Raw genomic sequence first — 57454 nt, forward strand, 5'->3', positions numbered from 1 at the left:
TGTCGAGGAGCAGGCCGATGCGCGACGGGAGCGACTTCAGGAACCAGATGTGCGCGACCGGAGCGGCGAGCTCGATGTGGCCCATGCGCTCGCGGCGGACCTTGGTCACGGTCACCTCGACGCCGCACTTCTCGCACACGACGCCCTTGTACTTCATGCGCTTGTACTTGCCGCACAGGCACTCGTAATCCTTCACCGGACCGAAGATGCGCGCGCAGAACAGGCCGTCACGCTCGGGCTTGAACGTGCGGTAGTTGATCGTCTCGGGCTTCTTGATCTCGCCAAACGACCACGAGCGGATCCGCTCGGGCGAGGCGATGCCGATCTGGATCTGGTCGAACGTCTCGGGCTTGGCGAGCTGGTTGGTGAATTTGGTCAGTTCGTTCATGACTTTTTTCCCTTGGGGGAGAATTCTCTTTGGCGATCGGGGGGGGGCCGAAGCCCCGCTCCCTCACTCCGCCGCGATGGCCAGGCCGCCTTCGTCATCCTCGCCGAGCGAGGAGAGTTCGACGTTGAGGCCGAGGCTCCGCATTTCCTTGACGAGCACGTTGAAGCTCTCCGGGATGCCGGCCTCGAAGGTGTCGTCGCCCTTGACGATCGCTTCGTAGACCTTCTGCCGGCCGACCACGTCGTCCGACTTCACGGTGAGCATTTCCTGCAGCGTGTAGGCGGCGCCGTAGGCCTGGAGCGCCCAGACCTCCATCTCGCCGAAGCGCTGGCCGCCGAACTGCGCCTTGCCGCCCAGCGGTTGCTGGGTGACGAGCGAGTACGGCCCGATCGAACGCGCGTGGATCTTGTCGTCGACCAGGTGGTGCAGCTTCAGCATGTAGATGTAGCCCACGGTCACCTTGCGGTCGAACGCCTCGCCCGAGCGGCCGTCGTACAGCGTCACCTGGCCCGAGGTATCGAGTCCGGCCTGCGCCAGCATCGCCGAGACGTCAGCCTCGCGCGCGCCGTCGAACACCGGGGTGCCGAACGGGATGCCGTTCTTGAGCGTGCCGGCCATCTCGACGATGTCCTCGGCCGAGCGGCTCTCGATGTCCTCGTGGTACTGCTCGCCGTAGACTTCCTTGAGCTTCTCCACGACCGCGACCGGCGGCTTGGCGGCCGCGGGATCGGGGTTGGCCTCACGCCACTCGTCGAGCGCCTTTGTGACCTGCTGGCCCAGGCCGCGGGCTGCGAGGCCCAGGTGCGTCTCGAAGATCTGCCCGACGTTCATGCGCGAAGGCACGCCCAGCGGGTTGAGCACGAGATCGACCGGGGTGCCGTCTTCCATGAACGGCATGTCCTCGGCCGGCAGGATGCGCGAGATGACACCCTTGTTGCCGTGACGGCCGGCCATCTTGTCGCCCGGCTGCAGCTTGCGCTTCACCGCGACGAACACCTTGACCATCTTGAGCACGCCCGGCGCGAGCTCGTCGCCCCGCTCGAGCTTTTCCTTCCGGTCCTCGAACTTCTCGTCGATGCCCTTCACGGCTTCGTCGTACTGGCTCTTCACCGCCTCGATCTGCGCCTGGCGCGCATCGTCGGCGACGGCGAACTTGAACCACTCGAAGCGCTCGATGCCTTCCAGCATCTCGTCCGAGATGGCCTCGCCCTTCTTGACGCCCTTGGGCGCCGCGCTGGCGGTCTGGCCGACGAGCATCTCGCGCAGGCGGTTGTATGTCGCCCGGTTGAGAATCGCGCGTTCGTCCTGGCTGTCCTTGCGCAGCTGCTCGATCTCTTCGTTCTGGATCGCGCGGGTACGGTCGTCGATCTCGATGCCGTGGCGGTTGAAGACGCGCACGTCGACGATCGTCCCGGTAACGCCCGGCGGCAGGCGGAGCGAGGTGTCGCGCACGTCGCTCGCCTTTTCGCCGAAGATCGCGCGGAGGAGCTTCTCTTCCGGCGTCATCGGGCTTTCGCCCTTGGGCGTGATCTTGCCGACCAGGATATCGCCCGGGTGCACTTCGGCGCCGATGTAGACGATGCCCGCCTCGTCGAGGTTGCGCAGCGCTTCCTCGCCGACGTTGGGGATGTCGCGGGTGATGTCCTCGGGGCCCAGCTTGGTGTCGCGGGCCATCACTTCGAACTCGTCGATGTGGATCGACGTGAACACGTCGTCCTTCACGATCCGCTCGGAGATCAGGATCGAGTCCTCGTAGTTGTAGCCGTTCCACGGCATGAACGCGACGAGGCTGTTGCGGCCCAATGCGAGCTCGCCGAACTCGGTCGACGGGCCGTCGGCGATGATGTCGCCGGCTTCGACCACTTCGCCCACCTTCACCAGCGGACGCTGGTTGATGCAGGTCGACTGGTTCGAACGCTCGAACTTCTGCAGGCGGTAGATGTCGACGCCCGACTGGCCGGGCTCGACATCGCCGACCGCGCGGATGACGATGCGGGTGGCGTCGACCTGGTCGACCACGCCGCCGCGGGTGGCCGAGATCGCCGCGCCCGAATCGCGCGCCACGGTCTCTTCCATGCCGGTGCCGACAAAGGGCGCCTCCGCGCGAACCAGCGGCACCGCCTGGCGCTGCATGTTCGAGCCCATCAGCGCGCGGTTGGCGTCGTCGTTCTCAAGGAACGGGATCAGCGACGCGGCGACCGACACGAGCTGCTTGGGCGAAACGTCCATCAGCGTGATCTGGTCGTTGGGCAGCATCACGAACTCGCCGGCCTGGCGGGCCGAGACGAGATCCTCGACGAACTTGCCGTCGGCGTCGGTCTCGGCCGAAGCCTGCGCCACCGCGTGCTTCTGCTCTTCCATCGCCGACAGGTAGACCACCTCGGTGGTGACCTTGCCGTCCTTCACCAGGCGGTACGGCGTCTCGATGAAGCCGTACTTGTTGACCCGGGCAAAGGTCGACAGCGAGTTGATCAGGCCGATGTTCGGGCCTTCCGGCGTCTCGATCGGGCAGATGCGGCCGTAGTGGGTCGGGTGCACGTCGCGCACTTCGAAGCCGGCGCGCTCACGGGTGAGACCGCCCGGCCCCAGCGCCGAGACGCGGCGCTTGTGGGTGACTTCCGACAGCGGGTTGGTCTGGTCCATGAACTGGCTGAGCTGCGACGATCCGAAGAACTCGCGCACCGCGGCGACCGCGGGTTTGGCGTTGATCAGGTCGTTCGGCATCACGGTCGACACGTCGACCGAGCTCATCCGCTCCTTCACCGCGCGCTCCATGCGGAGCAGGCCGACGCGATACTGGTTCTCGAGCAGCTCGCCGACCGAGCGCACGCGGCGGTTGCCGAGGTTGTCGATGTCGTCGACTTCGCCCTTGCCGTCCTTGAGGCCGACCAGCTCCTTGACCACGGCCAGGATGTCTTCCTTGCGCAGCGTGGTCACGGTGTCCTCGGCATCGAGGCCAAGGCGCATGTTGAGCTTGACGCGGCCGACGGCCGACAGGTCGTAGCGCTCGCCGTCGAAGAACAGGCCTTCGAACAGCGCCTCGGCGGTTTCCTTGGTCGGCGGTTCGCCCGGGCGCATGACCTTGTAGATCGCCTCCAGGCCCTCGTCACGGTTCTCGGCCTTGTCGACCTTCATCGTGTTGCGGATCCACGGGCCGGTGTTGACGTCGTCGATGTCGAGCAGTTCGAGCCGGTCGACGCCGGCCTTGTCGAGCTTTTCGAGGTTGTCGGGGCCGACTTCGTCGCCCGCCTCGATCCAGATGCGGCCGGTCGACTCGTCGATCATGTCGCGCGCGGCGAAGTGGCCGAAGATTTCCTCGGTCGGGATCAGCAGTTCGGTCAGGCCGTCCTTGGCCGCCTTGTTCGCGGCGCGGGGGCTGATCTTCTGGCCGGCGGGGAACACTTCCTCGCCGGTCTTGGCGTCGACCAGCGCGAACGCCGGCTTGGCGCCGCGCCAGGCGTCGGCGGCGAACGGGATTTTCCATCCGTCACCGGCCTTGCCCGACACCCGCTGCCAGGTGACGGTGTCGTAGAAGTAGTCGAGGATGTCCTCGCCATCGAGGCCGAGCGCGTAGAGCAGCGCGGTCACCGGCAGCTTGCGCTTGCGGTCGATGCGGACGTTGACGATGTCCTTGGCGTCGAACTCGAAGTCGAGCCACGAGCCGCGGTAGGGGATCACGCGGGCGGCGAACAGCAGCTTGCCCGAAGAGTGGGTCTTGCCGCGGTCATGGTCGAACAGCACACCCGGCGAACGGTGCATCTGCGATACGATCACGCGCTCGGTGCCGTTGATGATGAAGGTGCCGTTCTCGGTCATGAGCGGCATGTCGCCCATGTAGACGTCCTGCTCCTTGATATCGAGGACGCTGCGGGTCTCGGTCTCGGTGTCCACTTCGAACACGATCAGGCGCAGGGTGACCTTCATCGGCGCGGCATAGGTGATGCCCCGCTGACGGCACTCGGTGGTGTCGTACTTCGGATCTTCCAGCTCGTAGTGCACGAAATCGAGCTCGGCGGTGCCGGCGAAGTCGCGGATCGGGAACACGGAGCGCAGGGTCTTTTCCAGGCCCGAGACGTAGCCGATGCTCTTGTCCGAGCGCAGGAACTGCTCGTAGCTTTCGCGCTGAACCTCGATCAGGTTCGGCATTTTCACCACTTCGTGGATGTCGCCGAAGATGCGCCGGATGCGCTTCTTCGCCGTGCCGGTCTGCTTGCCGCGAGTCGGGGCCGGAGCCTTCGCCTTGGTCGCCATGGAGGAGTGTTCGCCTTCTAGTCGCCGCCGGTGAGCGGCTCGTTTCATGTCCCGCGCGGGCGGGAAACCACGGACGCCAAAAGACCGCAGCAAGGCGCACCTCACCCGGGGCCCAACTGCGGTTTGCGTCGCGATTATGGAAACGCCGCTTCCATCCTGGGCCCGATTCCCGCGCATGAACCGGACCGTGCTCGAAGCGTGCGGTCGGGCGGCCATATAGGGAGGCGGCCCGCGCGAGTCAAACGGGCGGCGAACACGCGGCCCTCGGGATCAGAACGGCAAACGTTTTGATTTTCCGTTTTTCAATCAGCGTAATATCGTTTTTCGATATTTATCGATTGACGATATGTTGAATCGTCTTTATCGATAATCGGCATCAACCTTATTGGAGATCGAGAAATGAGCCGTACCGCTTCCAACCTCGCCGCACTGGTCTTCGCGCTGGTGCTGACCACCGTGACCTTCCAGCAGGCGCTGACCATGCCCGGCACCGCGCGCCCGGCCCCTACCAGCGCCATCCTGGCTTAAACCTCGGCAGCAACAGGGAGATCGCCATGTCCATCCGTCCCCGAGACCCGCTGCTTGCCGTCGCACGCGTGGTGACCTGGTTTTTCATCGTCGTCTTAGCGCTTACCGGCGCCGCGATGCTCGTCGCCGCACCCGTGGTCGCCTTCAACAACGCCACTGTGATCGCCGAACTCGCCAAGGAAGGCGTAAAGGTGGGCAGCGAGGTCACTTTCGTCGCGGTCATGGTCCTGCTCGGCGTCGCCGTCCTCATGGGCCTCGCCGTGTGGTTCCTGCGCCTGCTGCTCAAGCTGATCGATAGCGTCGGCGAAGGCGATCCGTTTGCGCCCATCAATGCCGTGCGGCTCAACCGCATGGCCTGGTTGAGCCTCGCCGGATACGTCAGCGCGATCCCGGTCGCCGCGATGATCATGTGGCTCGCCAGCATCGCTCGCGAAGCTCACGCCGAAGTGCAGTCCGATTTCGACCTCGGCGGCAGCCTGCTACTACCGCTCATCCTGTTCATCCTCGCCCGGGTGTTCCGCCACGGCGCCGCGATGCGCGAAGACCTCGAAGGGACCGTGTGATGCCCGCCGAAGAAGGAACCAACATCGTGGTCACACTCGACGACCTGCTCCACGCGCGGCGCATGACCCTGACCGAACTGGCCGAGCGGGTGGGACTGACCCTCGCCAACCTGTCGATCCTCAAGACCGGCAAGGCCAAGGCGATCCGCTTCTCCACCCTCGAAGCGATCTGCCGGGAGCTGGAGTGCCAGCCGGGCGACCTGCTCTCCTACCAGCCCGCCGCCTGACCTGTCCCCCAGGCAGCAGGCACCATCCCGCCGGACCGCATGAAGCCGGTCCGGCGGGAACTTTGTCCAAATGTGGCGATTTAGTGGCAGACCCAATCAGGAGATCACCATGAAGAAGCTTGCTCTTTTCGCCGCCCTGCCGCTCGCGCTCGGCCTTGCCGCCTGCGGCGACAGCACCCCCGATGCGGCCGACGGTACCGCCACCGACGCCGCCGCGGCGACCTCTACCGACGATGCGATGGCGACCGACACCAGCGCGGTCGGCCCGACCGACACCACTCCGGCCGCCAATGCGACCGACACGATGAGCGCCAAGCAGCTCGACACCACCGCCGAGAACCTCGAGAAGCAGGCCGACAAGGTCGAGGACACCAGCGAGGCCGAGGCCGACCGCCTCGAAGCCCAGGCCAAGGCGCTGCAGGAAAAGCGCGACGCCAAGGACTGACCCGCGCATCGTATACGGCGCGCGCGGCTTGACTCCGCGCCGCTTTCCTCTAGAGGCCCGCCCCGTCCGGCGGGCCTCTTTGCATTTGCAATCGGTCCATCGGCGTCCGTCCAAGACAGCTGGTGCCCCGGAATTTATCCGAGGCTTAATCTCCAGCCTAGGCGGGGAAACGAGATTTACCGGCGGAGCGCTTCGGCCCTCCTGCCCTCAACGTGCTTCGGCGCGCTCCTTCCCCATCGATGGACTCGCCCACCCGTGCATTCGCACGCGTGGCAACGTGAGCCGGTCGCGGCCGCCTTCGGGCATCCGCGATCATGAGTAAGGAGCAAGGCATGGATCGTTCGCAGAAAGCCGAATCGGTCGCATCGCTCAACGCGGTCTTCAACGAGGTCGGCGTGGTGGTCGTCACCCGCAACCTCGGCATGTCGGTGGGTCAGTCCACCGGCCTGCGCACGAAGATGCGTGAAGCGGGCGCGACTTATAAGGTCGCGAAAAACAGTCTGGCCACCATCGCCCTGAACGACACCCCCTACAAGGGCCTCGAGACTTATCTCGAGGGTCCGACGGGCCTCGCCTGGTCGACCGACCCGGTGGCGGCGGCGAAAGCCGTGGTGGACTTCGCCAAGACCAACGACAAACTCGAAATCGTCGGTGGTTCCATGGGCGGGCAATTGCTCGACGAAGCCGGCATCAAGGCACTCGCCTCGCTGCCCAGCCTCGACGAGCTGCGGGCAAAGCTCATCGGCCTGGTCAATGCACCCGCCACCAAGGTGGTGCAGCTGGTCAACGCCCCCGCGAGCAAGCTCGCCCGTGTATTTGGCGCCTATGCGGCCAAGGACGCGGCGTAAGACTTTTTTCGACTACGCAAACAATCATTGGGGCACTGCCCCGGACCTAAACACTGGAGTGAAACATCATGGCCGATATCGCCAAGCTTGTTGAAGACCTTTCGAAGCTGACCGTCCTCGAAGCCGCCGACCTCGCGAAGGCGCTGGAAGAAGCCTGGGGCGTGAGCGCCGCTGCCGCCGTGGCCGTTGCCGCGCCGGCCGCCGGTGGTGACGCCGGTGGCGCCGCCGCCGAAGAGCAGACCGAGTTCGACGTCATCCTGACCGGTGACGGCGGCAAGAAGATCCAGGTGATCAAGGAAGTCCGCGCCATCACCAACCTCGGCCTGACCGAAGCCAAGGCGCTCGTCGAAGGCGCGCCCAAGGCGATCAAGGAAGGCGTCAACAAGGCGGAAGCCGAAGAGATCAAGAAGAAGATCGAGGAAGCCGGCGGCACCGTCGAGCTCAAGTAAGCTTCTTCTCGTCTCTGACGAAATCGAAAGGGCGGTCCGGCAACGGGCCGCCCTTTTTCGTTGCTCTATCGGCTCGTGACCCGCTTCGCCAAGCTCCAGGCCGCGCCGACCACCGCGGCCGCGGCGACGCCGATCGCGGTGCCGGCAATCACATCGCTCGGATAGTGCTTGCAGGCGGGAATTCGGGCGAGCGCCACCACCCCGGCGGCCCCCCGAGCGGCCAGCCCCTGCGCGGGATAGACCGCCGCGAACGCGCTGGTGGTTGCCGCGGCGCCCGCCGCGTGGCCCGAGGGGAAGCTCGACTTCTCCTTGCGGGTGTCGTGGCCCTTGTGAAGCTTGTGCGCCCCGTTCTTCGCCGGATTGCGCGGGCGGGTGCGGACGACGTGGTCCTTGACCCACACCTTGGCGCTGGTCGCGAGTTCGTGCGCCGCCAGCATGCGCACGCCCGCGCCGAACATCTTTGCATCGCGCCGCACCGCGCCGGCGAGCATCACCCCGCCCGCGACCAGCCGCATCTGCGCCTGGTCACCGATCTTGCTGACCCAATCGATCGCCTTGACCGGCAGGCTGTCGCGGCGGGGCAGAACCGCCTTGCGCACCCGCTTGTCGAAGCGGAGCACGGCATCGGTGGCGGATTTCAGAACGGTCGCTGTCATCGCAAGGACAACCGTACCGGGCGCGATTGGTGCCCGCGTTAGAGCCGGGGAAGCGTTACCCCGCGCTGGCCCATGTATTTGCCCGCGCGGTCGGCATAGGTCACCTCGGGTCGCTCGTTGCCAGCCAAGAACAGGAACTGGCAGGCGCCTTCGTTGGCGTAGATCTTCGCGGGCAGCGGAGTGGTATTGGAGAATTCCAGCGTCACGTGCCCTTCCCAGCCCGGCTCGAGCGGGGTGACGTTCACGATGATCCCGCACCGCGCATAGGTGCTCTTGCCGAGGCAGATCACCAGCACGTCTTCCGGAACGCGAAAGTATTCGACCGTGCGGGCGAGCGCGAAGCTATTGGGCGGGATCACGCAGACGTCGGTCTGGCGGTCGACGAAGCTGGTGTCGGCGAAGTTTTTCGGGTCGACGATCGCGTTGTCGATATTGGTGAAGATCTTGAACTCGTCCGCCACCCGCGCGTCGTAGCCGAACGAGGACAGGCCGTAGCTGATCACCCCGTCGCGCCGCTGGCTCTCGACGAAGGGTTCGATCATGCCGCGCGTCGTCGCCGCCTCGCGGATCCACTTGTCGGAGAGAATCGCCATGCGCCGACGATTCCCCACCCGCCGCAAAGGAGCAAGCGCGCGCCCGGGGTTATCCCGAGACGCGCGCGCCCCTCATGACCCGTTAGAAGCGTGCGCCGACCGTCAACTGCCAAGTACGCGGATCGCCGAAATAAACCGTCTGGATGTTGGCGACCGAGCTGAACTCCTGACCATCAGTCTTGTAGAGTTCTCCGGTCACATTCTTGACCATGCCGCGGATGTAGAACCGGTCGAAGTCGACCTGGGCATAGATGTTGCCGAGGAAGTAACCGTCTTCGGTCAGCCCCGGCCGGTTATCGACCGACAAGTACTGCTTGTCGACGAAGCGCGCGTCGCCGCCGAGGCTGAGCGCGGCGCTGCCGATCGGCACGGTGTAATCGACGCCCAGCCGCGCGGTGATCGGCGGCGCGAAGGCCGGCTGGCAAGTGATGCGCGTGCCGGTCGGATTGCAGCTGAACGCGGGCGCGCGGCGGCCGTCGTTGAATTCCTTATAGTCGGCATCGAGGTAGCCGACCGAGGCCATCAGCGTCAGCGGCTGCCACGGCTTGACGGTCGCCTCGAACTCGATGCCCTCGATGGTCATGCGGCCCGCGTTGATGACCGGGAAGCTGCCGCCGCTGATCCCGGTGTTGCCGCCGCCCACTCGGGCTTGGAAATCCTGGTAGTCGGAGTGGAAGGCGGCCAGCGCCATTGTCACCCGCCCGCCGAGCCAGCTGCCCTTGGCGCCGGCTTCGTAGGTCCACACCTTCTCCGGCGCGAAGTACGGCACGATCTGGGTGGCGCCGTTCACCTCCAAGGTGACGTCCGACAGGGCATTGACGCGGCCGTTGAAGCCGCCTGACTTGAAGCCGCGGCTGGCGGAGGCATAGAGAAGCGTGTTGGTGGTCGGTTTGAAGCTCGCCGAGACCATCGGCGTCCATGCGTCGAAGCTGACCGTATCCACCGAGTTGAACGGGGCGGGCAGGTTGTTCGGGAACTCGAAGCTGCTCGGAACCTGCACGGCGGGGAACACCGGACTGGCGAGCAGCGCGGTGGTCAGGCGGTGGTACTGCTTGCGCTCGTGCGTGTAGCGAAGGCCCGCGGTGACCGAGAACTGGCTGGTCAGGTTGTAGGTCAGCTGGCCGAAGGCGGCGTAGCTGTCGAGTTCCTGCTGGTCGTCGATGTAGCGGGTGAAATTGAGCGGCGTGCCTACGTAGCGCAGATAGCTGTCGGCGTAGGCCTCCTGGTGCGAGGCAACCTTCTCGTTAAGATAGTAGAGACCGAGCACGCCCGCGAGCGGGCCGGTATCGAGCTTGAGTTGGAGCTCCTGGCTGAGCTGCTTCTGCCGCACGCCCACGAAGACATCGCCCGTTTCAGCGGTGGTCGCGTCGATGTCGATGAAGAAGTCGGGGCTGAGCTTGCGGTAGGCGGTGATCGAGGTCAGCGAGAGCGGCCCGCCGAGATCGACGTTGACCGTGCCCGACAGGCCCCAGTGGGTCAGCTTCTGCCCTTTGCCGGTGAGGCTCGTCGAGGTGCGATAATCGTAGTTCTCGCAGTCCGACGCCGGCGCGATGGTGAACGGGGTCAGCGCGGTGAAGGTCGCGTTGTAGTTGAAGCCGATCTGCGGCGCGGTGGCGCACCCCAGCGTCAGGCCGGTGCGCTGGCGGGTATAGTCGCCCGAGAGCAGAACTTCGACTGCATCGAATTGCCCGCGCAGGATGGCGCGGCCGGCCAGGTTGTTGCGGTCGTTGTAGTCCTTGCCCGTTAGCGGATCAATCACGTAGCCGTCGCGGTCGTCGTAGATGCCGGCGAGGCTCAGTGCGAGCGTGCCGGGGACGAGCGGCGCGGTGACATAGGCTTTGGCGGTGGTCTCGTCGAACCGGCCGTAGGTGAAGCTGGCCTCACCGCCGAGTTCGTTGAGGTCGGGCTTCTTGCTGATGACGTTGACCGCGCCGCCGATGGTGTTCTTGCCATACAGCGTGCCCTGCGGCCCGCGCAGGACTTCGACCCGCTGGACATCGAACAGGTTGAGCAGTGCACCCTGGATGCGGCTCAGGTACACTCCGTCGACATATACACCCACCGCGGGGTCGAAGGTCTGCAGCGCGTCGGGCTGGCCGATGCCGCGGATGAAGAAGTTCGCGCTCGCCGAGGAGCCGCGGCCCTGCACCAGATTGACGTTGGGCACCGCCCCCTGGACGCCCGACAGATCGTTGGCGCCCAGCTTCTCGAGCTGCTCGTCGCCCAGCGCCGTGACCGCGATCGGCACGTCGAGCAGGCGCTCTTCCCGCTTGCGGGCGATGACGACGATCGGCTGTTCCTCGGTCGCTTCTTCGGCGACCGAGCGGTCGCCATCGGTAGTGTCCTGCGCCATCGCGGGCGCGGCCAAGGCGCCGAGCGCAACGCTGGCGGCAAGCGCGATGCGGCGGACGTGGAGCGAGGTGCGGCGGTTCATTATGTGTCTCCCTGCGCGCGGCGTTCAGCGCGCTTGCCAGACCTGATATTGAAACCTGAACCACCTTTCAACTTTTTTCATTGCGAACATTTGTGAAGCGGCTACTCGTTGCGTGATGGCAACAGATGCGGCCCTCAATGCAGCCAGTCCGGGCAAGGCGCCGCGCACCGCGCGGGGTCGCGAGACGTTGCGCAAGCTGCTCGATGCGGCGGCGAAGGAGTTCGCCGACCTGGGCTTCCACGCCGCCTCGATCAGCGGAATCACGCGGCGCGCGGGCACCGCTCTCGGGAGCTTCTACACTTACTTCGACAGCAAGGAGGCGATCTTCTCCGCGCTGGTGAAGGACATGAGCGAAAGCGTCGCGCGCGAGGCCGCCGCGGCGATGAGCCCCGACGCCACCGGGATTGCCCGCGAGCGCGAGGCACTGACCGCGTTCCTCGCCTTCGCTCGCGACAACAAGGAAATCTACCGCATCATCGATGAAGCCGAGTTCGCCGATCCGGCGAGCTACCGCGCGCACTACGATGGCACCGCGACCCGCATCGCGGCGCGGCTCGACGCAGCGGTAGCGCAAGGCCACCTCGCACCCGGGGACAACGAGGTGCGCGCCTGGGCGCTGATGGGAATGAACGTATTTCTCGGCCTGCGCTACGCCGTGTGGGACGATAGCCGCCCGGTGAGCGAGATAACCGCCGCGGTCGAAGCCTTGCTGCGCGAGGGAATCGCCGCGCGCTAGCTCGCCAGCAGGCTCGCGTTACCGCCCGCAGCGGTCGTGTCGATGCACACCACCCGCTCGGTCGCGAAGCGCGCGACGTAGTGCGGGCCGCCCGCCTTGGGGCCGGTGCCCGACAGGCCCTCGCCGCCGAACGGCTGGCTCTCGACCACCGCGCCGATCTGGTTGCGGTTGACGTAGAGGTTGCCCACCCGCGCCAGACGCTCGACCGTGCGCCGGGTCTCGGCGATGCGGCTGTGGAGGCCGAGCGTGAGGCCGTAGCCGGTGGCGTTGATGTCCTCGATCACGCGTTCCAGTTCGTCGCCGGCGAAGCGTGCAACGTGGAGCACGGGGCCGAAGTTCTCGCGCGCGACGTCGCGGATCGAGGCAATTTCGATGATCGTCGGCGGGACGAACGATCCGGTGAGCCCGACAGGAAGCTCGCGCCGCCACACCGGGCGGCCCTTCGCCTGCATGTCGGCGACGTGACCTTCGAGCGAGCCTTGCGCCTCAGCATCGATCACCGGGCCGACATCGGTCGACGTGTCCTGCGGATCGCCGATCACCAGCGCCTCAAACGCGCCCTTGATCATCTCCAGCATCGCATCGGCGACATCGTCCTGCAGGTAGAGCACGCGCAGCGCGCTGCAGCGTTGGCCCGCGCTCTGGAACGCGCTGGCGACCACGTCGCGGGTCACCTGCTCGGGCAGTGCCGAGCTGTCGACGATCATCGCGTTCTGGCCGCCAGTTTCCGCCACCAACGTGGCGATCGGCCCGTCGCGACTGGCGAGGCTGCGGTTGATCGCGCGCGCGGTCTCGGTCGAGCCGGTGAACGCGACCCCGGCGATACGCGGGTCCGAAGTGATAAGTTGCCCGACCTCGGCCGCGCCCGGCAGCAGCTGCAGCACCTCGGGCGGAATGCCCGCCTCGTGGCACAGCTTGATCGCGAGCGCAGCGATCAGCGGGGTCTGCTCGGCGGGCTTGGCGACCACCGTGTTGCCCGCGGCAAGCGCCGCGGCGGCGGGGCCGATGAAGATCGCCAGCGGGAAGTTCCACGGGCTTATGGTGGCGAACACGCCGCGCCCGACCAGGCTCAGGCGGTTCTCCTCGCCCGTCGGGCCGGGCAGCGGGATCGGCGCGGAGAACAGCCGCCGGGCCTCGCCCGCGTAGAAGCGCAGGAAGTCGACTGCCTCGCGCAGTTCGAGCACGCCGTCGACCAGCGTCTTGCCCGCTTCGCGCTGGCAAAGGGAGATGAACTCGGCCGTGTGCGCCTCGAACGCGTCGGCGGCGGCCTCCAGCAGCAGCGCCCGCTTCTCGCCGCCGAGCGCGTTCCAGCCGGGCTGGATCGCCTCGGCCCGCGCAATGGCGTCGACGACCTGGGCGGCGGTTGCATCGCGGCAGGTGCCGATTTCGCTGCCATCCGTCGGCGACACGACCGGCGTTTCCGGAGCGTCACCCGCGCCGAACGTCGCTTCGGCGTTCCAGCGGGTGTTCCGCAGGCTGTTCAGCGCTTGATCGAGCGCTTCATTGACCAGCGGATCGGCCAGATCGACCCCCGCGCTGTTGGCGCGGTTGCCGAAGATGTCGCGCGGCAGCGGGATCGCCGGATTGCGCTTGGGCTCGGTCGCCGCAAGCTCGGCCACCGGGTCGCCGGTCAACTCCGTCACCGGCACATCGGCATCGGCCATGCGGTTGACGAAGCTCGAGTTCGCACCGTTCTCCAGCAGCCGTCGGACGAGGTAGGCGAGCAAATCCTTGTGCCCCCCGACCGGCGCGTAGATCCGCACCCGCGTGCGGGCATTGCCCTCGATCCGCGCCAATTCGCCGTAAACGTCCTCGCCCATGCCGTGGAGGCGCTGGAACTCGAACTCGCGGGCGCCCGCGAGCGCCTTGATCGCGCCGATGGTGTAGGCGTTGTGGGTCGCGAAGGCGGGAAAGATCGCGTCCTCGGCATCGAGCAGCTTGGCAGCACACGCGAGGTAGCTGACGTCGGTCGATAGCTTGCGGGTGAACACCGGGTAGTCGCAGTACCCGCCCACCTGCGAGAGCTTGATTTCGCTGTCCCAGTACGCGCCCTTGACCAGCCGCACGAACAATCGCCGCCCGTGCCGCCGGGCGAGCTTGGCGACCCAGTCGCACATGTGCGCCGCGCGCTTCTGGTAGGCCTGCAGTGCCAGTCCAAAGCCGGTCCAGTTGCCTTCAAAGAGCGTGTCGTCGGCAACCAGCGCCTCGATGATGTCCATCGACAGCTCGAGCCGCTCGGCCTCCTCGGCGTCGATGGTGAAATGCATGCCCCCGTCGCGCGCCTTCCCGGCGAGGTCGCGAATCATCGGCACCAGCGCCGCCTTGGCCGCCTCGGCGTGGAGAAAGTCGTAGCGCGGATAGAGCGCCGACAGCTTGACCGAGATGCCCGGCGAGTCCTGCCAGCCCGGCGCGGTCTCGCGCGAGAGACGCGCGATCGCGCCCTCGTAGCTCGCGCGGTACCGCTCGGCGTCGGCGAAGGTCATCGCCGCCTCGCCCAGCATGTCGAAGCTGTGCTGCAGCCCCTTCGCCCGCTCGGGCGCGGCGCGCTTGAGCGCTTCTTCGATCGTCCGTCCGAACACGAACTGGCCGCCGAGGATTTTCATCGCCTGCAGCGTGGCGGTGCGGATCACCGGTTCGCCAAGCCGCCCCATCGCGCGGCGCAGCGTCGCGCCCATGCCGCGCTGGTGCGCTTCGGGCGGGTCGAGCACTTCGCCGGTCAGCATCAGCGAGAAGGTCGCCGCGTTGACGAAGGTCGAACTCGATTCGCCGAGGTGTTCGCTCCAGTCGATGTCGCCGATCTTGTCCTTGATCAGCGCGTCAGCGGTGCGCGTGTCGGGTACCCGCAGCAGCGCTTCGGCGAGGCACATCAGCGCGATGCCCTCCTCGGTCGCGAGACCGTAGGTCTGCAGGAACGCGTCGAGCCCGCTCGCCTTGCGCGCCCGCGCACCCTCGATCAGCGAGGCCGCGATCCGGGCCGCCTCGCCGTGCACGGCGCTCGCGGGAGCCGCCTGGCGGATGCGTTCGGCAACGCAGGCTTCCTCCTCCTGGCGATAGACGAGGCGGAGCGGCTGGCGGTCGATCGGGGAGGGTGCTGGCATGGCCCGCGCCCCTGCACCCGGTTGCACTTGCAATCAAGCGGTGCGGGTAGCCCTAACCGACCAGGTCGAGCATCGACTGCCGGGTGTAGGGCTTGCGCAGGCATTCCTCGCCCTCGCCGCGCGGCGAGGGATCGTGCGCGCCGGTCGCGAAGATCGCCTTGATCCCCGGCACCAGCTCGCGCGCCAGGCGGGCGAGCTCCCAGCCGTCGATCTCGCCGGGCATGTGAATGTCGGTGAACAACACGCCGAAGCTGGGATCGGCCTGGAGGATCGCGAGTGCTTCATCGCCGCTGCCGGCCGAGGCGACCTGGTGACCGGCATCGGCGAGATCCTCGCACGCAAGCTCCCGGATCAGCATTTCGTCCTCGACGACCAGGACTTTGGCCATGAACCCCCCGAGATACCCGTCACCCGCTCAACCCAGCTTGCGCATGACCGCTTGAGGGTGCGTCAAGCAAAGTTCGGCGACTGGAACCAACTCGTATGACAGTCCGTTGGTTCCGGCAGGGCGCCAACGACCGAATTTCAAGTACAGGAGAGCGGGGGAATCATCACATCTGCCGGTAACAATCGTGGGCGGCGCCATGCGCGTGCGCTGGGGGCGACCGCGAGTTTGGCGTTGCCGCTCTCGCTCGTGTCCCTCCCTGCCCAGGCGCAGGAGTTGACCGACCTCCAATCGATGTCGATCGAGGACTTGGGCGAGGTCAACGTCACCTCGGTCAGCAAGTCCGACCAGGCGCTGAGCGATGCGCCCGCCTCGATCTACGTCATCAGCCATGAGGATATCGTCCGCTCGGGCGCGTTGACGATCCCCGAGATGCTGCGGCTCGCGCCCAACCTGCAGGTCTATCAGACCAATCCCGGACAATGGGTGGTCACCGCGCGCGGCCTCAACGGCAGCCTGCAGGCGCAGAACTTTTCCAACAAGCTGCTTGTGCTGGTCGACGGGCGGACGGTGTACACGCCGCTGTTCTCCGGCGTGTACTGGGACCTGCCCGACGTGCTGCCCGACAGCGTCGAGCGGATCGAGGTGATCAGCGGCCCCGGCGCGACCCTGTGGGGATCGAACGCGGTCAACGCTGTGATCAACGTGATCACCCGCAGCTCGGCGCAAACGCCCGGCCTCTCCGCCGTCGCGCGCGTCGGACCGGACCGGCAGGCTGCCGGGATCCGCTTCGGCGGCAGCGCGGGCGAGAACCTGTCGTATTCGATCAACGCGCGATACTTGCGGGAGGATGCGTTCTTTGCCCCCGGCGGCGCGGATGCAGACGACGCCTGGCGCCGCCTGGGCGGCGGCTTCCGGCTCGACTGGACGCCGAACGAGGCGGACACCGTCACGCTGCAAGGCGACATCTTCGACGGCAATGCTGCCCAATCGGGCGGACTGCGCGAGCCGTTCTCCGGCCGCAGCCTGACCGCGCGCTGGAACCGTACCACCGCCGACGGCGGGGAGACCCAGGCGCAACTGTTCTACGACCGCATCTTCCGCGATGAGCGGTCCGGTGGCGGCGCCCGGTTTCACACCGATACCTTCGACGGCGAAATCCAGCGCAGCTTCTCGCTCGGCAAGCATCAGTTGGTCGCGGGGGCCGGCGCGCGGCTGGTCAAGTACGACATCATCGGTTCGACGTCGCTGTACTTCGTCCCGGGCAAGGCGGACCTGTTCATCGCCAACGCCTTCGTCCAGGACCGCTTTGCGCTGGCGCCGAACCTGTCGGTGACGGCAGGGCTCAAGGTCGAGAACCTGCCCTATTCGGGCGCGTCACTGCTGCCCGAGTTCCGCCTCGCGTGGAAGCCGAGCGGATCGACGCTCATCTGGGGCGCGGTGTCGCGCGCGGTCCGCTCACCGACCCCATTCGACGAGGACGTCGAGGAGCGCGTCGGGCCGATTTCGATCAGCGGCAATCCCGAGTTCCTGACCGAGAAGCTGACCGCGATCGAGGGCGGCCTGCGCATCCAGCCGGCCGAGGCGTTCTCGGCCTCGGTCACCGGCTTCTACCACCTCTACGACGATCTCCGGACGATCGAGCTCAACCCGGGCGGGCCCGCGCTGGTGCCGCTGACCTGGGGTAACAATCTAAAGGGCAAGACCTACGGCATCGAGGCGTGGGGCGATCTGCGGGTGGCGCCGTGGTGGACGCTGGCGGGCGGCGCGACCGTGCTCAAGCGCAAGTTCGAGTTCGAGCCGGGCGCGTTCGGCATTCTCGGCACTGCGCAGCTCGGCAACGATCCGCCCTATGTGCTCAAGCTGCATTCGGCGATGAACCCGGTGCGCGACCTGACGATCGACCTCGACTTCCGGGCGTACGGTGCGCTGCGGCAGTCGACCGTGCCGGCATACGAGGAGCTCGGCGGGCGGATCGCGTGGCAGGCGACGCCCAACGTCACGCTGTCGGTCCAGGGCACCAACCTGCTCCCCGGTCGCCATCAGGAATACCCGCAAGGGGACTTGATCCCCGGCCGCGTCCTCGGCGGCGTGGAACTGCGCTTCTAGGCCGCGCATGGGTCGCCGCTTCCTCCGGACCTGCTGCGCGCTCGCAGCGCTCGGCGTTGCGCTGAGCGCGGGCGTTGCGAGCGCCGCGACGCCGGAAGCCGAGGTCAAGGCGGCCTATCTCTACAAGCTTGCCTCGTTCGTCCGCTGGCCGCCCACGCCGCAGCCGCCGGCGACCTTCCGCCTGTGCGTCGCCGGGCGCAGCGATATCGCCGCGGTCTTGCGCGGCCTGACCCGCGGGCAGCAGATCGACGGGCGGCCGCTGTCGGTCGAAGTGATCGGCGCCGCGCAGGCGAGCCGCGCGAGCGGGTGCCAGGTGCTCTATCTCGGCCGCGGCGCGGAAGCCGCGCGGACGCTGATCGGCGCGACCGAGGGGGTCCCCGTGCTCACCGTCGGCGACCGCGATGCCGGGACCCCCGGCGGGGTGATCGATTTCGTCCTCAAGAGCGAGAGAGTGCGTTTCGCCGCCAACGTCAAGCGCGCCAAGGCCCGCCGGCTCGATCTCAGCGCCAAGCTGCTCGACGTCGCGGTCGAGGTGACCCGATGAGCGCGCCGCTCTACCAGCGCTTCGGCCGCGGAATGCTCGAGCGGCGCTGGGCGACCGGCGGCCTCGCCCTTCTCCTGCTGGCGGCGAGCCTGTTCCTCGGTTGGCAATCCGAACGGCGCGAGAGCGCAGAACGCTACCGCCAGGTCACGGTACAGGCGCGCATCCTCGGCACCAGCGTGGCGAGCGCACTGGCGTTCGATGACGACAGCACCGCGCGCGATTACCTCGCCGGGCTGCGGCTCAACCCGTCGATCCTCGCGGCGGGGGTGTACGACGAATCCGGCCGGCTGGTCGCGGGCTATGCACGGCCGGGGCAGGCGATCGCGCAACTGGCTTCCGGGCTCGATCATCATCCCGGCGCGCGCCAGGTGTCCGCGTTCGAGCCGGTGAAGGAAGGTGGGCTGGAGCTCGGGCACGTCTATGTCCGTGCCTCGGTCGAGCCGCTCTCGGCACGGCTTTCACGCTATCTCGCGATCGGCATCCTGCTGGTGCTCGCGGCACTGTCGATTGCCATCCTCGGCGCATCCAACGCGGCGAGCGCCGCGGCCAACCGCGCGCTCCAATCCGAGATCGCCGCGCGCGAAAAGGCGCAGGCCGCCCTGCGCCAGGCGCAGAAGATGGAAGTGCTCGGCCAGCTCACCGGCGGCGTGGCGCACGATTTCAACAACCTGCTGATGGCGGCGTCGAGCGGGCTCGAGCTGATGGAGCGTGCCAAGACCGAGGACCGCCGCAAGCAGCTGGTCACGGGGATCAGCGAGGCGCTCCAGCGCGGAGCGCGGATTACCGGCCAACTGCTCGCGTTCGCGCGCCGCAGCCCGATGCAGAACGAAGTGGTCCAGCTCGAGCAGCGGATCGACAAGCTCGCAGAGCTGCTCGACCACTCGCTGCGCGAGGACGTGTCGGTCAAGTTCGACATCGGCGAAGGCCTGTGGCCGGTCCAGATCGACGTCTCGCAGTTCGAAGTCGCGATCCTCAACCTGGCGGTCAACGCCAAGGATGCGATGCCGAACGGGGGCCTCATCTGCATCGCGGCGCAGAACAGTCCCGGTGGGCTGGAGGGCGCGGATGCGGTCGAGGTATCGGTTGCCGACGAAGGCCTGGGCATGTCGCCCGAAGCGATCGAGAAGGCGTTCGAGCCGTTCTTCACCACCAAGGAAATCGGCCGCGGAACTGGCTTGGGACTGAGTCAGGTCTATGGTTTCGTCCAGGCGCTGGGCGGGAGCGTCGAGATCGCCAGTCCGCCGGGGGACGGAACCACGGTCACGATGGTGCTCCCGCGGGCGCCGCATGACGAAGGTACGGTTGCCGCCATGCCCGAGCGGCCTGCGCAAGCAACGTCTATCGCCGGCCTGCGCGTAATGCTGGTCGAGGACGACGAGGCGCTCAACGAGCTGGTCGGCGAAATGCTGGTGGATCTCGGCGTCGAGGTCGCTCGGGCCGGATCGGCCGCGGAAGGATTGAGCCTGTTCGCCGCCGGTGCGTTCGATCTGGTGGTGTCGGACATGGTCATGCCCGGCAAGCTCGATGGACTGGCCCTCGCGCGCCGGCTGCGGAGCGAGCGGGCGGGCCTGCCGGTGCTGCTGATGACCGGCTACAGCAACGCCGCCGACGCCGCGCTGGCGGACGGTTTCCGGGTTCTGCGCAAGCCGTTCAGCAGCGCCGAGCTGGCCGCCGCATTAGGCGAAGTTGCGGTGCGGGGACGACCCTGATGGAGTTCGACGACCTGCTGCGGCGCTACTTCGGCACCGCCGACTTCGCCCAGGTCACCGCCGACGGACAGGCCGCGGGGATCGAGCGCGCGCTGGTCGATCTCGGGCTCGAGCGTGATCCCGGCAAGCGCTTCGCGCTGTGGGCGCTGCTGCACATGCTCGGCGCCGCGCCCGATCTCGACGCCGCGTTCCAGAGCGAGGCGGACCGCGAGGCGGCGCGCAACTTCATGGACCTGCTCGCCGCCAGCGAGGATTGAGCGTCAAACCTCGACCGCGCGCCACTCGCCCGGCGCGATGCCGTCCACACTCCACTCGCCGATCGCCCAGCGCACCAGCCGCAAGGTGGGATGGCCGACCGCCGCGGTCATCCGGCGCACCTGCCTGTTGCGGCCTTCGCGCAAGGTGAGCTTGAGCCACGAATCGGGCACGCTCTTGCGCACCCGGATCGGCGGATCGCGCGGCCACAGTGGCGGCTCGGCAATGCGCTCGGCCCCGGCGGGACGGGTGAGCCCGTCCTTCAGCTTTACCCCCTTGCGCAAGGCCGCGAGCGCGTCCTCGCCCGGCTCGCCCTCCACCTGCACCAGATAGGTCTTGGCCAGCTTGAATCTCGGATCGGCGATCCGTGCCTTCAAGCGCCCGTCGCCGGTGAGCAGCAGCAAGCCCTCGCTGTCGAGATCGAGCCGGCCGGCGGGATAGACGCCCGGTACATCGACGTACTGCGCCAGCGTCGGCCGCGCGCCCTCGGCACTGCGGTCGGTGAACTGCGAGATCACCCCATAAGGCTTGTTGAAGAGGATGAGGCGCGCCACCCGGCGACTATTGTGGCTCCGGCCGCCGCTGCCAAGAGCGATGCGAAAATCCGCTGGACAACCGGCGGCCATGCGCGGACTTTCGCTGCCGTTCTTCGGCGCGGGGCGGCACCGGCATGGCTTCGACAGACATCTCGCATCGCACGCGCGGACGCCGCCTGGTGTGGCTCGCGCTGCCGTTGGCGGCCGTGGTGATCGCGACCGGGATCGATTGGTCGCTGAGCAAAGGGCCGCAGGAACCGGCACTCTCCGCGGCGGAATGGGGGCCCGCCGGGTATGGACCCGCCACATTCGCCGAAGCATCGCGGCAGATCGACCGGCAGCTCGAAGCCGCTACCTACATGGCTGGCCGCAATCCCGCCGATTGGCTGCGTCAGGAAGGCTTGGCGCGTGCGCTGATGTGGCGGTCGCGCGTCGCCACCGACTATGGCGATCTGGCGCGCGCCGACGCCATCCTCAGCAAGGCGGTCGGTGAAGCCCCCTCCCCGGCCGGCCCGCTGCTGAGCCAGGCGGTGCTCGGCACGATGATGCACCGCTTGGCGGTCACGACCAGCGCGCTCGACGCGATCGACCGCTGGGCCGTTCCGCCCGATCCCGACGAGCTGACCGAAGTGCACGGGCTGCGCGGCGACGTGGCGTTCTATCGCGGCGACATGGCCGGGGCGCAAGCGTGGTACGCGCGTGCCGCAGCGACAGGTCCTGGCGCGGGTCTCGCCTACCGGCAGGCCAACCTCGCAAAAGCGCGCGGAGATTTCGACGGTGCGATCCGCGCCTTCGCCGCGGGGTCGACGTCGCGTGAGCCGCCGTTCGCCAGGGCCTCGACCGCCATGCAGATCGGCGCGGTCGAGCAGGCGCGCGGCCGCTACCGCGAGGCCGCAGAGTGGTTCGCCGCCGCCGACCGGCAGTTCCCCGGCTTCTGGCTATTCGAGGCGCACAGGGCACAGTCACGCGCGATCGGCGGCGACCTCGCGGGCGGTATCGCCGACCTGCGCAAGATCGCGGAGCGCAGCCCCTCGGCGGAAGTGATGGACACGCTCGCGGTGCTGCTGCGCGCGCAAGGCCAGGCGGCCGAGAGCCGTGCATGGGGCGCCCGCGCCAAAGCGGAGTGGGACCGCCGCCTCAAGCTCGCGCCCGAAGCGGCCTATGGCCACGCATTGGAGCACGAGCTGGTCTTCGGCACCCCCGAGCGCGCCGTGGAGCTCGCCCGCGCCAACCTCGCCGCGCGCCCGTTCGGCGAATCGCGGGTCCTGCTGGCGACCGCGCTGGTCAACGTCGGCCAGGACCGCGCCGCGCTCGCCGAGTTGGCACGCGCCGAAGACTCGGGCTGGAGAAGCGCTCCGCTCTACGCGCTGCGCGCGCGGATTCTCGAGCTGGCCGGACGGACAGACCTAGCCGAGCAAGCGCGCGCCGCCGCGATCGCGCTCAATCCGCGCATCTTCGCTCCGGAAACCACACTAGTCTGGCTGTCGCACGGATGAGCATGCGCTGGGGCTTGTTGCTGGCGACGTTGCTCGGCTTGAGCGCGCCGGCGGCAGCGCACCTGACGCCCAATTCGGAGGTGCAACTCGACATCGGCGACGGATCGGTTTCGACCGATATTATCGTCCCGCAAGGAGAATACGCCTACGCCACGGGCAACCCCGTCGATGGCGGCGCCCAGTCGCAAGCGCTCGCGCGCCGCTATCTGCACGAGCACATCACCGTGCGCAGTCCGGATGGGCGTCCATGGCAGGTGCGCGTCGGCAAAGTGGAGTTCGTCCAGATCGCCGGACCGCCGGACCTCCACGCCCTCGCCACATTCACCGCGCCGGCGGACGCACCCGCTCGCCGGTTCACGATTGAATGGCGCGTGCTGGTCAATGAGCTTCCCAGTCACTTCGCGCTGTTCGTCGCCCATCGGCCCGACGGCAGCCGCGACATCCTCGGCGCGGTCCGTCACGGGCGGGTCGAATTGACGGTCGACCGGGCCCAGAGCGGGGCGTCCGCCTTCGGCAGCGCGATAGGCCTCGGCGCGCGTCATATCCTCACCGGCTACGACCACCTGATGTTCCTGCTAGCGCTGCTGCTGCCCGCGCCGTTGCTCGCGGCAAACGGACGGTGGCGCGGACGCCGAACGGCGAAGGCGACGTTCGGCCAGCTCGCGAAGATCGTCACCGCCTTCACCATCGGCCACAGCCTGACGCTGATCGGCGCGACTCTCGGCGGCTGGACGCTGCCGACCGCGCCGGTCGAGATCGCCATCGCGGTTTCGGTGCTGGTGTCGGCGATTCACGCGCTGCGGCCGCTGTTCCCCGGCCGCGAGCCGGTGGTCGCGGGCGCGTTCGGACTGGTCCACGGCCTTGCCTTCGCCACGCTGGTGCGCGAAGCGGACGCGGGCATGGCGAGCTCGGCCCTCAGCCTGTTCGGCTTCAACCTGGGAATCGAGCTGGTCCAGCTTGTGATCGTCTGCGCCGCGCTGCCAAGCCTTCTAATCCTCTCTCGCACAGAGACCTATCGCTACCTGCGAACCGGCGCTGCGGGATTCTGCGCCTTGGCTGCCGCAACCTGGATCGGCGCGCGCACCGGCGCCCTGCCCGATGCCGCCGCGCTGGCGGTGGAGGCGGTCATTCGCCAGCTCGGGTGGGTGGCGCTGGCGCTGAGCCTGATCGTAGTGGTGGGATGGCTGGTGGGCCGGCGGCGTAGCCCATCGCCGCTTGCCGTGTCATGATCCTGGTGCGCGACGCAGTCCAGAGCGAACCGGTCTCGTCCCTTTTTCCCTGCTTTACAGGGAATTTACAGGGAAAAGACGATTTTTGAGACCATTATGACGGCGTTCGGGGCTTAGGAAACCGCAGGATTCCGCCGTTTCCTGAGGCAAATTCCCTGCGCCCGGAACAGGGAAGTCATTCACAGACATCAGGGATCGAGATTTCGCCGAACAGGGAATGCGATCCGGAAAACAGCGACCCTGCGATCGTTGGGAGAGCATTGCCTGCAGCGGCCCGGCTTGACCAACTTCCAGCAGTGATCGGGCCACGTCGGGCTCACTGCCGATCCTCAATGTTCACCTTTTGTTTGACAATTGGCGCCAAGTGTGGTAAGGGGCGCGCTTCAACCATCGCCGTGACGGCAGACGGAGGAAGACGAGTATGAAGTACCCTGCCCAGCAGGTGATCGAACTGTCGATCAACCTATTGAAGCCTTACCCGCGCAATGCGCGGACCCACTCCAGAAAACAGATCAAGCAGATCGCCGCGTCGATCGAGCGCTTCGGGTTCACCAACCCAGTGCTGATATCGGACGATGGCGAGATCATCGCCGGCCATGGCCGGGTCGAGGCGGCCAAGCTGCTCAGGTGGAAGACGGTGCCGACGATCGCACTCTCGCATCTCTCAGAGACCGAGCGGCGCGCTTACGTGCTCGCCGACAACAAGCTCGCGCTCAATGCCGGATGGGACAAGGAAATCCTCGCGATCGAGCTCCAGGCACTGGTTGATCTCGAGTTCGATGTCGAGCTGACCGGTTTCAGCCTGGCCGAGGTTGATTTCGTGATCGACGAAGCCGGCGAGGCCGATCCGGATGGCAGGGACGCGACTGACGATGCGGTGGTCATGGCCACCGGCCCTGCAGTCTCGCGTCGCGGTGACATGTGGATTCTCGGTCGGCATCGCCTTCTATGCGGAGATGCGCGCAGTGCGGTCGAGTTCGAGGCGCTGATGGGCGGGGAGAAGGCCGACCTTGTCTTTACCGATCCTCCCTACAACGTGAAAATAGACGGCAACGTCTGCGGTCTCGGTACGGTCAAGCACCGCGAGTTTGCCTTTGCCTCTGGCGAGATGAGCCGAGCACAGTTCACCGGGTTCCTGACTGACACCCTTGGTAACGTAGCTTCCGTCATGCGCGATGGGGCAATCGCCTACGTGTGCATGGACTGGCGCCACATGGGCGAGCTGCTCGCTGCCGGCGAAGAGGTGTTCACCGAACTCAAGAACCTCGTCGTGTGGAACAAGACCAACGGCGGCATGGGCGCTTTCTACCGCTCGAAGCACGAGCTCGTCTTCGTTTTCAAGCAGGGAACGGCCGAGCACACCAACAGCTTCGGGCTCGGCCAGACCGGACGCTACCGCACCAATGTCTGGGACTACGCCGGGATCAGCTCGATCGGCGCCAATCGGTCGGACGAGCTGGCGATGCACCCGACGGTCAAGCCGGTCGCGCTTATCGCAGACGCCATCCGCGACTGCTCCAAGCGCGGCGAGACCGTGCTCGATGCGTTCGGCGGCTCGGGTAGTACGCTGATCGCGGCCGAGAAGACCGGACGCTCGGCGCGCCTCATCGAGTACGATCCGCTCTATTGCGACACCATCGTCCGGCGCTGGGAAGCCTACACCGGCAAGCGCGCCACCTTGACCGTGACGGAAGAGACATTCGAAGCCGTGACCGAGGCCCGCCTTGGTCCTGATCTCGGCCGCGAGGCCGCCTGATGGCGAGCAAGGCAATCGCCGCAGGGGAAGGCGACCAGCGAGACGGCAAGCCGGCGGGGAACAGCAACCTGCCGGTTGCGTACGATGTCGGGTACGGCAAGCCCCCTACCCAGCACCGCTTCCAGAAGGGCAGGTCAGGCAACCCCGGTGGTCGCCCGCGGGGAGCGAAGAACAGACCCAAGCCGTACGATCCGGCGACCAAACCCACGGACAGCCTCATTCTCGAGGAAGCCTATCGCCCAGTGACGATCAGGGAAGGAGACAGGGTCATCGAGTTGCCGGCTATCCAAGCGGCAATGCGTTCGCTCGCGATCTCGGCCATGAAGGGAAGCCGCCTGTCGCAGCGGGCGCTCGCGGAACTGGTGCGCGAGGTCGAGGAGCGGCGTACGAAAGAGCACTACAGCGCACTCGAGAACGCCTTCGATTACAAACAGCGCTGGACCGATGAACTCGAGCGTCGCGCAAGGCTCGGCATCGACGAGCCCGATCCCATTCCGCACCCCGAGGATGTCATCATCGACATGCGGACCGGCCACGTACGTACTGAAGGCCCGCTGGACGAGCGTGAAAAACGGTCGTGGGACGAGCGCCTTGCCCGGCGTGACGAGGCCCAGGCAGAGGTGAACTCGTTCGCCGAGAGGTATCGGCGATCGCGCTCAGACGAACACAAGGCGCGCTGGCTCGAGGAATGGCATTTTGAGCAGCGCATTTTCGACATCATCAACGACAGCTTCCCTCCCCGCTACAAGGCGAAGCTCGAAAACCGCTCCTACCGTGAGGGCGCCTCGCGCGAGGGCAAAACTCTCGAGGCTTTCGTTCAGGACCGGAAGCGGCCCAAAGCCAAGAGGAAGTGGGGAGATTATGTGGAGGATTGAGTTCGCTTAAGTACGCTTTGCGCCCAAGTCCGGTCATTCAACGCCTGCGGACAGCTTTCCGAAAGCTGACGATCTTCGAAAAGCATTGTTCTCGCGATTGGCGTGCGGCGGCCTCGTCCAGCTGGCAAGCTCATCTGGCCGAGGTGAACGCCGACGCTTCCCGATAGCCTGTATGTCTCTTTCGGCACGAGCAGCCCCATTGGCCTCGAGCACCCAATTTGCGAAAGCTACAGCGTGGCGAGCAGTGCTAGGGCCAGGCCATCCCGCGAAATAAAAAGCGGCCCCATGCACAAGGCATGGGGCCGTGATCAGGTAACCAGCGTTGGATGCTAGAATTTAATACGCGCCGAGGCGAAGAATTCGCGGCCATCGAAATCATAGCCGTTGCCGATCGGATTGTTGTTCCGGGCGAAAACCTCGCTGCCGTCAACCTTCGGGGGTGCCCGATCGAAGATGTTGGAAACGCCGATGCGAGCTTCCCACCGATCCGTCGTGTAGCGGATAGAGGCGGTGTGGGTGAAGTACTTGCCCGCATAGCCGATATCGCGGCAGTAGATACCATCGCCCGGGACGATACCGTCCGGCACGCCCGCCGCGTTGCGCGAACCGCCGCCGAGGCAGGTGTCGCCCGCAAAGCCTGGTGTCTTCTGGCCATCGGGTCCGTATCCGAACGCGTCGGACAGCGGTTCGATATCTGCATCCTCCTCTTCGACCGGTCCGATGTACCGCGTCTGCCAGGTGAATGTCAGGTTATCCATCGCAGCGGTGAACGTTGCCCGGCCGGTCCACTTCGGAAAGCCGAATTGCCCCTTGTCCTCATCAAGACTTTGCACTCCATCATCATCGATGAAGACCGTGCTTCGCTCGAGCAGCCTGTTTGCACGAACATTGAGCCCAAGCACCAATGAACGGTCACCCAGCTGAAGGTCGTAGCCCGCGCTCGCGTTGAAATCGAGCCCGCGGACCTTGTCCTTGTTCAGGTTGATAAAGCCCGCCTCGACATCCGAGATAAGGAAGCGGTCGTTGATGCTGGTGCTGGAGGTAATGCGGTCGCAGAATTGACTGCGAATGCCGTCCACCCGTGCGAAGCAGTCGTTGATGATAAACTGCTCCGAAGGCTCGATAATCGAGTCGGTAACCTGAATATTATAGTAATTGACATTCAGATTGAGGCTGAGCGGACCCCACCGGTCGCCAAACGCGACGCCCGTCGTAAACGACGTTGACGTCTCCGGGTCGAGGTCGAGACTGCCGCCGGTGGTCGATTCAATACCGAACACCTGCAGGGTGTTCAGTTTCTGGGCGTCGATGCCGACCTTGGTCGGATCGCGCCCTTCCCGGATGCAGTTCGAGATGATGGCCGGGTCGCGGGTATCCAGTCCGGGCTGATAGATGTTGTCCGTGCTCCCCGGCAACGGCTTGAACGCATCGGTGGGAACAGCGCAGGGGTCGGTGATGGTCGGGAACCCGCTTTGACCGGCCAGGAAATTCTCGCGCAAGTTGGGCGCGCGGAACGACGTGCCGTAGCTCATCTTGAACAGTAGCTGTTCGATCGGGCGCCAGCCCAGCTTCATCGAATAGGTTTCCGCCGTCCCATAGTACTGGTCGTCAGTGAGGCGTCCGGAGAGATTGACGCGCAGCTCCTGGGCTGCCCGCTGGTTGAGCAGAAGCGGGATATCGAGCTCCGCGAAGGCTTCCTTGACGTGCTTCTTGCCACTGGCGCCGCGGTCCTGCGAGAACGCGAACTGCAGACCGTTGGAGGCAACGAAGTCCGGCCTCGAATCGACCTTGTCCTCTCGGTACTCCCCGCCGATCACCAATGCCACATCGCCGCCAGGCGCTATGTGGAACAGATTGCCGGTCGCGTACGCATTGATGAGGAACTGATCGTAGGTGGTGTCGAAACGCCGCTCGCTGAAAAGGTAGGCGCGCTCCGCCTCGGTAAGGTTCCCGATCGGCTTTCCAAGCAGTTCCGGGGTGAACAGGTTGACCGGAACACAGCCCTTCAGAAGGTCGGGGGCGGCCAAGTTCGGATTGGCGAGCGTGCCGGTGCATGGGGTGATCACCGGACCACCGAAAACACCGCCGATCGGAAGGCTCGAATCGTAGTCGTCCGCGATGCCGTCGCCGTCATTGTCGGCAATACCGTCGTCGTTGAAGTCGGCCGTCGGGTCGACACCGAGGGACAGCGCAAGCTTGTCCTCTCGAATGCCGCGGCGGACCGAGACACCCTTGGAGTGCGAGTACACGCCAGCCACTTCGAACGACCAGCTCGGGGCGATGAACGGCAGGTCGCCCTTGACGCCAAGGACGCCGCGGTACTGATCCTGCACGACGTCGGTGTTGTTGCGGTCGCCCACGACCGCAACGATCGGAGCGACCGGCAGGATAAAGCCGGTGGAAAGTCCACCCGGCAAGCCGAGCGCCGCGCGACGCTTGTTCTCTGCCGCCCGGCAATCGACACCGCTGGGATTGGTGAGAAAATTGCACGGATTAAAGGCGTTCTCTGCGGGCACTTCGGGGAACAGCTGAGCGGCTCCGTTATTTTCATTGAAAACTTCGACGCGCGAGAAGTTCGCCTCGAAGAATGGTGTGATGTTGGCAGCCCCCCCGAGCGAGTACTCACCGTACGCCATCACGTTGTAGACTTTTTGCTGGTTGATCAGCACCTGGCTCGGATCGAATTCAGCATTCTGCTTCTGGAAGTCGACGTCGCGGATTCCGTCCCCGTTCGCATCGATATTCCGACCAAGCAAGGCGGAGTCGCTGAAGCCCGGGATGAAGGTGTTACCGGCTCCGCCGGTATAATAGATGGAGCCGTAATTGGTTTGCTCCACGAAGATGCGGCCGGTGAGATTGGTAAGCTTGCAGGCTCCCTCCGAGGTGCTGATATTCGGGTTTACCTGACGCACCAAAGCGTTGGTGCGAAGGTCGATCGTGCGGACGTTGCCGTTTTGATCGACTTCGTAGTTCTGGTCGCAATTCGACAGAAACGGACGGTCGCCGAAGCGAACCGCGTCGCGATAGGCGTATTCGGCGCCGAACCCGAAGAACCCGCGATCGAACGTTTTGCCCCATGCCGCGCTGACCGTGTAGTCATCGCCCCCGCCGTGCGGGTTGAGATTTCCCTCCGCGTAGAGTTCGAGGCCGGTGAAATCCTTGCGTAGGATGATATTCCCGACGCCCGCGACCGCATCGGAACCGTACACCGATGAAGCGCCGTCGAGCAGGAGGTCGTAGCGGGCGATCAGCGAACCCGGGAGCATGTTGATCGACGGATTGCTCGGTGAGCCTTCGACACCGGACGGCGCCAGGCGGCGACCGTTGAGCAGAAGCAACGTACGATCCGCGCCGAGTCCACGCAAATCAAGGGTTTGCGAACCGGGCCCATTGGGCAAGACATAGCCCGAGAACGACGCGTCGATCTGCTGGCCCGCCGCTGACTCGGAGCGCTGCAGGACCTGTGCCGGATCAAACTCGCCGACATCCCGCGAGGACTGTCCGGTGATGACCTGGATGGGCGAAATGCTCGTGTACGTGCTGGGCTGCTTGATCCGCGAGCCCGTTACCAGGATCTGCCCTTGGTTGGGGTCGCCCTCGGCATCGGTCGTGGCGATGGTGGCCGCCTCGTCTTCATCCGTCGGCACGTTGGTGGTTACGCTCGTTGCCTGCCCGTCCCCGGCGTCCTGCGCCAACGCAGGGTTCGAGACGGCCATCGCGACAGACGACACGGAGACTGCGAGTCCCATCGCAATCCTGTACTTATTCATGTGTGTACTCCCCAAGGTATCAATCAGTTTACAACATTTCTCATGGCGACTGCGGGTCAGCGCACATGACACTTTTCTAGTTGGACATAATTCCTGAAGTAATGACCGTCGCCAGTTGCGTATTGGCGGGTCGCCCCATTTTTAACGTTATCTCTCAACTTTCCCTGAACTCACCCCACGGGGATGACTTGCACAAGTAAACACCGCGGCACCGCGATTCTTACGAATTGTAATAGCTTATGACGGCCGACCGGCGGGCGCTCTGGGAGGCAAGCGCGCCGTCAAACGACGCCGGCCTCCGAGCCGCCTTAACTCTCACCGTCTTGGAGTAATCGGTCCAATCCCCGCTTCCGCGCAGGTGCGACATCCGCCAGAAGGTCTTTGACCCCCTGGACACGTAATGACCGCGAACGACGTGCATTCGCGGCATTGCGCGCCCGCTGTCGGAATTGCCCGCCGGCCTGTCGGAGGACGGTGCATACTCCCCAAGACGCAAACTGACTTCGACGTGACCCAGAGGCGGTCGGCGCGCGCCCGCCCGATGGTCCTGCGGCGCCGACACAGAGTGCTTCTCTCGCAGTACGTTGGGGCTCGACAGCAGAACGGAAAACGTCAGCAGATAGGGGATGAAGAACCAGGTTCCCTCGGCCTCCAGGGTCATCTTGTTCCTGAGCGTCGCCTCTCCCGCCTTGGCCACTGTGCTTATCCACCCCGGGTCCATGGTCATCGCGACCCGCGTCAGGACATGGTCCAGATGCGGGAAAAGGCGGTGAGCGAATTGCCGGCTTCCACGAACATTCGGCCGGGCCTCGCCGTCGAGGTCGAACTCGATGACGCCCGGCAACCGCTGGGGACGACCCGCAGTGGTGGTATAATAGGGTAGCACCGTGCCGCTCCGTCCGTCCTCGGACGCCTGGACGAGACAGCCAAGCTTCTGGCCGCCCTCCAGCGGCTCGGCAAACCACTCGAGCCAGAATACGGCCGCCGGAAGCCTCAACACTTCGCGTTCGAGCGAAGGGAGCTCCGGGCACTCGCGAAGGAGGTCCGAGCATTGCTTGGAGGCATCGGCGTCAAGGACATATCGCAAGGGACAGCACCGGAGCTGCATCGCGTCGCGCCGCGATACCCTCACGTCTCCGCGCGGCAGCACGAGACGACTGGCGACGATCTGATCCATCAGCATGACCATGCGGCATCGATAATACGTGTCGTACTATGTGGCAATATGAGGGTTTGTTTGTGGAGGCGATTGTGCGCGCGGCGGCTCAGCTGATGCCAGAAAGCCACAAAAGACTTTTGCCCCGAGGTGATGCATGCCGTGCGGAAGGGGCGTGAGTTCCGCCGGAAAATGAAAGCACGAGACGATGGCCGAGCCGCTGACCCACCATGAAAGCCACGTGCTTGCCGTCATCCGAAAATGGGAACCGGTCACGGCATATTTTGTCCGGAAGGCTCTCCGCCAGAGCCTGGCGTCCAGCTTTTCCGACAGCCCAGGCAGCGTCTATCCGATCATCGAACGCCTGAAGCGTCGCGGCTACGTGACCGCGCAAGCGGCGCTCGACTCCGGGCGCAAGGCCGAGTTGCTGGCCTGCACTCCCCGCGGGGAGAGCGCGATTGTCGAATGGTTGGTGCGAGTGGACGAAAGCGACCTGTTGCCCGAAGATCCATGGCGCACCCGGGTTCTGTTCAGCGACCTGCTGGATCCCCCTGCGCAGGTCGAGTGGCTTCAAAAACTGAGGTCGGCAGCCGAGGCGGAGCTCGACGCGATCAAGGGGCGCCTGCAAATGTCCACCGTTCCGAAAGAAGCCGACGCGGCCGAGGGCGCGCGACTGCAAACGGAAGCGCGGCTGATCTGGCTCGATCGATTGATGGCGCGATCGATCTCCCGGGAAGGATAAAAGCGCGCCTCAGGCCTTCGCATGCACACACCCTGTCCGGGCTGATAAAATTGTCACAGAAGAGGCATTATAATACGTATCGTATTCTTTCAGCGTGCTGACCAGCAGTGGCTCAATGCTCGGGGCAGGCCGCTACAGCTTCACTTTGCGTACGGGACCCAAGGTTTTTTCGAAGATCAGCGCAGGGACTAGGCCACCTGCGCTCTACTTCCCATTTTCACCGGTCCGCGGATGGGCCGTCGCTGCCGGCGATCAGGAGAGCCAGCGCCTGACGGACCAGCCGAGACGCGGATTCGCGGTCCCTGCGAGCGCACCAGATAGCGATTTGCCGCGCGAGGTGACCTCTTTCCCCAGGCAATAGCGGCGCCGCGAATCCCCCACCACGCAGGGCGCCGATTAACCAACCGAGTTCTGTCTCGATGTCCCCCATTGACCCGCCGGCGGAGCGACACACGTGCATGATCCGTTGGGTAGATTGGTCGAGGCATTTTCTTGCCTCGGTCCAGGTCCGACCGCTGACAACGCGCCCGGTTTCCATCCAATGTGTCGAACGATCGCGCGCGCCGAGGCTCGACGCGGCCGCGGCATCGCTGGGCGCGTAGTTCGTTGCAAAGGCTTTCTTGGCGCGGGGCATCGCCATCGGTGTGCGGCCTCGATCCCCTGCGCGCTATACCGTAAATGCGGTATATGCGGCCGGTCGCACCTAGGCTGTTGCACCCGTTCGCCGATGACATGACATTCGTCCGGTCGCCAGGCAGGTTCGTCGATTGAAATGAAATCGGACTGACACGTTTGATAGGCTCCGGGGGTGAACAGGCTTCACCTTCAAGCGCTTGATGCAATCCACGAATTCGGTGAGATCGACGATGCGCAGGTGCTGCTGGAGCGATCCTCGCAGGTTCTCAAAGCTTTCGGATATTCCGCCTTTGTATTGAGCCGTCTTCCGCGGCCTGGCGCCGCCGGCCAGCCAGAGATCCTGTTGAACGGCTGGCCCGAGGGCTGGAGCCACCGCTACGACGAGGCCGGGCATTATAACAATGATCCGGTCGCCTCTTATTGCGCGGTGTCCAGGCAACCGTTCTCGTGGACCGAGATCCCCGCTCCCCACATGCACGGGCGACGGGGGCTTCAAATCGTCAATGAAGCTTCGGAATTCGGCCTGACCCACGGCCTGTGCGTTCCAGTCCACACGCCGCTCGGTACCGGCGGCATGTCACTGGCCGGCCAAGGCCTGGACGAAGAGCCCGGCGTGCGTGATCTTGCGTCCCTCCTGGCGTTCAAGATCTGCATGGCATTCGAGCAGGTCGGGCCCGACATTTCCCCCCGGGCCCGCCTTACACCCAGAGAGCGCGATGTCCTGAGCTGGATCGCGATGGGCAAGACCGTCGAAGAGGTCGGCATGATACTGTCGATCTCGGGACATACGGTTGGTGAGCATCTCAAGCGGATTCGCGCGAAGCTGCACACGAGCAACAACGCCCATTCGGTCATCAAGGCGCTGCAAACCGGACAGCTTCAGCTTTAGCCGCGTAAGACCGGCCCATCTTCGCTCGTAGGCAGCTTGGCGCACTTGCTTCGCGCTGATAGTGCTCGCGTCCAAGCGTCACGCATGGCCGCCTGGAGGCTGTCGGTGCGCTCGCAAGGACCGATTGTTGGCTGAAATTCTCCGGACCGGGGAAAGCTAGCCGCGCTGAGGCCGCGACTTGACGCCTGCTGTGGATGGATTGTCTCGGCGCGTGATCAGCATGGCCAGCAACTGACGGATCAGCTGATACGCGGACCCGCGATCCCCATGAATGCACCAGATCGCAATTTGCCACGCAAGCTGGGCCCTTTCCTCAGGCGGCATGGATGCCGAGAACCCCTGGCAACGCAAGGAATCGATCCAGGCCTGAAGCTCTGCTTCGATGGCTCCGATCGCCGTTGCGCCAGAACGGCAAAGGTCGGTCAGCCGCCGTGCCGAGTGGTCGAGGTGATTGCGCGCATCGCTCCAGGCCCGATCGCGGGCATGGTCGGCGGGGACGTGCACGGTCACTGCCCCGACACGCGAGATTGGCTCAGCATTTGTCAGCAAGGCTCATCTTGCCGAGCACGCGACGTCGGCCAGATCGTCCTCGCGGTTGCGGTCGATATACAGGCCATGAGGGTCAATGCTGACGCGGGTAGGCTCCTGTTTCGTGATAAATCGCAGCAGCTGCCGACCACTGCGAACGTCTCGCCGGCTGTCGAAGAGTGCTTCACCGGGGGCCTCGCCCTCCCCGCGCGTCACCAGGACATCCACCGAGATCGAGAGGGGCGCTTCGACTTCCCGGCCCGTTCCATCGGCATAGAATTTGCGCGCGTCGACCGGGACGGTCACATCCCAACGCCCGTCCGGTCTGCGCATGCAGGAAGCGCTGCCAAGCTGCAGATCGTACAGCGTGACACGTTCGAAGAGGTCCTCGATAAGCTGCCGCTGCTGCGGGGATCGCGCTTCCCCCTGCAGGACGGTCACAAGATCGACCGAGCGCGGATAGGGCGGCGCGGAGAAGCGGTATCGCGCCACCAAACGGCGGAGCGCGCGGTTCACGGCCTCCTCCCCCATCTGATCCTGCAGCAGATAGAGGACGAGGGCGCCCTTGCCGTAGGCTATGTGCTGGTCGCTCGACCCGGTCCTGATCAGCGGCTCCTCACCCCCGACGCCGGCGCGGCGGCCCTTGAGATACCGGTCGAGCTGAAACGCCAGGAGGTCGTCGATCCCCTTGCCGTGACGCTGCTGCTTGAGAACCATCAGCGCCGAGTACTGCGCCAGGGTCTCGATCAGCACCGGGGCGCCTTCCATTCGCGTGCCGCGGACCTGGTGCCCCCACCACTGGTGCGACAGCTCGTGCGCTGCGAACATGGTGGCCATGTCGATGGTGCCGGGGTCCCGGAGGTCCATCGCCATGGGCGCAATCTCTCCCATAGCGATTACTCCGGGATAGGCGTGTGCGCCATCGCGGTAGGCCGCCTCGACTGCACGCACATGATCGAATTGGTACGGTCCGAAGGCGCGCGAGAAGGTCTCGATGGAAGCCTCCATCGCCGTCATCAACCGGTTCACATTCCAGCGGTGGCCCGGATCGTAGTAGATGGCGTAGTCGATGCCGTTGCGGGCACGTCGGGCGACCGCAAAGCGGCCGGACTGGATGGAAAAGTTGTTCTGGATCGGACCGCGCGACACGAAGCGGGTTATCCGGCGACCACCGCGGAGCCGGTCTTCCACGATCTTGCCCGGCGCAATGGCGAGTTGGTCGGCGCTGGTCGAGACGGTGATATCGGCGGATATCCATGCGTTGTCCGACAGCATCCGGGCATTCGCCTGCGCATCTTCCAGACGGGGCAACGCGCGCTGGCGCGGAAGGCCCATCCTTCGCCGCGCTTCCGGATCCTCGAGCAGCCCGCTGTCGTGCATGCCGATCCGAGGCGTCAGCGCAAAGGCATCGAGCTCAGTGCCGTTGGGGAGAACTCCCGCGTTACCGCCCGACAGGCCAAAGCCGCGCCGGTCGCGTGTGGTCCGAAATGCAATCGTTCGCGTTTCGGAGGGGCGCATGGGCTTGGTGAGACGATAGATGCGATAGCGAAAGGCGCGATCGTCCAGGGCGAGACGGGAGTCCGGAACCTCAAGACCCACCAGGTCCAGCGCGGGATCGGCTAGGCGGATGTGGATCGTGTCGATCGGAACCGGCGTCCTGTTCACCAGGCGATAGCTCCCGCTGACCTGCGCGGTGCCCTTCTCGGGATACAGCGCCACCGCCAATTTTATGTCGTCGACGACAGGCTGCGGAATGCTCCCGTAGCGCAGATACCGCTTCTCGTACTCGGCGAGGTACCGCTCGGTGCTACGCGCGGTCTCGACATGGTTGAAGAGGTTTGTGTTTACGAGAACCCAGGTGCCGCACAGCAACATTGCGAGGATGAGAACGAGCACAGCCCCGCGCGCGGTGTCCGGCATCGTGCAAAGCGCGCGACGGAACCTGGTGCTGGCCGGAGCTGCCGCACCGCGCGGCCACAGCATGTGCGCAGCTTTCAGCAGGAGGGCCGCCGTCATGGCCCAGAAGGCGCGCACCCACCACGCCGCCTCAGCCGAAAAGCCCGTTCCCGCGAGATCCGACAAGGGCGTCTCCGGGACCGAACCATAGAGCAGTAGCGGATGCGCTAACCCCAGTGCCGGCCCCAGGATGAGCAGGACGAAGTACACCGTCAGGATGCCCCAGGCTGCATACTTGCTTGGACTTGCCGCGTGGATGAACACCGCGAGAGCGGCGACCGCAAGCGTGTCCAGGCCGCGCGGGACCAGATACCAGCGCAAGTAGTCAGCGGGCACGATGGCAACGGAACCGTCGATCGCCTGCAGCGTCATGGCGACTGCTGCTGAAACGACGAGCGTCGCCAGAAGCACGAACGCGAGACCCAGCATCTTGGGCAGCATCAGGGCCCAGGCGGGCAGCGGCGTAGCGTCGATGATCGCATCGACCCGCCGCTCGCGCTCGCGCCACACGAGCTCACCCCCGAAGTACGCCGCGACGACGACCAGCAAGGTTCGGAAACTGTCGTCGAGAATTGGCACCAGCACCGATGTCAGCGGGTGGACCGGAGTGCCCGCGACGGTCGACGCGGTGAGGAGACCGGGCAGCGCGAACGCCAGCGCTATGAGCAGGAGGATCCAGAAGACTGCGCTCTGCAGGATGAAGCGCGCCTCCATCCTTGCCCGGCCGATGAACTGCGCGGTCGCGGTGTGGCGATCGAAGCGCGGCGACGGAAGACGCCCGATGGACGAATCGAACCTTCCGAGCCGGCTATCGCTGGTCCGTAAAGTCTGTTCCCGCGCGAGCTTGCGTTGCTGCCTCCGGGACAGGGGACGACCGGTGAAGCGAAATCGCCAGACCGTGAGTGCCAGCAGGCCAAGTGCGAGCGTCATCCACACAAGCCTGCTGAGGACCATCAGCCCGCTCACCGGGACCGCGCCGGCATTGATTTCCGCGGCAGTCAGATAGCGCGAGGCGGCCATGTAGGCCGACATGCCTAGGGGATCGAGGAGAACGCGGGCGGTCTGGATGCCGGTCTGCCCTTCCATCAGGCGCTGGCCGACCAGATAGAACAGCAGCACACCGACCACGCCGACGAACGTGCCGGCGGTCGACCGGGTCGCGCTCGTCAGCGCGAACAGGATCGCGAACACGATCAGGGTGTTGGGCAGCGCGAACAGGCCCAATCCGTAGGCATAGCCGGCAGCCTGATTTGCGCCCAGCATAGCCTGATTGGCGAACGGCATCAGCGTACCGCTCCACGTACCCAAGGTTGCTGAGCACATGGTCAGCGCGCCGATCGCAAGAGCGCCGGCAAACCGCCCCAGCAGGTACGCGCGTTTGCCGACCGGCGTTGCCTGGACGAGAGGCCCGAACCCGGTCAGCTCATCGCGCAGCATGGCGTTGGCGACGAAAGCCGCGCCGACGAACGGGAACAGCAGTGCCGCAACCAGGTGCAGCTTGATGATCGCGTGCGGCGCGTTGAACAGCACCGTCCCGCCCGGCTCGCTCACCAACCTGAAGACCGCCATGTTGAAGAAGGCAAGGGCGAAGAACAACGCCGAGGCAGCGGCAAACAGCGGGCTGCGGATCTGATAGCGAAACTCGAAGGCCGCCACTCTCGTCAGCATGGCAAATCCGCTCATGCCGCGCGCCGCGACCGCGCCAGCGCGGCGAAGTATACGTCCTCAAGATCCCCGCGCGCGGCAGCGAAGCCCTCGCCCGGATCGCTGTCCGAGAGCACGTGGATGATCGTTCGGCCGCCGAAAAGGCGGGTCGAGATGACGTCGTGCCTGGCGCGAATCCGCTCGAGCTCGGCGCGCTCGACGGATTTGGTCCAAATCCGGCCGTCGCTTTGGGCGATCAGGTCCGACGGCGCGCCTTGAAGGCCAATGCGGCCCGCCGCCAAGATGGCCATGCGAGGACACAGATCGCTCACGTCCTCGACGATATGGGTCGAAAGGATCACCACCGTATCCTCCCCGATCTCGGCGAGGAGGTTCAAGAAGCGGTTGCGCTCTTCGGGATCGAGCCCTGCGGTCGGCTCGTCAACGATGATGAGACGCGGATTGCCGATCAGCGCCTGCGCGATGCCGAACCGCTGGCGCATGCCGCCGGAAAAGCCCGCCAGCGCCTTGCTCCGCACGTCCCACAGATTGACCTGCTGCAACAACCGCTCGACCATGTCCTTGCGCTCGGCGGGCCGCGAAAACCCCTTCAGCACCGCCATATGGTCGAGCATGTCGAGCGCCGAGATGCGCGGGTAGACTCCAAAGTCCTGCGGCAGATAGCCGAGCGTGCGCCGCAACCGTTGGGGCCCGGCGATCACGTCGATGTCGGCGAAGCGGATCGTGCCCGCGCTCGGCGTCTGCAGCGTCGCGATGCACCGCATGAGGGTGGATTTTCCTGCCCCGTTCGGTCCGAGAAGACCGAACATGCCATGTGGTATCGACACACTGATTTCGTCTAGCGCGCGCGTCCCATTGGCGTAGGTGTGGCTCACCCCGTCGAGCTGGAGCACCGCTCCAATGATCTGATTTGACAACATGCCCGCGATGGTAGGGCCCGATCCTGTCGAGCATCTGTCGGACGGTCGTTTTTTTCGACAGGTTGCTGTCAGCTTTTGGCGATATGGCTGTTGCGGTGACGGACAACTCGCGCATCCTGCTGGTCGAGGACGACCCTGCCCTCTCGCGTGAAATCCTGCGCGCGCTGGCGGGCGACGGGCGCGAGGCCGATCATGTCGCGCGCCTCGCCGACGCGTTCGAAGCGATCGTCCTTCATCCCTATCGATTGGTGCTGCTCGACAGACGCCTGCCCGATGGCGAGGGGCTGCATCTCATCCCCGCAGCACGGTCACGCGTGTCACCTCCGGTCATCATCGTCCTCACCGCGCGTGACGAAGTGGCGGACCGGATCGAGGGCCTCGATGCGGGGGCGGACGACTATCTCGTCAAGCCGTTCGCGCTGGCGGAACTGACCGCGCGGGTGCGCGCGGCCTTTCGGCGACCGGCGGCGACCGTTTCCTCCGAGCCGGTAGAGATCGGCCGCCTGAGCTTCGACCTGGCTACGCAGGAGACCAGCGTGGCCGGGCGAACGCTCACCCTTCGCCGACGCGAACTTGCGCTGCTCGCCCTGCTTTTAAGCCGCGCTGGCCGGGTGGTGCAGCGCGACCATCTTGACCGCGAGCTCTATGGATTTGATGCGCCGGTCACCCCGAACGCGCTTGAGATCCAGGTCTCCCGTTTGCGGCGGATATTGAGGGACGCCGGCGCGGGGGTCGAGATCACGGCTGTCCGGGGCGTCGGCTACATGCTACAGCCATGCTGAGCGCCCGGCGCTCGCTGGCGCTCCGCGCAAGCGTGGTCTTCGCCTCGGTCTACGCGGCGATCTTCCTCGCTGCGATCTCGATCAGCGCTGCGTTCACCTGGGCTGATCGCAGCGACGGCAACCAGCTGGGCCCGGTGCTGGCGCGCGACTATGCGATTGCCGACCTTCGCGATCAGGAGGAGGGACCGCCAACTCTGGTTGCGGGCCAGTTCTTCGACATGGCGGCACGCAACCCGGATCTCTGGCTCGTCGTCCTCAAGCGCGGCCGGATCTTCACCTGGGGCAAGGTAACCCCCGAGATTTCTCGCACCGTCATCGGCCTCCGGACGGTGACCGATTCTGCGCTTTTCCGCGTGCCCGCCGCCGCGATGCCGCTTGCCGGCTCGGCCATTCGGCAAATCGAATTTCCAGATGGCCCGGCATTGGTTGCTGCAGGAGGAGTCGATCCGGCAACCCTGTCGACCTGGGAGTCGGTCCAGCTGCTGCGGGACCCGACGGTGGCGGCGATGCTCGTCGCGGTTGCTGTGCTCAGCCTGATCGGCATGGGCGTCGCCGCGCGGGCGTTCAGGCGCGCTCTGGAACCCATCATCGTCGAAGCGACCTCGATCGGCGCGGACGATCCCACCCGCCGCTTGGCCGAGGCCAAGGCACCGCGCGAGCTTGGCCCACTCGTTGACGCTTTCAATGCGGCACTCGACCGGCTCGAGCGCGAACTTGGCCGGCGGAGGCGATTCATAACCGATGTCGCGCACGAGCTGCGCACCCCGCTCGCGGTGGTGACCCTGCAAGCGGACGCGCTGCCGGCGGTCGAGGGAAAGGCGGATCTGCAACGCGGGCTCGTGCGGGTGACGCGCTTGCTCGGCCAGATGCTCGATCTTGAGCGGCTTACCCTCGCCGTCAACCTGCAGGAGGGTGTCGACCTTATCCCCATCGTCCGCGATGCCGCGGCAGACCTCGCGCCGATGGCGGTCGACCGCGGATACCGGCTGTCGCTCGATACACCCGATGATCCGGTGCGGGTCACCGCCGATCCCCACGCGATACACCGCGCCGCGATGAACCTCATCAGCAACGCCATCGCCCATGGCGGCGGCAGCGGAGCGATCGGTATCCGTGTCGGGACAGACGCTACGATCACGGTGCTCGACGAAGGGCCCGGCGTTGACCCAGACCTGGCGCCGCGCCTGTTCGAGCCCTTCGTCAGAGGTCACTCGGAAGAAGAAGGTTCGGGCCTCGGCCTTCACCTCGTCCGTGAGATTATGCGTTCGCATGACGGGGACGTGGAGCACCGGCCCAGCACTGCCGGATCGATGTTCAGGCTGGTTTTCTCGAGAACGGCAGGAAGCCCGAAAGCACGCAATCGAAAAGGGTGATCATGGCGCTCTCGGTGGAGGCAATATTGGGGACGTGCGGAGGGAACGGGTCGTCCGGCCGCAGCGGCCCGATCGGTGGCCCCGCCCGATCCGCAATTCGACAACATCTGTAAGCACCAGAACGTCCGCAATGGGGTCGCATGCGGAATGGCAGCTTTCATGACTCTACCACCCGAAAGCGGGCTGGCAGCAAACGACCCCAAAGCAGACATCGAGCAAATCTTCGACGTGCGTCTGCTTTGCGCCTTCAAGTCGGTCGTTCGCGCCGCTTCGTTGAACTTCCGAAAGCAGACGCGCATACAGCGCATGTCGCAGCAGGAGGGATTGATCGAACTGCGGTCCCCCGCACTTGCTCCGAACAAGGCCCCCTTGCCCCTAGATGCCGACTGCGCTTGACCCTGACATGATGTCAAACATCATAAGGTTGCGCATACCGATTCGTTTCGAAGGAGCCGGACATGCACGAGAACCATGATCACCACGACTGCACGCATGGTTCGGGCGCGGCCCCGCAGGGCGGACACGAGCACGGAATGACGACTGACCCCGTCTGCGGCATGAAGGTGGACAGCCGAACTAGCCCTCATCGGTTCGAGCACGACGGAAAACCCTACTGGTTCTGCAGCGCAAGTTGTCTGGCAAAGTTCAGCGCCGATCCGGAACCGTACCTTTCCGGATCGGATTCGGGAGCGACGAAGGCCGATCTGTCGGACGTGCCCGCCGGCACGATCTGGACTTGCCCCATGCATCCGCAAATCCGCCAGGACGATCCCGGCACCTGCCCCATCTGCGGCATGGCGTTGGAGCCCCTTGAGCCGACGCTGGAGGAAGGCCCGAACCCCGAACTCATAGACATGACGCGGCGCTTTTGGGTGAGCGCCGCATTCAGCGTCCCGCTTGTCCTTCTGGTTGTTATTATGGAGCTACTCGGCTGGGATGTGATGCCGATGCGCACGTCCCAATGGGTGCAGTTTGTGCTCGCGGCGCCGGTCGTCCTGTGGGGCGGCTGGCCGTTCTTCGAGCGATTCTTGCAGTCGCTGCGAACCCACAACCTCAATATGTTCACGCTGATCGGGCTCGGGGTTGGGGTCGCCTTTGGCTACAGCGTGATCGCGACCCTCGTGCCCCAGATATTTCCCGCAGCGCTCCGAACGATGGGCGGCATGGTGCCGGTCTATTTCGAGGCTGCAGCCGTTATCACCACGCTCGTGCTGCTCGGTCAGGTTCTCGAGCTTCGCGCTCGCTCCGCCACCGGAAAGGCTATCCGCGCATTGCTCGGTCTGGCTCCCAAGACCGCGCGCAAGGTCAACACCGACCATACCGAGGAGGACGTCGCGCTGGACCTCGTCGAAGTCGGCGACCTCCTGCGCATCCGGCCTGGCGAGAAGGTGCCGGTCGACGGCATCGTCATCGAGGGCCGGAGCGCAATAGATGAATCCATGATCAGCGGCGAGCCCGTCCCAGTTGAAAAAAACGAAGGCGACCGGGTCACCGGCGCCACGGTGAACGGTACTGGCGGGTTGGTCATGCGCGCGGATCGCGTCGGTCGCGACACCATGCTTTCGCAGATCGTCCGGATGGTCGCCGATGCACAGCGTTCGCGCGCACCGATCCAGGCCCTTGCGGACAAGGTTTCAGGCTGGTTCGTCCCCGGTGTCGTGCTGATCGCCATCGCCACCTTCATCGTGTGGAATTTCGTGGGGCCCGAACCGCGGGCCGCGCACGCACTGGTCAATGCGGTAGCGGTACTCATCATCGCATGTCCCTGTGCGCTCGGTCTCGCGACGCCGATGTCGATCATGGTGGGAACCGGTCGCGGGGCGACATCAGGAGTGCTGGTCAAAAACGCCGAAGCTCTCGAGCTGACGGAAAAAATTGACACTCTGGTTGTCGACAAGACTGGTACCCTGACTGTCGGCAAGCCGAAGCTGGTGAAAGTCCAGCCGACAGCTGGTTTCGACGAGAACGAGGTTCTCCGCCTGTCCGCGGCGCTGGAGCGCGGGAGCGAGCATCCGCTGGCGGCGGCAATCGAGGAAGGTGCGAACGACCGGGGAATCATGCTGCCGGAAAGTTCCGATTTCGCCTCGGTAACCGGCAAGGGCGTAACCGGGCAGGTGGATGGACGTCAGGTCGCGTTGGGCAACGCTGCCCTCCTCGAAACGATCGGCGCGAACACCGGCCCGCTTGAAAGCCAGGCCGACCGGCATCGTTCAGAGGGCGAAGGCGTCATGTTCGTCGCCGTCGATGGCAAGCTCGCCGGTATCGTGGTGGTTGCGGACCCGATCAAGGATAGCGCTGCTGAGGCCGTCGCGGAACTTCGCGAGAGCGGCATCCACGTCGTGATGATGACCGGCGACAACCGCCGGACAGCCGAAGCAGTGGCTCGCCGCGTCGGCATCGAGGACGTGATGGCGGATGTCCTCCCCCAGCAGAAGCAGGCAAAGGTAGAAGAGCTTCGTCGCGCGGGGCGGCGCGTGGCGATGGCCGGGGACGGCATCAACGACGCGCCGGCTCTAGCGGCTGCCGACGTCGGTATTGCCATGGGCACGGGCACGGACGTAGCGATGGAAAGCGCCGCGATCACCCTGGTCAGGGGCGATCTGCGGGGGATCGTCCGCGCGCGGAAACTCAGCCGCGCGACCATGGCGAACATCCGGCAGAACCTGTTCTTCTCGTTCGTGTTCAACGCCGCCGGGGTGCCGATTGCGGCCGGGGTTCTGTACCCGTGGTTCGGTCTCCTGCTGAGCCCGATAATCGCAGGTGCGGCGATGGCGTTCAGTTCGGTAGCGGTCATCGGCAACTCGCTGCGCTTGCGGAGCACCCGCCTGTGAAGATCGGCGAAGCCTCGAGCGCGTCTGGCGTGAGCCAGCGAATGATCCGGCATTACGAGAAGGTGGGCCTGATCCCCGCTGCTGCGCGCCGGGATTCCGGATACCGGGACTACGATCGCACAGACGTTCACACGCTCTTATTCATCGGACGGGCCCGCGACCTCGGCTTCGGGATCGAGGAGATACGGCAGTTGCTGGGGTTGTGGCAGGACCGGAGCCGCGCCAGTGCCGAAGTCAAGGCACTTGCTCTCGCCCGTGCGGCCGAATTGAAGACCAAATCCAGGCAGCTGGATTCGATGCGCCGATCGCTCGAGCATCTGGCTGCCGAATGTCACGGCGATCAGATGCCCGATTGCCCCATCCTCGACGACCTCGAGGCCGCCGGCTGATGTCGACGGTCGAGACAAGCGTGCGGAATCGTCGCGAGCGTGCGACTTGCACGAGAAAATTGACCCGTGTTCCGCCCGAGCCTAGGACATCGTCCTGATGCTTCGCCAACTCCATCTCATCCTGGCCGCGCTTTCTATGCTGGTCGCACCGCTGGCGATGCAGTCGGGCATGGCCATGGCAGCGATGCCGATGGATCATGGCGAGATGACGCAAAGCGGCCACTGCGGTGACGAGGACACCGGCGGCGAAGACGAGCCCGACGCGATGACCCAGTGCTGTGTGGCGATGTGTTCCGCCGTGGACCCGCTCGGGGCGACTGCGATCGAACCGGTCCCCTATCATGCACCCATCCTCGCCAGCTTCCGCTCGACCGAGCATCGTGCGTTCCTGGCAAAGCTTCCCACTCCCCCTCCAAGGCTCGCGTGAAATCGCCCTTTTTCGATTTCACGGAGTTTAGGAACATGAACAAGTTGATGACTGCGGTCGCACTGGCGATCGCTCTTCCGGGTGTTGCGCACGCCCAGGCTGCTCCTGCGGAGAAGCCGAAGATGGAATGCTGCGAGAAGATGAAGGACAAGTGCGCATGCTGCGACAAGATGGCGGCCAAGCCCGCCAGCGGCCCAGACGCGCCTTCGTCGGACCCGCACGCAGGCCATGACATGACGCCCGCGGCTCCGGCCGACGGGCACGCGCACCACTAGGCACGATTCACTGTCGGCGGGGGCCTTGTTCCCGCCGGCAGGCGATCTTCTTCACGCCAGTGAGCCAAGGAATTCTCGATGAATGAACTCGTCCTCGGACGGCGTGCGCTGCTGCGCGCCGCCGCTATATCCGGCGCAGGCTTCGGCTTGGCGCAGGCTCTGCCCGCCTGGGCCCAGCCGCTCTCGAAAGGCCTCGTGCGCCCGCTGCCGACAGTCAGTGGCAACGACATTGCTCTCACGATCGGCCAGGTCAGCGTCGAGGTCGATGGCCAGGTCAGCCGCGCGATCGGCATCAACGGCACCGTCCCGGGCCCGCTGATCCGCCTCAAGGAAGGCCAGCGGGTACGCCTGCGCGTCCAGAACACGCTAGATGAGGACAGCTCGATCCACTGGCACGGCCTTCTCGTGCCGTTCGAGATGGATGGCGTTCCCGGCGTCAGCTTCCCCGGCATCATGCCGCGCTCGACCTTCGACTACGAGTTCGATCTCAGCCATGCCGGAACCTACTGGTATCACAGCCACAGCGCCTACCAGGAGGAGGATGGCGTCTACGGCCCGATCGTGATCGATCCGGCCGGGCCCGATCCGGTTGCCTACGACCGCGAGCATGTGCTGGTGCTGTCCGACCACAGCCCGCTTGCCGGTGCGACCATCTACCGTAAGCTCAAGCAGATGGGTGGGCCCTATTTCAACCGCCAGCGGATGACGCTGTCGGGTTTGCTCGCGGGGCGCGACCTGACGGCGCAGGACCGCTGGGAGTGGGCGCAGATGCGGATGGACGCGGCCGACATCGCCGACGTCACCGGATCGACCTACGCCTTCACCATCAACGGGTTCGGCCCCTTCGACAACTGGACCGGCCTGTTCACACCTGGCGAACGCGTCCGGCTCCGCGTCATCAACGCCTCGGCGCAGACGACCTTCAACATCCGCATCCCCGGCCTCCCGATGACGGTCGTGCAAGCCGACGGTCTCAATGTGCGGCCAGTGACCGTGGACGAGTTCCAGATCGGCACCGCAGAGACCTACGACGTCGTCGTCACTCCCGAAGATCGGGCCTACAGCTTCGTCAGCGAGGCGAGCGACCGGTCAGGCCTGGGCCGGGCCACGCTTGCCCCGCGCGAGGGTATGAGTGCGCCGGTTCCGCCGCTGCGCCCGCGCCCACTGCTGACCATGAAGGACATGGGCATGGGCGACATGAACCATTCCGGCATGGGGCATGGCGGTATGGATCATGGCGCGATGGGCATTGGATCAACTGCCCCTGCGAAGACGCGCCGCGTCGATCCGACTGCCCAACAGAACGCCTCCGGCGAGTTGTGGAAGCTGACCGGCTGGAAAGAGACAGGCGCCGTAGTTGCAACGGCAGCGGCGGCTGGCATGGCGGGGATGGATCACGCGGCGATGGGGCATGGCTCCGTTGCGGCATCTCCGGCGGCAGCACCCATGGACCACGCCGCGATGGGACACACGGCCCCGGCGGCCGCCGGCCAGGCAGCGGCGCCAATGGACCACGGCTCGATGGGCATGCGCGACTTCGCAAACGCGCCGGAGGTCGACAAGAACCCGGGCGTGCAGACGATCTCGCCGATGCCGGTCGACCGCATGGGCGATCCAGGAACGGGTCTGGAAGACGTCGGCCACCGCGTGCTGAATTACCGCGATCTCATGGCGCTCGAGCGCAATCCCGACGTGCGCGCGCCATCTCGTCAGCTCGACATCCACCTGACCGGCAACATGGAACGCTACATGTGGTCGTTCGACGGGGTGAAGATGAGCGAACCGGCCGAGCCGATCCCATTCCGTCACAACGAGCGCGTGCGCGTGCGGCTCGTCAACGACACGATGATGCAGCACCCGATCCATCTGCACGGCCACTTCTTTGAGCTGGTGACCGGGCATGGCGCCTGGTCGCCGCGCAAGCACACGGTGAACGTGCAGCCGGGCGGGACGGCGACCTTCGACGTCACCCTCGATGCGCAGGGCGACTGGGCGTTCCACTGTCACAACCTCTACCATATGACCGCCGGGATGATGCGTGTCGTCACCGTGCGTCCCGACAAGGGAGACGCGTAAGATGATCTGGCTTCACAGACTTCCCCTGCTTGCCGTGGCGGCTTTCGCCAGCGTGCCAGCAGTCGCGCAAGAACAGGCTTCGCCGGACCAGACATCGGTCCCTACCGCAGCCACGAGTTGCACTCCCGAGCATGCTGCCATCGGGCATTGCACGCTGCCGGCAAATCGATCGGCGGTTGCTCAGCCGCAGTCCGCGCCCAAAGCGCCGCCAACCTGCCTGCCCGAGCACGCCGCGATGGGACATTGCACACTATCGGAAAACCAACCGGCTGCCGCTCAGCCACTTCCGGTACCTCAAGCGCCGAGCACTTGCCTGCCCAAAAATGCTGCAATGGGCCATTGCACGCGTCCCGCTGCCTCTCCCACAGCGACACCACAGACCGCGTCCCCGGCCCAAACCACTTGCTCGCCGGAGCATGCGTCAATGGGGCATTGCACACTCCCCGCAGCGCAACCTGCGGCTCAGGTGACGTGCGCGCCGGAACACGCGGCGATGGGACATTGCAGCCCGGCCGAAACGATCGCGGCAGAGGGGACGAACCTCCCTGCCGGCTCGGGCACGGCTCCGCCCGTGCCCACGGACTACGCCGCGGACGCGATCTATGGCCCGTCCGCTATGGCCATGGGGCGTCACCATCTGTCGCTGCATCACGGCGGCCAGAACTTTTCGATGGTTATGCTCAACATCGCCGAGGTGAAGATCAAGAGCGGACGCGACTCCTACGAATGGGGCGGCGAGGCCTGGTATGGCGGGGACATCAATCGGCTGGTCGTCAAAACCGAAGGTGAAGGCGAGTTCGGCGCCGGGGTGGAATCCGCCGAGGTCCAGGCGCTCTATAGCCGCGCCATTGGCCCCTACTTCGATCTTCAGGCCGGTGTCCGGTACGATTTCGAGCCAGACCCATCGCGCGTCTACGCCACGGTCGGATTCGAGGGGCTGGCGCCGGGTTTCTTCGATGTCGAGGGCGCGCTGTTCCTGTCGGATCGGGGCGAGATGTTGGGCCGGCTCGAAGGCTACTACGACCAGCGCATCACCCAGAAGCTGATCCTGCAGCCGCGTGCCGAGCTGAATTTCGCGGCTCAGAGCAGCGAGGACATCGGTGTCGGCGCGGGTTTGACCGATGCAGAGATCGGCGTCCGGCTGCGCTACGACATCGTCCGCGAATTCGCCCCCTACATCGGCGTCCAATACGAGCGCGCTTTCGGCAGGACCCGCGATTTCCTTCGCGACGAAGGCGAAGCGACCGGCGGCTGGAGCTTCCTGGCCGGCGTCCGCTTCTGGTTCTGAGGGGAGAAGAAGAATGTTGATGACCACCATGATCGCCGCTGCACTGGCGGCTCAAGCGGCACCGGATACGCATGCCTCGGCCGCCGCCCCGGTAGCTGCGCAGCCCGCTTCGGCGAGCGAGGATGAGAGCGCCGTTCGCGCCGTGCTGGCGCGCTACAAGTCCTCGATCGAGCGGTTGGACGCGAGCGGCACCGAAGCACTCTTCACCGAGGATTCCGCGGTGTTCGAAACCGGCGGTGTCGAAGGCACCTACAAGGAGTATCTCGCGCACCATCTGGGGCCCGAGCTCGCGGCTTTCCGCTCGTTCGCATTCTCCGACTACGCGGTCGCGGCGCGCATCGAAGGCGATCTCGCGCTCGCGACCGAGACCTATAACTACCGGATCGAGACGAAGAGCGGGGAAATCGCGATGCGCAGGGGCGTCGCCACGAGCGTGCTCACGAGAACGGCGGATGGCTGGAAGATCCTGGTCATGCACAATTCGGCGCGCAAGCCGAAGGGGACCTGAGATGAGCATGTTCATCCGACGATCGCATCGCTTGCTGGCGCGGTCGGTGCTGGCGATGTTTGCAGCCATCGCTGTCCTGTCGATGCCAGCGGCACCTGTATCGGCGCACAAGGATCACAAAGCGAAGCAGGAGGCAGCGCAACTCGAGGCACAACGCGCGGCGGCTGGCGGATCGCGGGACGCGGTTCCCATGGCCCACGATCCTGCGATGCCGGGTCATGCCGCGGTCATGGCTGCGATGGACGCAGCAGACGATCCGCCGCAGAACTTCGCGGCCAGACTGCTCGACTGGCTCGGCCGCTTCCATCCCATGCTGGTGCATTTTCCGATCGCCTTCATCCCGGCGGCGCTCTTCACCGCCATCGTCGGGCGCAAGCGGCCCGGTTTCGCGAAGCCCGTCCAGTTCCTGGTGGTGACCGCAGGAGTGACCGCTCCGTTCGCCATGCTGTCGGGCTGGCTGAGCGGCGGGTTCGAACTCGGCCTCGACGACTGGATGATGCAGAGCCACCGCTGGCTCGGGACCGGCATCGGGATCGGGGCGTTCGCCTTGGGTGTGTTCGCGCTCAGGCGCCCCGAGCAAGACCGCGGCTCCGGCATGATCGTCGGTCTGTCGATCCTGACAGCGGCGATCCTCGTGCAGGGGTGGTTCGGCGGTGCGCTCGTGCACGGCGTCGATCACCTGAACTGGTAAGGAGAACGACCGATGGAAGACCACGCGAAGCCCGCGCATCACGAGGTGGGCTCAAAGCCCTACATGATGCTGGCCGTCAATCTCGGCCTGAGCCTGCTGGTGATGTATGTCGCCATGTTCGCCATGATCTGGAGCTGGGGCGAGTTCATCCAAAACGTGAACTTCTTTTACATGGCGCTGGTCATGTGGGCGCCAATGGGCGCGATCATGCTTGCGACAATGGGAGGTATGTATCGCAACCGGAAGCTCAACGCCGCGCTCTATGTAGCCTTTGCGGCGATCTTCGTCCTGTCGCTTGTCGGCATCCGGCAACAGAGCCTCGTCGGCGATGACCAGTTCCTGCGCTCGATGATTCCACACCACTCAGGTGCTATCCTGATGTGCGAGGAAGCCAAGCTCACCGACCCCGAGATACGCCAGCTCTGCGGCGAAATCATCCAGGCCCAGAAAGATGAGATTTCCCAGATGAAGCGCATCATGGACCGCCTCTGACCCAACACGATCTGCAACCATGGAGATATTCAGTGATCCGAATGACCGGAATTGGCGCGCTAGCGCTCCTTGCTTCGCTCGGCGCCTGCGGAAGCCCTGAACAGCCTGCCGACGACACCGCGCCCGCCAACGAAATGACCATGGACGGCCCCTATGCCAAATCCGAGATGGCGATGGACAAGGCGATGAAGGCCGCGGTCGGCGTCGATGCCGCCGACACCTGGGTCAAGAAGATGATCGCGCATCACGACGGCGCAATCGCCATGTCGCGGATTGTGCTCGGCCTCCAACCCACCGCCGATGTCGCGAAGATGGCGCAGATGACGATCGACAACCAGGGCGCCGAGATCGAAGCGCTCAAGGCGCTCGCCCGCAACGGCACCGCCGATCCTGAAAGCGCCAGGCTCTATGAAGCGGCGATGACCGAGATGCACAGCGAAATGATGGCGGCATCGGGGGCTACCCCTTCGGAGACCTACCTCGCCAAGATGCTTGCCCACCACCGCGGTGCCATCGCCATGTCGGACATCGCGCTCGCGAACGGCGCGACCGGGGCCGTGCGCAAGCAGATCGAGGAGACGCGGGCCGAGCAGCTCAAGGAAATCGCCATGGTCGAAGCCATGCTGCGCGGCGAGCCGATGACTATGCAGGCCCAGGCTAGTAGCGATACCGTCGCGCCGGCACCGGCCCCGAAACCTGCTGCTCCGAAGCCTGCCGCTGCGAAGCGGGCCCCCGCCAAGCCGGCCACGGCCAAGCCCACCCCGGAGCCTGCAGCAGAGCCCGAAGCGTCGGCTACTTGCGCTCCTGAACATCGGGCGGCGGGACACTGCTGATCGATGCGTAACGGCCCCGGCGGGCACCTCGCCGGGGCCATTCTCATCCAAGATCTGGAGTTTTCGCCCGCAGATGCGAACCCACGTAATCGCCCGCAAGACGCACAAATGGCTCGGGCTGTTCATCGGCCTGCAGGTGGTGGTCTGGTCGCTGAGCGGCGTCTACATGACCGTCGTTCACATCGACACGATCCACGGCGACCATCTCGTTCGTGAGGCGTCCAGTCACGGCATCGACGCGGGCGACTTGCAGGATCCGCTCGCGCTTGCTGCCCGGGAAGAGGCGACCGGCATCAGGCTGGCCTGGGTCGATGAGCGTCCGATCTACGTGACCGAAGGACCGTCGGGAGAGCGCGCCTTCGCGGCAACCTCGGCTGCACTGCTAGAACCTCCAAACGAGCAGGCAATCAGAGCCCTGGCTTCGTCCTACTACACGGGCTCCGAGCCCATCGCATCTGCCGAACTCATCACCAAGGTGCCCGGGGAAATCCGCGGACGAGCGCCGCCGTTGTGGCGCGTCGAATTCGATCACTGGAACCGGCCGACCTTCTATCTCTCACCGGCGACCGGCGAACTCTTGTCGCGGCGCCACGAACTCTGGCGCGTGTTCGATTTCGTGTGGATGCTCCACATCATGGATTACGACGAGCGCGAGAACGTCAACAATCTGCTGCTGCGCGCCTTTACCTGGGGTGCGGTGTTGATGGCGCTCTCGGGCGTCTGGCTGCTCATCTACGCATTTCCCAAGCGCAAGAAAAAGACAGGGCGGGCTCGATGACGATCAAGTCGATCTGGCTACGGAAAATCCACAAGTGGGTCGGGCTGGCGATAGCCCTGCAGTTCGTGCTGTGGGCGATTAGCGGCGCAGCCATGGCACTGCTCGACATGGAGGCGGTCGCCGGGGGCCCGCGGCCTCAAGCGATCCAATCGGCGCTCGCTGGCGAGGCGACCGGTTGGCCAGAGATCGTAGGGCAGCTGGATGACGGGAAGATCGAAGGACTGCGGCTGAGGACGCTCCTTGATCGGCCCGTCGTCGAAGTGCGAAACACCCGATCGACCCGGATGTTCGATGCCCGCACGGGCGAAGCGATCAGGATCACCGCAACTGCCGCCCGCGCGGTCTCGCAGGCCGTCCATCCGGCCGACGCGCGCCCGGTCTCTGCTTCATTGCTCACCGAAACCTCATTGCCGGTAAGGGAGCACCAGCCGCCGATCTGGCAGGTCGAATTCGCCGACGAAAAATCCAGCACCTATTACGTGTCGGCCACAACGGGCGCGCTGCTGGAGCGCCGGAACGAGACGTGGCGCTGGTGGGATTTCTTCTGGATGCTCCACAACATGGACTATGCCGACAGGACCAGCTTCAATCATCCGCTGATAATCACCGCTGGCGTCGCGATGGCCTGGCTTGCAGTGACAGGCCTCTGGCTACTGTTCCGGACAATGTGGCGGCATGATTTCGCGTGGATTCGAAAACTATACATTTCCCGTCGCCATTAAGTCGCCCTCAAATGGCCGTTTTGCTTGATTCGCGTGATCAAAGCGGAACTTCGGCTTCCGGCCCAGCAATCGTCGCTTGGGGGTGGACCCCTCCGATGTCCGCTTCCCACCCCATTCCAGACTTTGAACTTCAACCGCGCCGCACCTCAAAGCCGACTGGCAGCTTCAGCCCCTGATCTGAAAAAACAAGTCGGTCGGCTACCGACCCCATTCCTGCCGTTGGCATATCCAGCAGAGCGTGGCAGTCGAAGCCGATGGTGGACACCTATGCTTTGTTCCAAATAGGGGATGCCGCTGAGGGAGCGGGCGACTTTGCTCGTGCGCATTCGGCCTTCGAGCGAGGGGCCGCTCTGGGCGACGTGGCCTGCCTTTCACGGCTTGCCTATCTCTTTGACACCGGCAAAGGCGTGGACGTCGATAAAGCTGTCGCGATGCGGCTTTACCAGCGCGCATGGCGCAAGGAGCATGACAGCGTCGCCGGATCGAACATCGCGGTCCTATATCGCGAGCGCAAACAATGGGGGCAGATGTTCCGGTGGTGGCAGCGTGTAGCGGCAACCGGTGACGGAAGCGCACAGCTTGAAATGGCCAAGTGCTATTTGCGAGGCAGGGGAGTCACGCGCAACACACAATCCGCGCTTCGTTGTCTCGCATCTGCCGAAGGCTCTGCTTACATCAGCGAATACGAGCGACATTTAGCGCGACGGCTTCGACGCAAACTACGCCCCAAGGCTGTCTCGACGGAGCAAACTTGATCGAGGCTGATGTCCGCTTTCCACCCCAGATCGGTCGTTCCCCCTTCGTCACATCGGCCCTAAGGCCTGCCCCTTGATCCGCGAGACCGCGACCGGCAGCAAGTGGGCCGATTTCTGCCTGTCTGCTTATAAAGGGAGAATGGGACAAGCTGACTCTATCACGCTCGGTCGGGAACGTTTCCCTCTGCCTCGGCTGGTCGCGCAAGGAATGACGAACATCTGGCCACGGCTCGACGAAGGCCAGCACATTGTCGTCCAGGACGCACGCAGACCCAAATTCAGGCTAAGTTACTGGCGAACCTGGCCTGCAATTAGGTTCACAACGGACTCTGCGAGGCAGGTGCCAGAGCTTCGATGATTCGGCAGTCGGTCACAGAACCACCCGAACAGGATGAAATCACCGCAGCCAACTCCCGACGCAGTGCGGTCAAGTCAGCGAGTTTACGGTCCACCTCCTCCAAGTGCCTTGCAGCGATGCCATCCACGCTTGAACAGTCAGGCCCCCTAGCGTCAGCCAGCTCCAATAACTGCCTGACTTGATCCAAGTTGAAACCAAGCTTCCGCGCTCTGCATATGAACGATAGCCGTGCAAGCTCGGCGCTGCCGTAGGACCGGTAGTTGCCTCCGGTTCGGCTTGGCGACCCCATCAGCCCGTTCTTCTCATAGAACCGTATCGTCACAGGCTTCACGCCCGTGGCCTTGCTCATCTGACCGATCGTGAGGCCCATCGCTTGACCCTATAGCTGGTATAAGGTGCATATGAGCTGCCGACTCGGATTTTGTCGAGAAGGATCAGGTATGAGCGCTAGTTGCTGCAGCCATAACTCCATGGATCAATCAATGAATGATCCAAGATGGCGCAGAGCGCTATGGATCGCGCTCATACTCAATGCGGGTATGTTCGGACTGGAGATCGTCGCAGGTCTGACCGCAGACTCACGCGCCCTCATGGCCGACGCGATCGACTTTTTGGGCGACAGTGGAAATTACGCACTGAGCCTCGCGGTGGCTTCCATGGCGTTGGCGTGGCGAGCGCGCGCCGCTGTGGTGAAGGCCGCAACGATGCTGGTGTTCGGACTTAGCGTTGTTGGAGTCACTGCATGGAGCGCGCTTTTCGGCACATCTCCGCAAGCCGAGACAATGGGACTGGTCGGTTTGCTGGCGCTCGGCGTCAATGTGTTTGTGGCGGCAATCTTGTATCGCTTTCGCGCGGGCGACTCAAACATGCGGTCGGTATGGATCTGCTCGCGAAACGATGCGATCGGTAACCTGGCCGTGATGCTCGCGGCGCTCGGCGTGTTCGGCACCGGCCAGGCTTGGCCAGATTTGCTAGTTGCCTCGATCATGGCGGTCCTCGCAGTCTGGGGAAGCATCAGCATCTTTCGCCAGGCGCGGGATGAGCTTCGTGCCTCGCCGCAGGTGAGCCATGCCTAAACACAACCGTTCGCGTCTCGTGGATCGTGAGTTGTCGCAGTTTGCCTCGGCTCGTTACGAGGGCGATGTCGCTGGGGCGTGGCGCGCGTTGGAACGCGCCCACATCCTGGGACAGACGGTTATACTGCTGCACTTCGTCGTGCACATGCGTATGCTATCATTTGCCTTGCAAACTCGAGATTTTCGCGAAACTGGGGGACAGCTTTTCAGATTGGCCTTGATACCGATCGGGCACGCTCTCAGGCGGCTGCCTTCAGGAAATACCGGAAGATCTGACGTGTCGGCTTTCGCAATTATGCCGGTCCCCAAAGATGTCGCGGTCGAACTTGCGCAAGACTGAGGCCAACCATCTCAATGGTTAGGGCCTTTCCGTTTGAAGTCGTTGCTGCTAGCGCCGCCGCGTGATCCATCGCGCGCTTCTCTTGCTGGCGACAATCGCATTCGCGGTTGGCGCGGTCGTATGCCAACCGGCCACGGCAGCGAGCGATGCCGGTTGTATCCCGGAGATCAGCGAAGCCACCGGGCACTATGACGGCGATAGCGATCAGTCTTCGCATAGCGGGGGCAAGGAAGCAGCGCATCATCATGCGCCATGCTCCGGCCACTACGCAGCATCGTCGCGGCTTGAGTCGGTCGGGTTTGCTCGCTCCTTGTTGCTCGGCTTTGGGTCGCCATTATCTGATGATTGGCGTCCGCTCGCGCACGGCTTCGAGCAGTTGAGGCCACCGATCGCCTGACGAACTCCGCGCGCCGCACCCAGCGGCGCTGAGAGTGTTCGTCAGGAGCTAATCAATGAAATCGATGTTCGCTGCGGCATGTGCCGTGGCTGCGGTCGGGGCACATTGCTCCGCGGCCGCGCAAGTCCCGAACGTGGCGACCCCACGGATGGGCACCGAAGCTGCCGGTCCCCCGGCACCCGAAACGGCATATGAACCACTTGCGTCCGTGCGCACCGGTCCGCTGCCCCCATCCTTGTCCCTGGCAGATGCCCTGTCCGAAGGACTAGCACGTTCGCAGGCCATCATTGCCGCCGAGGCTGACGTGCGAGCAGCCCGTGGGCGTCTGCGTCAGGCTGGTTATCGAGCCAATCCCGAATTGAGCCTGGAAGTCGAGAATGTTCTCGGCACCGGCGAACTGGCGGGACTTCGGGCGATGGAGACGACGCTCTCCGTCAATCAGAGGCTCGATCTCGCCGGGCGACGGGGTGCGCGAGTGCGGTTCGCACAAGCCGAGCTGATCGTTCAGCAACTGCGCCTGGCGATAGTTCAGGCCGATCTGCAGTTTACCGTCCGAGAACAATTTGCTCGCGCGGTCGCGGCCCGAGAAAAGCTCGCGCAGGCCAGCGATACAGTGGCCCGAGCTCGTGAGCTATCTCGTGTAGCCGGTGTCTTGGTAGAAGTGGGTCGCGATCCTCCGCTTCGGGCGATCCGCGCTCGATCGGCGTTGGCCCAAGCCGTTGCCGATGAAGAAGCAGCTCGTGCCGAAGACTTGGCTGCACGTTCGTTGCTTGCAGCAGCTTTGGGATCCAGTCGCGCCATAGCGTTCGTCGAGGGCGACATGAGCCTCCCGCCACCAAGCGTCGTGGGCAGTCCACTCGAATTGCGATTGGCCGATGCTGAAAGAGCATCCGCGGAGGCTTCGCTGGCAATTGAGCTGACCGCTAACCGCCTTGATCCTGCAGTTGGGCTGGGAGTGCGGCACATTCGCGAGACCGGGGACATTGGCCTGGTCGGCGGTGTATCAATTCCGTTGCCCGTATTTGACCGCAATCGTGGCGGTATCTCCGCTGCGCGTGCCGCGCTCGAAGGTGCCGAAGCTCGGCGGGCAGGAGCGGAAATCGCGGCGGATGCTCGTGCCCGGAACGCGCGCGGCGCGGTGGACGCGAACTTGCGCAGGGTCGAAGCATTAGAGCAGTCGGCCATCCCCGAGGCTGCTGAAGCCTTACGCTTGGCCGAACTCTCGTATCGCGAAGGACGAGCGACCCTCCTCGAACTTCTCGACACCCAAGAATCCTACACAGCCGCGCGTGCCGCACTGACGGATGCACGCCTCGCGCTGGCGCTCGCGCAAGCAGAACTCGCCCGAGCCGTTGCTACCGGAGACACCGAATCATGAACACAATCGTCGAACGCGTCCGCATACTGCGCGACGAGCCAAAGGCCCGCCTATGGGCGGGGGTCGCGGCCGTGGCCTTGGTCGCCGGGATTGGGGGACTCCTCATCGGACGATCGTCCGCTCCTCAGCCGGAAGTGCCGACCGCACCTGCAGAAGAAGATCACGCCGAAGGCCCAGAAGGCTTTATCGCCATCGCTCGCGAGCAGCTTGCACCGAACGGAATCGTGGTGGAACGGGTCACGGCTGGCTCCCTCACGGATGAGATTATTGCGCAGGCCACCGTCGGTGCGCCGCCTGAAGGGGCCGGGGTGCTGACGGCACGGGCGGACGGCGCAGTGGTGCGCATGTTCAAGCAGCTCGGCGATCCCGTCGGGACAGGTGAGACCATAGCCCTCCTCGAAAGCAGGGAAGCGGCAAGCTTTGTCGCCGAGCGGAACACGGCCGCAGCACAGGCCCAGGCTGCAAGGGCTGCCGCCGCACGAGAACAACGCCTGTTCGACGCTAAGATCACCGCTCGGCAGGACTTGGAAGCGGCGATTGCCGCGCGCCGCATAGCCGAAGCGGAACTTCAGCGCGCAGACGCCGCTGTCAGCGCGGCAGGGGTTGCGGGGGGCGGGCGATACCTTGCTGTCCGCAGTCCGATTGGCGGTCGCATCACCGAGGTCAACACTCGGCTCGGCGCGTTCGTCACCGCAGGGGCGGAACTGTTCAACGTCGCGGACCCGACCCGCATCCAGGTCGAAGCTGCCGTCCCCGTGGCTGACGCCCGGCGGCTTGCACCTGGCGACAGGGCCTTTGTTGAGTTGTCGAACGGTGAGCGGACCGAAGCCGTCGTTCGTTCTTCAACCCCAGCGCTCGATCCGGAAAGCCGCGCAGCCACCGTGGTGCTTCGTGTGATCGGCCCAGCAGGCGGCCTGACACAAGGTCAGGCCGTGCGCGTGCGCATCGTGCCCAGCGGCAGCGTGGCTGGCGGAATTGTCCTGCCTGAAGAGGCGATCCAGCAGATAGAAGGCAAGGACAGTGTGTTCGTGGCGGTCAAGGGCGGATTTCGCGCTGTGCCTGTCGCAACGGGACAGCGTAGCGGCGGCCGGGTCGAGATCGTTTCGGGACTGAAGGAAGGCCAAACGGTCGTCACCCGCGGCGCGTTCGCGCTGAAGTCACAGCTCGGGGCCAGCGAGGCTGAGCATTAGGTGCGTGCTCTGTTCGTCGCGACAGCCGTGATGACATTGGCTACGGGTTGCGCAGCGACCAAGGCGTTGCAGAACCCTGCGCGGGTCGAAGTCCTGCCCAACGACGACTTCGAGCTTTCCGGC

53 protein-coding genes (2 of these 53 cut by a window edge) are annotated in these 57454 nt (G+C 65.1%); 39 read left to right on the forward strand and 14 right to left on the reverse strand.

The window, feature by feature from the left end; genetic code table 11:
* Together rpoC and rpoB are read right to left on the reverse strand one after the other, a co-directional pair.
* Positions 1-388 carry the 5' portion of a DNA-directed RNA polymerase subunit beta' gene (gene rpoC / locus ELY12_RS13515; protein ID WP_126177239.1) on the reverse strand. It extends 3926 nt beyond the left edge of the window, so only the first 388 of its 4314 coding nucleotides appear in the window; it begins with the start codon at positions 386-388; its stop codon lies beyond the left edge, outside the window.
* A gap of 63 nt (positions 389-451) precedes the next feature.
* The gene (gene rpoB / locus ELY12_RS13520) at positions 452-4639 is read right to left on the reverse strand and encodes a DNA-directed RNA polymerase subunit beta (RefSeq protein ID WP_126177240.1); all 4188 of its coding nucleotides are present in this window, start codon (positions 4637-4639) and stop codon (positions 452-454) included.
* Positions 4640-5038: 399 nt separating this feature from the next.
* Between rpoB and ELY12_RS14600 the strand changes: the two genes are divergently transcribed.
* From ELY12_RS14600 to rplL, 6 genes are all read left to right on the forward strand, one after another.
* A complete protein-coding gene (locus ELY12_RS14600; RefSeq protein WP_277600254.1) occupies positions 5039-5167 on the forward strand; it encodes a hypothetical protein in 129 nt (42 codons plus the stop codon).
* 26 nt (positions 5168-5193) lie between these two features.
* Positions 5194-5730 carry a DUF2975 domain-containing protein gene (locus ELY12_RS13525; RefSeq protein ID WP_126177241.1) on the forward strand — a complete coding sequence of 179 codons (537 nt, stop codon included), beginning with the start codon at positions 5194-5196 and terminating at the stop codon, positions 5728-5730.
* Positions 5730-5957, forward strand: coding sequence for a helix-turn-helix domain-containing protein (locus tag ELY12_RS13530; protein WP_126177242.1), 228 nt, complete (start codon positions 5730-5732; stop codon positions 5955-5957). Before ELY12_RS13525 ends, ELY12_RS13530 begins: the two co-directional genes overlap by 1 nt.
* A gap of 109 nt (positions 5958-6066) precedes the next feature.
* Positions 6067-6402: a hypothetical protein gene (locus ELY12_RS13535; RefSeq protein WP_126177243.1), complete on the forward strand. Its 336-nt coding sequence runs from the start codon at positions 6067-6069 to the stop codon at positions 6400-6402.
* Positions 6403-6734: 332 nt separating this feature from the next.
* Positions 6735-7250 carry a 50S ribosomal protein L10 gene (gene rplJ / locus ELY12_RS13540; RefSeq protein ID WP_126177244.1) on the forward strand — a complete coding sequence of 172 codons (516 nt, stop codon included), beginning with the start codon at positions 6735-6737 and terminating at the stop codon, positions 7248-7250.
* A 68-nt stretch (positions 7251-7318) separates the two neighbouring features.
* Positions 7319-7699, forward strand: a complete 381-nt coding sequence (rplL, locus tag ELY12_RS13545) for a 50S ribosomal protein L7/L12 (protein ID WP_126177245.1) — start codon at positions 7319-7321, stop codon at positions 7697-7699.
* 65 nt (positions 7700-7764) lie between these two features.
* Here rplL and ELY12_RS13550 read toward each other — a convergent pair whose 3' ends face one another.
* From ELY12_RS13550 to ELY12_RS13560, 3 genes are all read right to left on the reverse strand, one after another.
* Positions 7765-8355 (reverse strand): phosphatase PAP2 family protein, encoded by a 591-nt coding sequence (locus tag ELY12_RS13550; RefSeq protein WP_126177246.1) that lies wholly within the window; start codon positions 8353-8355, stop codon positions 7765-7767.
* Between the two features lie 38 nt (positions 8356-8393).
* On the reverse strand, positions 8394-8948 hold the full coding sequence (dcd, locus tag ELY12_RS13555; RefSeq protein WP_126177247.1) for a dCTP deaminase: 555 nt from the start codon (positions 8946-8948) through the stop codon (positions 8394-8396).
* Between the two features lie 82 nt (positions 8949-9030).
* Positions 9031-11382 (reverse strand): TonB-dependent receptor, encoded by a 2352-nt coding sequence (locus ELY12_RS13560; protein WP_126177248.1) that lies wholly within the window; start codon positions 11380-11382, stop codon positions 9031-9033.
* Between the two features lie 115 nt (positions 11383-11497).
* On the opposite strand from ELY12_RS13560, the gene ELY12_RS13565 reads away from it, so the two are divergent.
* Positions 11498-12118, forward strand: coding sequence for a TetR/AcrR family transcriptional regulator (locus ELY12_RS13565; RefSeq protein WP_126177249.1), 621 nt, complete (start codon positions 11498-11500; stop codon positions 12116-12118).
* Here ELY12_RS13565 and putA read toward each other — a convergent pair.
* Entirely contained in the window at positions 12115-15216 is a 3102-nt protein-coding gene (gene putA / locus ELY12_RS13570; RefSeq protein WP_126177250.1) for a bifunctional proline dehydrogenase/L-glutamate gamma-semialdehyde dehydrogenase PutA, read from the reverse strand. The genes ELY12_RS13565 and putA overlap by 4 nt on opposite strands.
* A 52-nt stretch (positions 15217-15268) precedes the next feature.
* On the reverse strand, positions 15269-15604 hold the full coding sequence (locus ELY12_RS13575; RefSeq protein ID WP_126177251.1) for a response regulator: 336 nt from the start codon (positions 15602-15604) through the stop codon (positions 15269-15271).
* Positions 15605-15850: 246 nt separating this feature from the next.
* On the opposite strand from ELY12_RS13575, the gene ELY12_RS13580 reads away from it, so the two are divergent.
* The 4 genes from ELY12_RS13580 to ELY12_RS13595 are packed head-to-tail and all read left to right on the forward strand — an operon-like array spanning position 15851 to position 20220.
* Complete coding sequence (locus ELY12_RS13580) at positions 15851-17710, forward strand: TonB-dependent receptor plug domain-containing protein (protein WP_241229880.1); 1860 nt, start codon at positions 15851-15853, stop codon at positions 17708-17710.
* A gap of 7 nt (positions 17711-17717) precedes the next feature.
* The gene (locus tag ELY12_RS13585) at positions 17718-18254 is read left to right on the forward strand and encodes a YfiR family protein (protein WP_126177252.1); all 537 of its coding nucleotides are present in this window, start codon (positions 17718-17720) and stop codon (positions 18252-18254) included.
* The gene (locus tag ELY12_RS13590; RefSeq protein WP_126177253.1) at positions 18251-19963 is read left to right on the forward strand and encodes an ATP-binding protein; all 1713 of its coding nucleotides are present in this window, start codon (positions 18251-18253) and stop codon (positions 19961-19963) included. The genes ELY12_RS13585 and ELY12_RS13590 overlap by 4 nt, the downstream gene beginning before the upstream one ends.
* Entirely contained in the window at positions 19963-20220 is a 258-nt protein-coding gene (locus ELY12_RS13595) for a hypothetical protein (protein ID WP_126177254.1), read from the forward strand. Before ELY12_RS13590 ends, ELY12_RS13595 begins: the two co-directional genes overlap by 1 nt.
* A 3-nt stretch (positions 20221-20223) precedes the next feature.
* Here ELY12_RS13595 and ELY12_RS13600 read toward each other — a convergent pair whose 3' ends face one another.
* On the reverse strand, positions 20224-20772 hold the full coding sequence (locus ELY12_RS13600; protein WP_126177255.1) for a pseudouridine synthase: 549 nt from the start codon (positions 20770-20772) through the stop codon (positions 20224-20226).
* Positions 20773-20888: 116 nt separating this feature from the next.
* Here ELY12_RS13600 and ELY12_RS14385 point away from each other — a divergent pair, with 116 nt between their 5' ends.
* The 4 genes from ELY12_RS14385 (at position 20889) to ELY12_RS13615 (ending at position 26110) form a co-directional block, all read left to right on the forward strand.
* Complete coding sequence (locus tag ELY12_RS14385; RefSeq protein ID WP_164549519.1) at positions 20889-22250, forward strand: hypothetical protein; 1362 nt, start codon at positions 20889-20891, stop codon at positions 22248-22250.
* Entirely contained in the window at positions 22247-23479 is a 1233-nt protein-coding gene (locus tag ELY12_RS13605; RefSeq protein ID WP_206435835.1) for a HupE/UreJ family protein, read from the forward strand. The genes ELY12_RS14385 and ELY12_RS13605 overlap by 4 nt, the downstream gene beginning before the upstream one ends.
* 421 nt (positions 23480-23900) lie before the next feature.
* Complete coding sequence (locus ELY12_RS13610) at positions 23901-25235, forward strand: site-specific DNA-methyltransferase (RefSeq protein ID WP_126177257.1); 1335 nt, start codon at positions 23901-23903, stop codon at positions 25233-25235.
* Entirely contained in the window at positions 25235-26110 is an 876-nt protein-coding gene (locus tag ELY12_RS13615; RefSeq protein ID WP_126177258.1) for a DUF5681 domain-containing protein, read from the forward strand. The genes ELY12_RS13610 and ELY12_RS13615 overlap by 1 nt, the downstream gene beginning before the upstream one ends.
* Positions 26111-26439: 329 nt before the next feature.
* Here ELY12_RS13615 and ELY12_RS13620 read toward each other — a convergent pair whose 3' ends face one another.
* Positions 26440-29826: a TonB-dependent receptor domain-containing protein gene (locus ELY12_RS13620; protein ID WP_241229881.1), complete on the reverse strand. Its 3387-nt coding sequence runs from the start codon at positions 29824-29826 to the stop codon at positions 26440-26442.
* Positions 29827-30100: 274 nt separating this feature from the next.
* A complete protein-coding gene (locus ELY12_RS13625) occupies positions 30101-31069 on the reverse strand; it encodes a hypothetical protein (protein ID WP_126177260.1) in 969 nt (322 codons plus the stop codon).
* 175 nt (positions 31070-31244) lie between these two features.
* Here ELY12_RS13625 and ELY12_RS13630 point away from each other — a divergent pair, with 175 nt between their 5' ends.
* On the forward strand, positions 31245-31778 hold the full coding sequence (locus ELY12_RS13630) for a PadR family transcriptional regulator (protein ID WP_126177261.1): 534 nt from the start codon (positions 31245-31247) through the stop codon (positions 31776-31778).
* Positions 31779-32586: 808 nt separating this feature from the next.
* Positions 32587-33303 carry a LuxR family transcriptional regulator gene (locus ELY12_RS13635; RefSeq protein ID WP_126177262.1) on the forward strand — a complete coding sequence of 239 codons (717 nt, stop codon included), beginning with the start codon at positions 32587-32589 and terminating at the stop codon, positions 33301-33303.
* Positions 33304-33459: 156 nt separating this feature from the next.
* Here ELY12_RS13635 and ELY12_RS13640 read toward each other — a convergent pair whose 3' ends face one another.
* From ELY12_RS13640 to ELY12_RS13650, 3 genes are read right to left on the reverse strand one after another with little or no spacing between them, the layout of a single operon-like run.
* Positions 33460-33813, reverse strand: a complete 354-nt coding sequence (locus ELY12_RS13640; protein WP_126177263.1) for a hypothetical protein — start codon at positions 33811-33813, stop codon at positions 33460-33462.
* 42 nt (positions 33814-33855) lie between these two features.
* Complete coding sequence (locus ELY12_RS13645; protein WP_126177264.1) at positions 33856-37470, reverse strand: M1 family aminopeptidase; 3615 nt, start codon at positions 37468-37470, stop codon at positions 33856-33858.
* A complete protein-coding gene (locus ELY12_RS13650; protein WP_241229882.1) occupies positions 37467-38372 on the reverse strand; it encodes an ABC transporter ATP-binding protein in 906 nt (301 codons plus the stop codon). The genes ELY12_RS13645 and ELY12_RS13650 overlap by 4 nt, the downstream gene beginning before the upstream one ends.
* A gap of 83 nt (positions 38373-38455) precedes the next feature.
* On the opposite strand from ELY12_RS13650, the gene ELY12_RS13655 reads away from it, so the two are divergent.
* The 16 genes from ELY12_RS13655 (at position 38456) to ELY12_RS13730 (ending at position 52592) form a co-directional block, all read left to right on the forward strand.
* Positions 38456-39154, forward strand: a complete 699-nt coding sequence (locus tag ELY12_RS13655) for a response regulator transcription factor (protein WP_126177266.1) — start codon at positions 38456-38458, stop codon at positions 39152-39154.
* 134 nt (positions 39155-39288) lie between these two features.
* Positions 39289-40527, forward strand: coding sequence for a sensor histidine kinase (locus ELY12_RS13660; RefSeq protein ID WP_164549521.1), 1239 nt, complete (start codon positions 39289-39291; stop codon positions 40525-40527).
* Positions 40528-40602: 75 nt separating this feature from the next.
* Positions 40603-40923 carry a hypothetical protein gene (locus ELY12_RS13665; RefSeq protein ID WP_126177268.1) on the forward strand — a complete coding sequence of 107 codons (321 nt, stop codon included), beginning with the start codon at positions 40603-40605 and terminating at the stop codon, positions 40921-40923.
* 62 nt (positions 40924-40985) lie between these two features.
* Positions 40986-43358 (forward strand): heavy metal translocating P-type ATPase, encoded by a 2373-nt coding sequence (locus tag ELY12_RS13670; protein ID WP_126177269.1) that lies wholly within the window; start codon positions 40986-40988, stop codon positions 43356-43358.
* Positions 43355-43747: a Cu(I)-responsive transcriptional regulator gene (cueR, locus tag ELY12_RS13675; protein ID WP_126177270.1), complete on the forward strand. Its 393-nt coding sequence runs from the start codon at positions 43355-43357 to the stop codon at positions 43745-43747. Before ELY12_RS13670 ends, cueR begins: the two co-directional genes overlap by 4 nt.
* 97 nt (positions 43748-43844) lie before the next feature.
* Positions 43845-44174, forward strand: a complete 330-nt coding sequence (locus ELY12_RS13680) for a hypothetical protein (RefSeq protein WP_126177271.1) — start codon at positions 43845-43847, stop codon at positions 44172-44174.
* A gap of 35 nt (positions 44175-44209) precedes the next feature.
* The gene (locus ELY12_RS13685) at positions 44210-44449 is read left to right on the forward strand and encodes a hypothetical protein (protein WP_126177272.1); all 240 of its coding nucleotides are present in this window, start codon (positions 44210-44212) and stop codon (positions 44447-44449) included.
* 78 nt (positions 44450-44527) lie between these two features.
* Positions 44528-46525: a copper resistance system multicopper oxidase gene (locus tag ELY12_RS13690; RefSeq protein ID WP_126177273.1), complete on the forward strand. Its 1998-nt coding sequence runs from the start codon at positions 44528-44530 to the stop codon at positions 46523-46525.
* A 493-nt stretch (positions 46526-47018) separates the two neighbouring features.
* Positions 47019-47813 carry a copper resistance protein B gene (locus ELY12_RS14535; RefSeq protein WP_241229883.1) on the forward strand — a complete coding sequence of 265 codons (795 nt, stop codon included), beginning with the start codon at positions 47019-47021 and terminating at the stop codon, positions 47811-47813.
* A 13-nt stretch (positions 47814-47826) separates the two neighbouring features.
* Positions 47827-48321: a YybH family protein gene (locus tag ELY12_RS13700; protein ID WP_241229884.1), complete on the forward strand. Its 495-nt coding sequence runs from the start codon at positions 47827-47829 to the stop codon at positions 48319-48321.
* A gap of 190 nt (positions 48322-48511) precedes the next feature.
* On the forward strand, positions 48512-49012 hold the full coding sequence (locus ELY12_RS13705; protein WP_126177275.1) for a DUF2231 domain-containing protein: 501 nt from the start codon (positions 48512-48514) through the stop codon (positions 49010-49012).
* Between the two features lie 12 nt (positions 49013-49024).
* The gene (locus tag ELY12_RS13710) at positions 49025-49504 is read left to right on the forward strand and encodes a DUF305 domain-containing protein (RefSeq protein WP_126177276.1); all 480 of its coding nucleotides are present in this window, start codon (positions 49025-49027) and stop codon (positions 49502-49504) included.
* Between the two features lie 41 nt (positions 49505-49545).
* A complete protein-coding gene (locus tag ELY12_RS13715) occupies positions 49546-50337 on the forward strand; it encodes a DUF305 domain-containing protein (protein WP_277600255.1) in 792 nt (263 codons plus the stop codon).
* Positions 50338-50410: 73 nt separating this feature from the next.
* On the forward strand, positions 50411-51115 hold the full coding sequence (locus tag ELY12_RS13720) for a PepSY domain-containing protein (RefSeq protein WP_126177278.1): 705 nt from the start codon (positions 50411-50413) through the stop codon (positions 51113-51115).
* On the forward strand, positions 51112-51837 hold the full coding sequence (locus ELY12_RS13725) for a PepSY domain-containing protein (RefSeq protein WP_126177279.1): 726 nt from the start codon (positions 51112-51114) through the stop codon (positions 51835-51837). The genes ELY12_RS13720 and ELY12_RS13725 overlap by 4 nt, the downstream gene beginning before the upstream one ends.
* Positions 51838-52091: 254 nt before the next feature.
* Positions 52092-52592 carry a tetratricopeptide repeat protein gene (locus ELY12_RS13730; RefSeq protein WP_126177280.1) on the forward strand — a complete coding sequence of 167 codons (501 nt, stop codon included), beginning with the start codon at positions 52092-52094 and terminating at the stop codon, positions 52590-52592.
* A gap of 317 nt (positions 52593-52909) precedes the next feature.
* Here ELY12_RS13730 and ELY12_RS13735 read toward each other — a convergent pair whose 3' ends face one another.
* Complete coding sequence (locus ELY12_RS13735; protein ID WP_126177281.1) at positions 52910-53320, reverse strand: MerR family transcriptional regulator; 411 nt, start codon at positions 53318-53320, stop codon at positions 52910-52912.
* A 70-nt stretch (positions 53321-53390) separates the two neighbouring features.
* On the opposite strand from ELY12_RS13735, the gene ELY12_RS13740 reads away from it, so the two are divergent.
* The 6 genes from ELY12_RS13740 to ELY12_RS13765 all read left to right on the forward strand — a co-directional run.
* Entirely contained in the window at positions 53391-54026 is a 636-nt protein-coding gene (locus ELY12_RS13740; protein ID WP_126177282.1) for a cation efflux transmembrane domain-containing protein, read from the forward strand.
* Positions 54019-54366, forward strand: a complete 348-nt coding sequence (locus ELY12_RS13745) for a DUF3703 domain-containing protein (protein WP_126177283.1) — start codon at positions 54019-54021, stop codon at positions 54364-54366. Before ELY12_RS13740 ends, ELY12_RS13745 begins: the two co-directional genes overlap by 8 nt.
* 61 nt (positions 54367-54427) lie before the next feature.
* The gene (locus ELY12_RS13750; protein ID WP_126177284.1) at positions 54428-54763 is read left to right on the forward strand and encodes a hypothetical protein; all 336 of its coding nucleotides are present in this window, start codon (positions 54428-54430) and stop codon (positions 54761-54763) included.
* A gap of 55 nt (positions 54764-54818) precedes the next feature.
* On the forward strand, positions 54819-56141 hold the full coding sequence (locus ELY12_RS13755) for a TolC family protein (protein WP_126177285.1): 1323 nt from the start codon (positions 54819-54821) through the stop codon (positions 56139-56141).
* Positions 56138-57331 (forward strand): efflux RND transporter periplasmic adaptor subunit, encoded by a 1194-nt coding sequence (locus tag ELY12_RS13760; RefSeq protein ID WP_126177286.1) that lies wholly within the window; start codon positions 56138-56140, stop codon positions 57329-57331. The genes ELY12_RS13755 and ELY12_RS13760 overlap by 4 nt, the downstream gene beginning before the upstream one ends.
* On the forward strand, positions 57332-57454 hold the beginning of the coding sequence (locus ELY12_RS13765) for a hypothetical protein (protein ID WP_126177287.1). Its footprint extends 285 nt past the window's final position; the window shows 123 of its 408 coding nt (coding positions 1-123); the start codon lies at positions 57332-57334; the stop codon falls past the right edge of the window.

It is taken from the genome of Tsuneonella rigui, from assembly GCF_003958625.1.
Classification (GTDB): domain Bacteria; phylum Pseudomonadota; class Alphaproteobacteria; order Sphingomonadales; family Sphingomonadaceae; genus Tsuneonella; species Tsuneonella rigui.

Bases quoted from the DNA above. Each gene is read 5' to 3' on its own strand.
- rpoB (WP_126177240.1), bottom strand. From the start codon at position 4,639: ATGGCGACCAAGGCGAAGGCTCCGGCCCCGACTCGCGGCAAGCAGACC.
- ELY12_RS14600 (WP_277600254.1), top strand. From the start codon at position 5,039: ATGAGCCGTACCGCTTCCAACCTCGCCGCACTGGTCTTCGCGCTGGTG.
- ELY12_RS13525 (WP_126177241.1), top strand. From the start codon at position 5,194: ATGTCCATCCGTCCCCGAGACCCGCTGCTTGCCGTCGCACGCGTGGTG.
- ELY12_RS13530 (WP_126177242.1), top strand. From the start codon at position 5,730: ATGCCCGCCGAAGAAGGAACCAACATCGTGGTCACACTCGACGACCTG.
- ELY12_RS13535 (WP_126177243.1), top strand. From the start codon at position 6,067: ATGAAGAAGCTTGCTCTTTTCGCCGCCCTGCCGCTCGCGCTCGGCCTT.
- rplJ (WP_126177244.1), top strand. From the start codon at position 6,735: ATGGATCGTTCGCAGAAAGCCGAATCGGTCGCATCGCTCAACGCGGTC.
- rplL (WP_126177245.1), top strand. From the start codon at position 7,319: ATGGCCGATATCGCCAAGCTTGTTGAAGACCTTTCGAAGCTGACCGTC.
- ELY12_RS13550 (WP_126177246.1), bottom strand. From the start codon at position 8,355: ATGACAGCGACCGTTCTGAAATCCGCCACCGATGCCGTGCTCCGCTTC.
- dcd (WP_126177247.1), bottom strand. From the start codon at position 8,948: ATGGCGATTCTCTCCGACAAGTGGATCCGCGAGGCGGCGACGACGCGC.
- ELY12_RS13560 (WP_126177248.1), bottom strand. From the start codon at position 11,382: ATGAACCGCCGCACCTCGCTCCACGTCCGCCGCATCGCGCTTGCCGCC.
- ELY12_RS13565 (WP_126177249.1), top strand. From the start codon at position 11,498: ATGGCAACAGATGCGGCCCTCAATGCAGCCAGTCCGGGCAAGGCGCCG.
- putA (WP_126177250.1), bottom strand. From the start codon at position 15,216: ATGCCAGCACCCTCCCCGATCGACCGCCAGCCGCTCCGCCTCGTCTAT.
- ELY12_RS13575 (WP_126177251.1), bottom strand. From the start codon at position 15,604: ATGGCCAAAGTCCTGGTCGTCGAGGACGAAATGCTGATCCGGGAGCTT.
- ELY12_RS13585 (WP_126177252.1), top strand. From the start codon at position 17,718: ATGGGTCGCCGCTTCCTCCGGACCTGCTGCGCGCTCGCAGCGCTCGGC.
- ELY12_RS13590 (WP_126177253.1), top strand. From the start codon at position 18,251: ATGAGCGCGCCGCTCTACCAGCGCTTCGGCCGCGGAATGCTCGAGCGG.
- ELY12_RS13595 (WP_126177254.1), top strand. From the start codon at position 19,963: ATGGAGTTCGACGACCTGCTGCGGCGCTACTTCGGCACCGCCGACTTC.
- ELY12_RS14385 (WP_164549519.1), top strand. From the start codon at position 20,889: ATGGCTTCGACAGACATCTCGCATCGCACGCGCGGACGCCGCCTGGTG.
- ELY12_RS13605 (WP_206435835.1), top strand. From the start codon at position 22,247: ATGAGCATGCGCTGGGGCTTGTTGCTGGCGACGTTGCTCGGCTTGAGC.
- ELY12_RS13610 (WP_126177257.1), top strand. From the start codon at position 23,901: ATGAAGTACCCTGCCCAGCAGGTGATCGAACTGTCGATCAACCTATTG.
- ELY12_RS13615 (WP_126177258.1), top strand. From the start codon at position 25,235: ATGGCGAGCAAGGCAATCGCCGCAGGGGAAGGCGACCAGCGAGACGGC.
- ELY12_RS13620 (WP_241229881.1), bottom strand. From the start codon at position 29,826: ATGGCCGTCTCGAACCCTGCGTTGGCGCAGGACGCCGGGGACGGGCAG.
- ELY12_RS13625 (WP_126177260.1), bottom strand. From the start codon at position 31,069: ATGGTCATGCTGATGGATCAGATCGTCGCCAGTCGTCTCGTGCTGCCG.
- ELY12_RS13630 (WP_126177261.1), top strand. From the start codon at position 31,245: ATGGCCGAGCCGCTGACCCACCATGAAAGCCACGTGCTTGCCGTCATC.
- ELY12_RS13645 (WP_126177264.1), bottom strand. From the start codon at position 37,470: ATGAGCGGATTTGCCATGCTGACGAGAGTGGCGGCCTTCGAGTTTCGC.
- ELY12_RS13650 (WP_241229882.1), bottom strand. From the start codon at position 38,372: ATGTTGTCAAATCAGATCATTGGAGCGGTGCTCCAGCTCGACGGGGTG.
- ELY12_RS13655 (WP_126177266.1), top strand. From the start codon at position 38,456: ATGGCTGTTGCGGTGACGGACAACTCGCGCATCCTGCTGGTCGAGGAC.
- ELY12_RS13670 (WP_126177269.1), top strand. From the start codon at position 40,986: ATGCACGAGAACCATGATCACCACGACTGCACGCATGGTTCGGGCGCG.
- ELY12_RS13680 (WP_126177271.1), top strand. From the start codon at position 43,845: ATGCTTCGCCAACTCCATCTCATCCTGGCCGCGCTTTCTATGCTGGTC.
- ELY12_RS13685 (WP_126177272.1), top strand. From the start codon at position 44,210: ATGAACAAGTTGATGACTGCGGTCGCACTGGCGATCGCTCTTCCGGGT.
- ELY12_RS13690 (WP_126177273.1), top strand. From the start codon at position 44,528: ATGAATGAACTCGTCCTCGGACGGCGTGCGCTGCTGCGCGCCGCCGCT.
- ELY12_RS14535 (WP_241229883.1), top strand. From the start codon at position 47,019: ATGGGACATTGCAGCCCGGCCGAAACGATCGCGGCAGAGGGGACGAAC.
- ELY12_RS13700 (WP_241229884.1), top strand. From the start codon at position 47,827: ATGTTGATGACCACCATGATCGCCGCTGCACTGGCGGCTCAAGCGGCA.
- ELY12_RS13705 (WP_126177275.1), top strand. From the start codon at position 48,512: ATGGCCCACGATCCTGCGATGCCGGGTCATGCCGCGGTCATGGCTGCG.
- ELY12_RS13710 (WP_126177276.1), top strand. From the start codon at position 49,025: ATGGAAGACCACGCGAAGCCCGCGCATCACGAGGTGGGCTCAAAGCCC.
- ELY12_RS13715 (WP_277600255.1), top strand. From the start codon at position 49,546: ATGACCGGAATTGGCGCGCTAGCGCTCCTTGCTTCGCTCGGCGCCTGC.
- ELY12_RS13720 (WP_126177278.1), top strand. From the start codon at position 50,411: ATGCGAACCCACGTAATCGCCCGCAAGACGCACAAATGGCTCGGGCTG.
- ELY12_RS13725 (WP_126177279.1), top strand. From the start codon at position 51,112: ATGACGATCAAGTCGATCTGGCTACGGAAAATCCACAAGTGGGTCGGG.
- ELY12_RS13730 (WP_126177280.1), top strand. From the start codon at position 52,092: ATGGTGGACACCTATGCTTTGTTCCAAATAGGGGATGCCGCTGAGGGA.
- ELY12_RS13735 (WP_126177281.1), bottom strand. From the start codon at position 53,320: ATGGGCCTCACGATCGGTCAGATGAGCAAGGCCACGGGCGTGAAGCCT.
- ELY12_RS13740 (WP_126177282.1), top strand. From the start codon at position 53,391: ATGAGCGCTAGTTGCTGCAGCCATAACTCCATGGATCAATCAATGAAT.
- ELY12_RS13745 (WP_126177283.1), top strand. From the start codon at position 54,019: ATGCCTAAACACAACCGTTCGCGTCTCGTGGATCGTGAGTTGTCGCAG.
- ELY12_RS13755 (WP_126177285.1), top strand. From the start codon at position 54,819: ATGAAATCGATGTTCGCTGCGGCATGTGCCGTGGCTGCGGTCGGGGCA.
- ELY12_RS13760 (WP_126177286.1), top strand. From the start codon at position 56,138: ATGAACACAATCGTCGAACGCGTCCGCATACTGCGCGACGAGCCAAAG.